General features: G+C 60.6%; 58 protein-coding genes and 1 tRNA gene (1 of these 59 only partly in view). 29 read left to right on the top strand and 30 right to left on the bottom strand.

Annotated features, from left to right (window positions below; genetic code table 11):
* Positions 1–229 carry the 3' portion of an Imm50 family immunity protein gene (locus tag BLX89_RS00285; RefSeq protein ID WP_075288675.1) on the top strand. 206 nt of this gene lie to the left of the window's left edge, so 229 of the gene's 435 nt are visible here — the last part of the coding sequence; the start codon falls outside the window, past its left edge; it ends in the stop codon at positions 227–229.
* Positions 230–368: 139 nt separating this feature from the next.
* Here BLX89_RS00285 and BLX89_RS24065 read toward each other — a convergent pair whose 3' ends face one another.
* The 4 genes from BLX89_RS24065 to BLX89_RS00270 form a co-directional block, all read right to left on the bottom strand.
* Positions 369–815 carry a hypothetical protein gene (locus BLX89_RS24065; protein WP_143523397.1) on the bottom strand — a complete coding sequence of 149 codons (447 nt, stop codon included), beginning with the start codon at positions 813–815 and terminating at the stop codon, positions 369–371.
* 868 nt (positions 816–1,683) lie between these two features.
* On the bottom strand, positions 1,684–2,028 hold the full coding sequence (locus tag BLX89_RS00280; RefSeq protein WP_075288674.1) for a cupin domain-containing protein: 345 nt from the start codon (positions 2,026–2,028) through the stop codon (positions 1,684–1,686).
* Positions 2,029–2,086: 58 nt separating this feature from the next.
* Positions 2,087–3,367 (bottom strand): O-acetylhomoserine aminocarboxypropyltransferase, encoded by a 1,281-nt coding sequence (locus BLX89_RS00275; protein ID WP_075288673.1) that lies wholly within the window; start codon positions 3,365–3,367, stop codon positions 2,087–2,089.
* Positions 3,368–3,490: 123 nt separating this feature from the next.
* Positions 3,491–3,919, bottom strand: a complete 429-nt coding sequence (locus tag BLX89_RS00270) for a CoA-binding protein (protein ID WP_075288672.1) — start codon at positions 3,917–3,919, stop codon at positions 3,491–3,493.
* 219 nt (positions 3,920–4,138) lie between these two features.
* On the opposite strand from BLX89_RS00270, the gene BLX89_RS00265 reads away from it, so the two are divergent.
* Genes BLX89_RS00265 through BLX89_RS00255 form a run of 3 tightly spaced genes read left to right on the top strand, consistent with a single transcriptional unit; the run spans position 4,139 to position 5,546 of the window.
* Positions 4,139–4,975 carry an EamA family transporter gene (locus BLX89_RS00265; RefSeq protein WP_075289200.1) on the top strand — a complete coding sequence of 279 codons (837 nt, stop codon included), beginning with the start codon at positions 4,139–4,141 and terminating at the stop codon, positions 4,973–4,975.
* 50 nt (positions 4,976–5,025) lie between these two features.
* Positions 5,026–5,280 (top strand): type II toxin-antitoxin system Phd/YefM family antitoxin, encoded by a 255-nt coding sequence (locus tag BLX89_RS00260; RefSeq protein ID WP_075288671.1) that lies wholly within the window; start codon positions 5,026–5,028, stop codon positions 5,278–5,280.
* Positions 5,277–5,546, top strand: a complete 270-nt coding sequence (locus BLX89_RS00255; RefSeq protein ID WP_075288670.1) for a Txe/YoeB family addiction module toxin — start codon at positions 5,277–5,279, stop codon at positions 5,544–5,546. Before BLX89_RS00260 ends, BLX89_RS00255 begins: the two co-directional genes overlap by 4 nt.
* Position 5,547: 1 nt before the next feature.
* On the opposite strand, the gene BLX89_RS00250 is transcribed toward BLX89_RS00255, so the two are convergent.
* Positions 5,548–6,369 carry an enoyl-CoA hydratase gene (locus tag BLX89_RS00250; protein ID WP_075288669.1) on the bottom strand — a complete coding sequence of 274 codons (822 nt, stop codon included), beginning with the start codon at positions 6,367–6,369 and terminating at the stop codon, positions 5,548–5,550.
* A gap of 144 nt (positions 6,370–6,513) precedes the next feature.
* Between BLX89_RS00250 and BLX89_RS00245 the strand changes: the two genes are divergently transcribed.
* From BLX89_RS00245 to argC, 5 genes are all read left to right on the top strand, one after another.
* Positions 6,514–6,945, top strand: coding sequence for a PaaI family thioesterase (locus BLX89_RS00245; protein WP_075288668.1), 432 nt, complete (start codon positions 6,514–6,516; stop codon positions 6,943–6,945).
* A 229-nt stretch (positions 6,946–7,174) separates the two neighbouring features.
* Entirely contained in the window at positions 7,175–7,639 is a 465-nt protein-coding gene (gene rplM, locus BLX89_RS00240; protein ID WP_075288667.1) for a 50S ribosomal protein L13, read from the top strand.
* Positions 7,640–7,641: 2 nt separating this feature from the next.
* The gene (gene rpsI, locus BLX89_RS00235) at positions 7,642–8,115 is read left to right on the top strand and encodes a 30S ribosomal protein S9 (RefSeq protein WP_075288666.1); all 474 of its coding nucleotides are present in this window, start codon (positions 7,642–7,644) and stop codon (positions 8,113–8,115) included.
* Positions 8,116–8,276: 161 nt separating this feature from the next.
* Positions 8,277–9,239: an agmatinase gene (gene speB, locus BLX89_RS00230; RefSeq protein WP_075288665.1), complete on the top strand. Its 963-nt coding sequence runs from the start codon at positions 8,277–8,279 to the stop codon at positions 9,237–9,239.
* Between the two features lie 153 nt (positions 9,240–9,392).
* On the top strand, positions 9,393–10,325 hold the full coding sequence (argC, locus tag BLX89_RS00225; RefSeq protein ID WP_075288664.1) for an N-acetyl-gamma-glutamyl-phosphate reductase: 933 nt from the start codon (positions 9,393–9,395) through the stop codon (positions 10,323–10,325).
* 131 nt (positions 10,326–10,456) lie between these two features.
* On the opposite strand, the gene BLX89_RS00220 is transcribed toward argC, so the two are convergent.
* Positions 10,457–11,557 carry a COX15/CtaA family protein gene (locus BLX89_RS00220; RefSeq protein ID WP_075288663.1) on the bottom strand — a complete coding sequence of 367 codons (1,101 nt, stop codon included), beginning with the start codon at positions 11,555–11,557 and terminating at the stop codon, positions 10,457–10,459.
* 171 nt (positions 11,558–11,728) lie between these two features.
* Here BLX89_RS00220 and BLX89_RS00215 point away from each other — a divergent pair, with 171 nt between their 5' ends.
* From BLX89_RS00215 to BLX89_RS00205, 3 genes are all read left to right on the top strand, one after another.
* A complete protein-coding gene (locus BLX89_RS00215) occupies positions 11,729–11,941 on the top strand; it encodes a DUF2842 domain-containing protein (RefSeq protein ID WP_075288662.1) in 213 nt (70 codons plus the stop codon).
* 10 nt (positions 11,942–11,951) lie between these two features.
* Positions 11,952–12,704 carry a metallophosphoesterase family protein gene (locus tag BLX89_RS00210; protein WP_075288661.1) on the top strand — a complete coding sequence of 251 codons (753 nt, stop codon included), beginning with the start codon at positions 11,952–11,954 and terminating at the stop codon, positions 12,702–12,704.
* Positions 12,705–12,855: 151 nt separating this feature from the next.
* Complete coding sequence (locus BLX89_RS00205; RefSeq protein WP_083637289.1) at positions 12,856–14,130, top strand: GNAT family N-acetyltransferase; 1,275 nt, start codon at positions 12,856–12,858, stop codon at positions 14,128–14,130.
* A gap of 18 nt (positions 14,131–14,148) precedes the next feature.
* On the opposite strand, the gene BLX89_RS00200 is transcribed toward BLX89_RS00205, so the two are convergent.
* On the bottom strand, positions 14,149–16,263 hold the full coding sequence (locus tag BLX89_RS00200; RefSeq protein ID WP_075288660.1) for a GumC family protein: 2,115 nt from the start codon (positions 16,261–16,263) through the stop codon (positions 14,149–14,151).
* A gap of 220 nt (positions 16,264–16,483) precedes the next feature.
* Between BLX89_RS00200 and BLX89_RS00195 the strand changes: the two genes are divergently transcribed.
* Genes BLX89_RS00195 through BLX89_RS00175 form a run of 5 tightly spaced genes read left to right on the top strand, consistent with a single transcriptional unit; the run spans position 16,484 to position 22,370 of the window.
* A complete protein-coding gene (locus BLX89_RS00195; protein WP_075288659.1) occupies positions 16,484–17,062 on the top strand; it encodes a polysaccharide biosynthesis/export family protein in 579 nt (192 codons plus the stop codon).
* Between the two features lie 5 nt (positions 17,063–17,067).
* Entirely contained in the window at positions 17,068–18,258 is a 1,191-nt protein-coding gene (locus tag BLX89_RS00190; protein ID WP_075288658.1) for a glycosyltransferase family 4 protein, read from the top strand.
* 46 nt (positions 18,259–18,304) lie between these two features.
* Positions 18,305–19,867, top strand: coding sequence for an undecaprenyl-phosphate glucose phosphotransferase (locus BLX89_RS00185; protein ID WP_075288657.1), 1,563 nt, complete (start codon positions 18,305–18,307; stop codon positions 19,865–19,867).
* Positions 19,868–19,920: 53 nt separating this feature from the next.
* Positions 19,921–21,138 (top strand): O-antigen ligase family protein, encoded by a 1,218-nt coding sequence (locus BLX89_RS00180; protein WP_075289198.1) that lies wholly within the window; start codon positions 19,921–19,923, stop codon positions 21,136–21,138.
* The gene (locus BLX89_RS00175; protein ID WP_075288656.1) at positions 21,135–22,370 is read left to right on the top strand and encodes a glycosyltransferase family 4 protein; all 1,236 of its coding nucleotides are present in this window, start codon (positions 21,135–21,137) and stop codon (positions 22,368–22,370) included. The genes BLX89_RS00180 and BLX89_RS00175 overlap by 4 nt, the downstream gene beginning before the upstream one ends.
* Before the next feature lie 29 nt (positions 22,371–22,399).
* On the opposite strand, the gene BLX89_RS00170 is transcribed toward BLX89_RS00175, so the two are convergent.
* From BLX89_RS00170 to BLX89_RS00135, 8 genes are all read right to left on the bottom strand, one after another.
* A complete protein-coding gene (locus tag BLX89_RS00170; RefSeq protein WP_143523396.1) occupies positions 22,400–23,104 on the bottom strand; it encodes a hypothetical protein in 705 nt (234 codons plus the stop codon).
* Positions 23,105–23,267: 163 nt separating this feature from the next.
* Positions 23,268–23,344: transfer RNA gene (locus BLX89_RS00165), tRNA-Pro, on the bottom strand.
* Between the two features lie 102 nt (positions 23,345–23,446).
* Entirely contained in the window at positions 23,447–23,980 is a 534-nt protein-coding gene (locus tag BLX89_RS00160) for a MerR family transcriptional regulator (protein WP_075288654.1), read from the bottom strand.
* A gap of 198 nt (positions 23,981–24,178) precedes the next feature.
* Positions 24,179–24,517, bottom strand: a complete 339-nt coding sequence (locus BLX89_RS00155) for an integration host factor subunit alpha (protein ID WP_075288653.1) — start codon at positions 24,515–24,517, stop codon at positions 24,179–24,181.
* A 97-nt stretch (positions 24,518–24,614) separates the two neighbouring features.
* The gene (locus tag BLX89_RS00150) at positions 24,615–25,586 is read right to left on the bottom strand and encodes a beta-ketoacyl-ACP synthase III (RefSeq protein ID WP_075288652.1); all 972 of its coding nucleotides are present in this window, start codon (positions 25,584–25,586) and stop codon (positions 24,615–24,617) included.
* Positions 25,587–25,591: 5 nt separating this feature from the next.
* Positions 25,592–26,653 carry a phosphate acyltransferase PlsX gene (gene plsX, locus BLX89_RS00145; protein ID WP_075289197.1) on the bottom strand — a complete coding sequence of 354 codons (1,062 nt, stop codon included), beginning with the start codon at positions 26,651–26,653 and terminating at the stop codon, positions 25,592–25,594.
* A 199-nt stretch (positions 26,654–26,852) separates the two neighbouring features.
* On the bottom strand, positions 26,853–27,404 hold the full coding sequence (locus tag BLX89_RS00140) for a YceD family protein (protein ID WP_075288651.1): 552 nt from the start codon (positions 27,402–27,404) through the stop codon (positions 26,853–26,855).
* Positions 27,405–27,453: 49 nt separating this feature from the next.
* Entirely contained in the window at positions 27,454–27,993 is a 540-nt protein-coding gene (locus tag BLX89_RS00135; protein WP_075289196.1) for a ubiquinol-cytochrome C chaperone family protein, read from the bottom strand.
* A 131-nt stretch (positions 27,994–28,124) separates the two neighbouring features.
* On the opposite strand from BLX89_RS00135, the gene BLX89_RS00130 reads away from it, so the two are divergent.
* Complete coding sequence (locus BLX89_RS00130; protein WP_075288650.1) at positions 28,125–28,661, top strand: outer membrane protein assembly factor BamE; 537 nt, start codon at positions 28,125–28,127, stop codon at positions 28,659–28,661.
* Between the two features lie 74 nt (positions 28,662–28,735).
* On the opposite strand, the gene BLX89_RS00125 is transcribed toward BLX89_RS00130, so the two are convergent.
* The 4 genes from BLX89_RS00125 to ribH form a co-directional block, all read right to left on the bottom strand.
* Positions 28,736–30,874: a sodium-translocating pyrophosphatase gene (locus tag BLX89_RS00125; RefSeq protein WP_075288649.1), complete on the bottom strand. Its 2,139-nt coding sequence runs from the start codon at positions 30,872–30,874 to the stop codon at positions 28,736–28,738.
* A 310-nt stretch (positions 30,875–31,184) separates the two neighbouring features.
* On the bottom strand, positions 31,185–32,420 hold the full coding sequence (locus BLX89_RS00120) for an MFS transporter (protein ID WP_075288648.1): 1,236 nt from the start codon (positions 32,418–32,420) through the stop codon (positions 31,185–31,187).
* An 11-nt stretch (positions 32,421–32,431) separates the two neighbouring features.
* The gene (nusB, locus tag BLX89_RS00115; RefSeq protein WP_075288647.1) at positions 32,432–32,917 is read right to left on the bottom strand and encodes a transcription antitermination factor NusB; all 486 of its coding nucleotides are present in this window, start codon (positions 32,915–32,917) and stop codon (positions 32,432–32,434) included.
* A complete protein-coding gene (gene ribH, locus BLX89_RS00110) occupies positions 32,910–33,374 on the bottom strand; it encodes a 6,7-dimethyl-8-ribityllumazine synthase (RefSeq protein WP_075288646.1) in 465 nt (154 codons plus the stop codon). The genes nusB and ribH overlap by 8 nt, the downstream gene beginning before the upstream one ends.
* 207 nt (positions 33,375–33,581) lie before the next feature.
* Here ribH and BLX89_RS00105 point away from each other — a divergent pair, with 207 nt between their 5' ends.
* Entirely contained in the window at positions 33,582–34,103 is a 522-nt protein-coding gene (locus tag BLX89_RS00105) for a cupin domain-containing protein (RefSeq protein WP_075288645.1), read from the top strand.
* A 2-nt stretch (positions 34,104–34,105) separates the two neighbouring features.
* Positions 34,106–34,624, top strand: a complete 519-nt coding sequence (locus tag BLX89_RS00100) for a GNAT family N-acetyltransferase (protein ID WP_075288644.1) — start codon at positions 34,106–34,108, stop codon at positions 34,622–34,624.
* Between the two features lie 45 nt (positions 34,625–34,669).
* Here the strand turns inward: BLX89_RS00100 and BLX89_RS00095 are convergent, their stop codons facing one another.
* From BLX89_RS00095 to BLX89_RS00065, 7 genes are all read right to left on the bottom strand, one after another.
* A complete protein-coding gene (locus BLX89_RS00095; protein WP_075288643.1) occupies positions 34,670–35,296 on the bottom strand; it encodes a riboflavin synthase in 627 nt (208 codons plus the stop codon).
* Complete coding sequence (gene ribD, locus BLX89_RS00090; protein WP_075288642.1) at positions 35,296–36,411, bottom strand: bifunctional diaminohydroxyphosphoribosylaminopyrimidine deaminase/5-amino-6-(5-phosphoribosylamino)uracil reductase RibD; 1,116 nt, start codon at positions 36,409–36,411, stop codon at positions 35,296–35,298. Before ribD ends, BLX89_RS00095 begins: the two co-directional genes overlap by 1 nt.
* A gap of 236 nt (positions 36,412–36,647) precedes the next feature.
* Positions 36,648–37,121 carry a transcriptional regulator NrdR gene (gene nrdR, locus BLX89_RS00085; RefSeq protein ID WP_075288641.1) on the bottom strand — a complete coding sequence of 158 codons (474 nt, stop codon included), beginning with the start codon at positions 37,119–37,121 and terminating at the stop codon, positions 36,648–36,650.
* Between the two features lie 9 nt (positions 37,122–37,130).
* Positions 37,131–38,429, bottom strand: coding sequence for a serine hydroxymethyltransferase (gene glyA / locus BLX89_RS00080; RefSeq protein WP_075288640.1), 1,299 nt, complete (start codon positions 38,427–38,429; stop codon positions 37,131–37,133).
* A 212-nt stretch (positions 38,430–38,641) separates the two neighbouring features.
* Positions 38,642–39,949 carry a L,D-transpeptidase family protein gene (locus tag BLX89_RS00075; RefSeq protein WP_075288639.1) on the bottom strand — a complete coding sequence of 436 codons (1,308 nt, stop codon included), beginning with the start codon at positions 39,947–39,949 and terminating at the stop codon, positions 38,642–38,644.
* A gap of 364 nt (positions 39,950–40,313) precedes the next feature.
* Positions 40,314–40,826 carry a transcriptional regulator LdtR gene (ldtR, locus tag BLX89_RS00070; protein ID WP_075288638.1) on the bottom strand — a complete coding sequence of 171 codons (513 nt, stop codon included), beginning with the start codon at positions 40,824–40,826 and terminating at the stop codon, positions 40,314–40,316.
* Positions 40,827–40,956: 130 nt separating this feature from the next.
* Positions 40,957–41,451 carry a DUF6163 family protein gene (locus BLX89_RS00065; RefSeq protein ID WP_342587584.1) on the bottom strand — a complete coding sequence of 165 codons (495 nt, stop codon included), beginning with the start codon at positions 41,449–41,451 and terminating at the stop codon, positions 40,957–40,959.
* A gap of 169 nt (positions 41,452–41,620) precedes the next feature.
* Between BLX89_RS00065 and hemB the strand changes: the two genes are divergently transcribed.
* From hemB to BLX89_RS00030, 8 genes are all read left to right on the top strand, one after another.
* A complete protein-coding gene (hemB, locus tag BLX89_RS00060) occupies positions 41,621–42,634 on the top strand; it encodes a porphobilinogen synthase (RefSeq protein WP_075288637.1) in 1,014 nt (337 codons plus the stop codon).
* Positions 42,635–42,638: 4 nt separating this feature from the next.
* A complete protein-coding gene (locus tag BLX89_RS00055) occupies positions 42,639–43,238 on the top strand; it encodes a class I SAM-dependent methyltransferase (RefSeq protein WP_075288636.1) in 600 nt (199 codons plus the stop codon).
* A 218-nt stretch (positions 43,239–43,456) separates the two neighbouring features.
* Complete coding sequence (locus tag BLX89_RS24545; RefSeq protein ID WP_158025922.1) at positions 43,457–43,621, top strand: hypothetical protein; 165 nt, start codon at positions 43,457–43,459, stop codon at positions 43,619–43,621.
* Positions 43,622–43,906: 285 nt separating this feature from the next.
* Entirely contained in the window at positions 43,907–44,386 is a 480-nt protein-coding gene (locus tag BLX89_RS00050; protein ID WP_075288635.1) for an RDD family protein, read from the top strand.
* Positions 44,387–44,532: 146 nt separating this feature from the next.
* On the top strand, positions 44,533–45,309 hold the full coding sequence (locus tag BLX89_RS00045) for an arginyltransferase (protein ID WP_075288634.1): 777 nt from the start codon (positions 44,533–44,535) through the stop codon (positions 45,307–45,309).
* Between the two features lie 4 nt (positions 45,310–45,313).
* Positions 45,314–46,207, top strand: a complete 894-nt coding sequence (locus BLX89_RS00040; protein ID WP_075288633.1) for a DMT family transporter — start codon at positions 45,314–45,316, stop codon at positions 46,205–46,207.
* Positions 46,208–46,269: 62 nt separating this feature from the next.
* On the top strand, positions 46,270–46,491 hold the full coding sequence (locus tag BLX89_RS00035; RefSeq protein WP_075288632.1) for an AbrB/MazE/SpoVT family DNA-binding domain-containing protein: 222 nt from the start codon (positions 46,270–46,272) through the stop codon (positions 46,489–46,491).
* Positions 46,488–46,877 (top strand): type II toxin-antitoxin system death-on-curing family toxin, encoded by a 390-nt coding sequence (locus BLX89_RS00030; protein ID WP_075288631.1) that lies wholly within the window; start codon positions 46,488–46,490, stop codon positions 46,875–46,877. Before BLX89_RS00035 ends, BLX89_RS00030 begins: the two co-directional genes overlap by 4 nt.
* 19 nt (positions 46,878–46,896) lie before the next feature.
* Here the strand turns inward: BLX89_RS00030 and parC are convergent, their stop codons facing one another.
* Entirely contained in the window at positions 46,897–49,149 is a 2,253-nt protein-coding gene (gene parC / locus BLX89_RS00025; RefSeq protein WP_075288630.1) for a DNA topoisomerase IV subunit A, read from the bottom strand.
* 263 nt (positions 49,150–49,412) lie between these two features.
* On the opposite strand from parC, the gene BLX89_RS00020 reads away from it, so the two are divergent.
* The gene (locus BLX89_RS00020) at positions 49,413–50,609 is read left to right on the top strand and encodes a hypothetical protein (protein WP_075288629.1); all 1,197 of its coding nucleotides are present in this window, start codon (positions 49,413–49,415) and stop codon (positions 50,607–50,609) included.
* Positions 50,610–50,680: 71 nt separating this feature from the next.
* Here BLX89_RS00020 and BLX89_RS00015 read toward each other — a convergent pair whose 3' ends face one another.
* The 3 genes from BLX89_RS00015 to aspS all read right to left on the bottom strand — a co-directional run bounded on the left by BLX89_RS00015 (position 50,681) and on the right by aspS (position 55,228).
* On the bottom strand, positions 50,681–51,004 hold the full coding sequence (locus BLX89_RS00015; RefSeq protein WP_075288628.1) for a DUF1236 domain-containing protein: 324 nt from the start codon (positions 51,002–51,004) through the stop codon (positions 50,681–50,683).
* Positions 51,005–51,130: 126 nt separating this feature from the next.
* On the bottom strand, positions 51,131–53,227 hold the full coding sequence (locus BLX89_RS00010) for a methyl-accepting chemotaxis protein (protein ID WP_143523453.1): 2,097 nt from the start codon (positions 53,225–53,227) through the stop codon (positions 51,131–51,133).
* A 210-nt stretch (positions 53,228–53,437) separates the two neighbouring features.
* Positions 53,438–55,228, bottom strand: a complete 1,791-nt coding sequence (gene aspS, locus BLX89_RS00005; protein ID WP_075289194.1) for an aspartate--tRNA ligase — start codon at positions 55,226–55,228, stop codon at positions 53,438–53,440.
* Positions 55,229–55,563: the final 335 nt, after the last annotated feature.

Genomic DNA, 55,563 nt, shown 5'->3' with positions numbered 1-55,563 from the left:
TGAAGGAGTCATGGACCTTCAAATAGATGGCTTTAGCCACCAGAATGTCATTGCAGGCCTTACCCTTCGACGTGCAACGGACAGAGGCCGATCCGGTTACTATGCGATGCCAGAGGATGTCGACGACATCGAGATTGAACTCCTACCTTGCTACGGCTTGGACGGCTTCATCAGAGCAAAAAAGGTCGCGATATCATTCGTTCCGGGACGACCGGCTCAAGCGTGGTGACGCTCAAGTGGCTTCAGTTGGATCAGTCCTTACGTTCGCTTATGGCAATCCGGCCGAAGTGGTCGTCGCCTGTTGGCGCATTTTGGCCGAGAGGATGGACCGCAATCGGCCCGAAGCGGTCACTCGCCTTCTTCCAAATTTAAGAGCGTGACAACCAAGAACTGAAGCTCTTTGGTACTTCCGAAACGCCGACTTTAAGGACCGGAGGCTCGTGCGTCGCGATGTACCAATGATCGGAACTTCGCCAAACAATCTCCCTGAAACTCACTTTGAGTCTTCCGATGGCATGCCAATACGCCATCAGAATATCTGGCGAGTCCATTTCCTTTGGCTGATATGAAAACGGAACTCCGCTGGCATTCAGTTGACTCAGCTTCGAAAATAAATCGTCATTTTCCCATAGCTCCCCTTCATCAATGAATGCGATTTCATTCCCAAATTCGTGACCGCTTGCTGTTCGCCTTCCGCCGCATAGAACGATTAGCCCTTGTGACACCTTCGATAAATGAGAGACATACGGCGGGGGAGGTTCGCCAGGTTTCCCAAACTCAATCGCCAAAGATGGCGTTTGTTTCGTGTCGTTCATCTGTAAAAATCCATCTGCGCGGCAATCCACGGTTTTTATTACATAGCCTTATCGACCGCAATGACAGCGCAAAGCGGTCATGAACGATTCCATTTATCTGACAGGTGGGTGTCTCTGCCTTGTTAGGGGCCAACCTCTTGAGACCTTTCAACGCTGGGGAGCTGCGCAATGACCACAACGGCTAACGGTGCGAGGACTAAGCCGATCGGAAACCAAACGTACCATCGTCGCTTCTTAACTGCCGCAATCCATGCTGTTCCAATTGCCGAGGACAACCACAGCAAAATGCGCCCATAATCGAACCAAGTCATAGATGCCTCAGAATTTCCAAGATGGTGCAATTTCTCTCGCACGTCATCGGTGTTGTCCAACCACAAAATTCTCCATCCCCGAAAACTCCCGCCCCACATCCGTATGCCATGATCGCCCTGTCCCGTCATCGGCTACACCGCGAGGCGTCGCGGCGAGGCGGGGCTGGCACCGGAGCTGGAAGCGGGACGCGATCTTTCTTCTTCGGGGTCGGCAGAAAATGCTCCCCTTCTGCGGACGCCCGGGTGTCAAAAACCCGGAGTCTCGCCGCAGGCGTGCCTGTGCGGCACACAACGCCCTTTTGAGATGAAGGGAAGCAGAGGGAGCGGAGTTGCCGGCAAAAACTGCGAAACGGGGCGCTTCCGGGCGTCATTCTCTCTAATCTTGTTCGCGGCACCCTGAAGCGCCCCGGCCGAGACCTGAACCAACGAACAGCCACGGCGGTTTTCCGCGCGTGGACAGAACCGCGTCCTTGGAAAACAGAATCTGCGTCGCATTCCTGTAGAGTACGAAAAAGGAAAGGTTGAAAGAGCCCGCTACCTCAACAGTAAAAAGCAGCTCACAGCCTGATCACATAATCTTTGCGAGTCGTTTCAACGACTTCCCACGTTCCCTTGAAGCCGGGTCTGAGCACCATGCGGTCGCCCGCCTTCAGATGCACGGCCTCGCCGCCCTCTTCGGTCACGATCGAATGGCCGGAGAGGACGCTGAAATACTCCCATTCGTCGTAGACGATCCGCCACTTGCCCGGCGTCGCTTCCCAGACCCCGGCATAAACGCCGCCATCGGCCTCTTCCAGGTTCCAGGTGCGGAATTCCGGTGATCCCGAAATCAGCCGGTCGGCGGCCGGTGCGCCGATCTCCGGCTCGATGGTCGAAAGATCGAAAAGAAATGCGTTGCTCATGATGTCTCCGAAATTGAAACCCCGCGGCACTGAGCCGCCGCGGGGCGAATGCCTGCTTTTACGCCTTGGCGAGCGACTGCTCCAGATCGGCGATGATATCGGCGACATCCTCGATACCGACCGAAAGCCGCACGACCTCCGGCCCGGCACCGGCCGCCGTCTGCTGCTCGGCCGAAAGCTGGCGGTGGGTCGTCGAGGCCGGATGGATGACCAGCGAGCGCGTGTCGCCGATATTGGCGAGATGCGAGAACATCTCCAGCCCCTCGACGAAGCGCTTGCCCGCGTCATAACCGCCCTTCAGCCCGAAGGTGAAGACAGCCCCTGCGCCCTTCGGCGAATAGCGCTGCTGCAGGCCGTGGTTCGCGTCGCCGTCAAGCCCGGCATAATTCACGTATTCGACCTTGTCGTGCTTCGAAAGCCAGGTCGCCACAGCCAGCGCATTGTCGCAATGACGCTGCATCCTGAGCGGCAGCGTTTCGATGCCCGTCAGGAGTAGAAAGGCATTGAAAGGCGAAATCGCCGGGCCGAAATCACGCAAGCCCAGCACGCGGCAGGCAATCGCGAAGGCGAAATTGCCGAAGGTCGCGTGCAGCACCATGCCGGCATATTCGGGACGTGGCTCCGACAACATCGGATATTTGCCGGATTTCGACCAGTCGAACGTGCCGCCATCGACGATGACGCCGCCCATCGAATTGCCATGGCCGCCCATGAACTTGGTCAGCGAATGCACGACGATATCGGCGCCATGCTCGATCGGCCGCACCAGATAGGGCGTCGCCATGGTGTTATCGACGATCAGCGGCAGGCCGTGACGGCGCGCGACTTCGGCGATGGCGGCGATATCGACAAAGGTGCCGGCCGGATTGGCAAGGCTCTCGATAAAGATCGCCTTGGTGCGATCGTCGATCTGGCTTTCGAAGCTCGCGGGATCGCGGGCATCCGCCCAGCGCACATGCCAGTCGAAGGATTTGAAGGAATTGCCGAACTGGTTGACCGAGCCACCATAGAGCTGCCGGCCGGCAACGAAATTGTCACCGGGGCTCATGATTGTGTGGAAGACGAGCAATTGCGCGGCATGGCCCGAGGCCACCGCAAGCGCCGCCGTGCCGCCTTCCAGCGCCGCCACGCGCTCTTCCAGCACGGCCTGAGTCGGGTTCATGATCCGGGTGTATATATTGCCGAAGGCCTGCAGGCCGAACAGCGACGCCGCATGGTCGGCATCGTTGAAGACAAAGCTGGTGGTCTGGTAGATCGGCGTGGCGCGTGCACCCGTCGTCGGGTCTGGCTGGGCGCCGGCGTGGATGGCAAGCGTGTTGAAGCCCGGTTTCGTGCTCATGGAAAACTCCTCCCGTTGAATTTTGCAGCACTATTCCAGAGCAAATCCCCCAGCGTCAAAGATTGTTTTTCCAAAATCCAGCCGCATGACGCACTTCTGGTTGCAGACATCTGCTGCCGGGGCTCACGCCACCAGCCGCGGATATTCAATCGCCGGGCAACGATCCATCACCACCTTGATGCCCTTGGCTTCCGCCTTGGCCGCCGCGAAATCATCGCGCACGGAAAGCTGCCCCCAGATCACTTTCGGAAGATCAGGCAAGGCCAGAACCTCATCGATCAAGGCCGGCAATTGATCTGCCGCGCGAAAAACATCGATCATATCAACCGGCAGCGGCACATCGGCCAGCTTCGCATAAACCTTCTGCCCCTGAATTTCCTTGCCCGCCTGCCCCGGGTTCACGGGGTAAACCGTGTAGCCCTTGCGCAGCAGGAAGGCCATGACCCGGTAGCTCGGCCGCTCCGCATTCGGCGAGGCGCCGACGAGCGCGATCGTCTTCGTGTCCGTCAGGATTTCACGGAGGAAATAGTCGGGATAGCTGTCGTGGCTCATGATTCTCGCCGCTCCTTGTTTTGAAGGGATACTTGGAACGGCCGGCGAAGGTGTCAACCGCGCGCAGCATGTCCTTTCGGCGTGGCATGCCCGGATTTTTTGCCTGAAAGCCGCCAAATCTGGCCGTCTTGTCCTCTATCCCAAGGATTGCGATTGCAAATGCCCCGGCGGCGTTTCAGAAGCAGCGCAAGTTCCCCCGTTGTTCTTTCCGAGGTCGTCTTGGCTCCCGACGTTATCGCGCTCGTTCTTCTCGGTGCGCTTCTGCATGCGATCTGGAATGCCTTGGTCAAGGCCGGCTCGGAAAAGTCGCTCGATGCCGCGATGATCGCGCTCGGGGCCGCCGTGGTTGCGGTCCCTTTCCTGCCATTCGTCCCCTTTCCGGCGCCGGCCTCATGGCCGCTGCTGATCGTCTCCGCCTTCTTCCAGTTCGTCTATTTCCAGCTGGTCGCTGCCGCCTACCGCGCCGGTGACATCGGCCTCGTCTACCCGCTGATGCGCGGTGTGGCACCCCTGATCGTCGCCTCGACCAGCGGCTTCATCCTCAAGGAACAGCTCTCATCGGGAACGCTGATCGGCATCCTGACGATCTGTACCGGCGTGCTGACGCTCGCCTTCGAGGCCCGCAAGGGCGGCAAACATGCGATCATGCTGGCGCTTGCGAACGCCTGCGTCATCGCCAGCTACACCTATGTCGACGGCATCGGCGCCCGCCTCGCCGGCAATCCGATCTCCTACACGCTCTGGATGGCGCTTCTGCCGCCGTTCCTGCTGTTCGCCTGGGCCTTCCACAAACGCGGCGTTGCCCCCGTCATCTTTCACGTCCGCCATCAATGGTGGCGCGGCCTGATCGGCGGCGGCGGCTCGCTCGCAGCCTACGGCTTGGCGCTCTGGGCCATGACCAAGGCACCGGTTGCGACTGTTGCGGCACTCCGCGAAACCTCAATCCTGTTCGCGGTGATCATCTCCATCGTGTTCCTGAAGGAGCGGGTCAGCCCGTTCAGGATTGCGGCGGCAGGATTGATCGCGTTGGGCGCGCTGCTGCTGAAGCTTGCTTGAAGACGGGTCACCTCTGATGTATGTACATGATCGCGTACAGAGGATTAATCATGAACGTCATCAGCTTCTCCGAGCTTCGCGCCAACATGGCAAAACATTTCGACAAGGTCGAACAGGATCACGATGAACTCATCGTGACCCGGCAGAACCGCGAGCCAATGGTCGTGATGTCTCTCAGCGATTTCGAAAGCTGGAAAGAAACGATGTACCTGCTCGCCAATCCGGCGAATGCAAAGATGCTTCGGGAATCCATTGCAGAATTGGACGCTGGACGCGGTGTTGAACATGCGTTGATCGATCCGTGAAGCTCGTCTTCTCAAGCATCGCCTGGAACCAGTATCAACACTGGCTGGAACACGACCGTACCATCCTTCTGAAAATCAACCAGCTCCTTGCCGAATGCCTGCGCACGCCCTTTGCGGGAACCGGAAAGCCGGAGCCGTTGCGCAACGAGCTGAAAGGCTTGTGGTCAAGGCGGATAACGCAGGAGCATCGGCTGGTTTATCGCGTAACCGGCCGCGGCGATCAGCAGGCCCTCGAAATCGCGGCCTGCCGTTATTATTACGAATAGGCTACTCGCCCTTCCACTCCGGCATCCGCTTGCCCAGAAACGCGCCGATCCCCTCCTGCGCATCGCCCATCAGCAAATTCTCGACCATCACATCCGTCGTATAGGCATAGGCCTCTTCCAGCCCCATCGCCGCCTGTTCGTGGAAAGCCTTCTTGCCGATCCGCAAAGCTTGCGGTGATTTCGAGGCGATTACGGCAGCATATTTATCGACGACCTGTCGCAGATATTGCTTCGGCACGATGCGGTTGACGAGGCCGAAGTCCTTGGCGGTGGACGCATCGATCGTTTCGCCGGTGAGCAGCATTTCCATCGCCTGCTTGCGATGCGCGGCGCGGGAGACCGCCACCATCGGCGTCGAGCAGAAAAGGCCGATATTGACGCCGGGCGTGCAGAAGGTCGCGGTGTCCGTGCAAACGGCGAGATCGCAGCTTGCCACCAGCTGGCAGCCCGCCGCTGTCGCAAGGCCATCCACTTCGGCGATGACGGGTTGCGGCAGCCTTGTGATTTTCAGCATCAGCTCGGTTGCAAGCCGCACTGTCTTTTCAAAAAACGCCCGCCCGTGATCCTCATCGCCGCGATGGGCGGTTATTTCCTTGAGATCGTGGCCGGCGGAAAAGACCTGTCCTGTTGCCGCGAGCACGACGACGCGGATGTCCGGCATCTCCGCCACCGCGTCGAGCTCGGCGGTCAGCGCTTCCATCACGGCAACCGAAAGCGCGTTGGTCGGCGGATGGTTCAGCGTCAGCCGCAGGATGGCATCCGTGCGTTCCTTCAGCAAAAAGCCACGCGGCTCTTCTGGATGCAGGGAAACGATATCGGCCATCGGCAGCTCCTCGATTGGGCATGAATTGAAGGACTGTTGGTACGCCGGGGCTTTCCCCGTTTCAACCTCCCTTCGACTTTAGGCGACTTGCACCCGCGCTCCCGACCGGCTCTAACACCATGAAAAACAAGGGAGGGAAACATCATGGATCTCGCGCCGATCATGACCGTCGAGGAGCTGAACCGTTTCCTCGATACGGATTTTCCTGAAGTCCATACTGATGGCCGCGTGTTCGAGGTCGTCAGCGTCAGCCCCGGCCGCGCCACCATGCGCTTCGATCCCTTGACCCGGCACCTGCGCCCCGGCGCCACCGTCTCCGGCCCCGCGCTCTTCGCGCTTGCCGATGTTGCGGCCTATGTGACGGTGATCGCCCATATCGGTCCGGTCGCCCTTGCCGTCACCACCAATCTCAATATCAATTTCCTGCGCAAGCCGGAGCTCGGGCCGCTCGAATGCCGCTGCAGAATCCTCAAGCTTGGCAAGCGGCTTGCGGTACTTGACGCTGAAATCACCACCGTGGGTGACACGAAAATCATCGCCCATGCCACCGCGACCTATTCCATTCCGCCCAAATAAAATTGTGGTATTATAAAACCACACACTTAAACCACTGAAACTGCTTAATATTTTTTCACAACACCAAACTCACACCGCTTGACCGTATTTCCGACCTTGCGTATAAGCTGCCGCAGATCGCGGTCCTTCGGGGCCGCTTTCCTTTTGGCATGGTTTCCATCAGGCCAAACCCCAAGCAACAAGAAACGCCCGGCGGCAACGTATCGGGTCCAAACGAAAGAGTTTTAACATGGCAACCTTCGTTCAGAAGCCTGCAGAGGTGGAGAAGAAGTGGATCATCATCGATGCCGAAGGCCTCGTTGTTGGTCGCGTCGCTTCCATTATCGCAAACATCCTGCGCGGCAAGCACAAGGCAACCTACACCCCTCACGTTGATGATGGCGACAACGTCATCGTAATCAACGCTGAAAAGGCTGTCCTGACCGGCAAGAAGTACACCGACAAGAAGTACTACTGGCACACCGGTTACCCGGGCGGCATCAAGGAGCGCACCGCGCGCCAGATCATCGAAGGCCGCTTCCCGGAGCGCGTTCTCGAGAAGGCCGTTGAGCGCATGGTTCCGCGTGGCCCGCTCGGCCGTCGCCAGATGAAGAACCTTCGCGTTTACGCCGGTTCCAACCATCCGCATGAAGCACAGCAGCCGACCGTCCTCGACGTCGCCAAGCTGAACAGCAAGAACACAAGGAGCGCCTAATCGTGGCTGATCTCTCTTCTCTGAAAGACCTCGGCACGGCGACTGAAGCAACTGCTTCGGCTCCGGTTCATGTCAAAAAGGTTGACGCCCAGGGCCGCTCCTATGCGACCGGCAAGCGCAAGAACGCAGTCGCCCGCGTATGGGTCAAGCCGGGCTCCGGCAAGATCACCATCAACGGCCGCGAATTTGCAACCTACTTCGCCCGTCCGGTTCTGCAGATGATCCTGCGCCAGCCGATCGTCGCAGCTAGCCGTGATGGCCAGTTCGACATCGTCGCGACCGTCGCCGGTGGCGGCCTTTCCGGCCAGGCCGGTGCTGTTCGTCACGGCATCTCCAAGGCACTCACCTACTTCGAACCGGGCCTGCGCTCGGTCCTGAAGAAGGGTGGCTTCCTGACCCGCGACAGCCGCGTTGTCGAGCGTAAGAAGTACGGTAAGGCCAAGGCCCGCCGTTCGTTCCAGTTCTCGAAGCGTTAATCGCTTACCGGATTGTACCTTTGGAAAAGGCGGCCTTCGAGCCGCCTTTTTCTTTGCCCGGATGCCGGCGGAAAATTCCGGTCCGCCACTCTTTTCCCGTTCCCCCTTCCCGGCCTTGCCGCTATCTTCGCCGCAAACGAAGAAGCCGCAAGAGGAACACCATGGCAAACCGGACGATCGATCACGCAATCACGGCGACTTCGCTGACATCTGCGGCTTCCGACCCCACCCATGCCGGCATCCTCTCCTTTATGCGCCGCAGATACACGAAGAAGCTGACGGGCGTCGATGCCGTCGTCTGGGGCATTCCCTTCGATGCCGCGACGTCCAATCGCCCCGGCGCCCGCTTCGGGCCGCAGGCGATCCGCCGCGCGTCCGCGATCTTCGACAACGATCCGCAATATCCCTTCGAGCGCGATCTCTTTGCCCATATGGCGACGATCGATTACGGCGATTGCCTGCTGGACTACGGCAACCACCAGAAGACGCCTGCGACGATCGAGCGCGAAGCCGCAAAGATCCTGAAGAGCGGCGCCTTCCTGCTCTCCCTCGGCGGCGATCATTTCGTTACGCTTCCGCTGCTGCGCGCCCACGCCGCGGTTCACGGCCCCCTTGCGCTGGTGCATTTCGATGCGCATCAGGATACCTGGGCGGATGAAAAGGGCCGTATCGATCATGGCTCTTTTGTCGGCCGCGCCGTTCGCGAAGGCCTCATTGACACCGAGGCCTCGATCCAGGTCGGCATCCGCACCCATGCGCCGGAAGATTGCGACATCCGTATTCTCTACGGCTACGACGTGGAAGAGATGAGCACGCAGGCGATTGCCGATACGATCATCGAGCAGGTCGGCGACAAGGCTGCCTACCTCACCTTCGATATCGATTGCCTCGATCCGGCCTTTGCCCCCGGCACGGGCACCCCGGTCTCCGGCGGCCCGTCGAGCGCAAAAATCCTCTCCGTGCTGCGCAAGCTCGGTGCGCTGCGCATCAAGGGTGGGGATGTCGTCGAGGTGGCTCCGGCCTACGATCACGCCGATATCACCGCCATCGCCGGCGCGACGGTTGCGATGTACATGCTCGGCCTGCATGCGGAAGAGCTGGCCGAGCGTGAGTCTCTCGCCTGATAAATCCCGCGACGACGGCGTCTGCGTTGCGGGGCCGTCGCACAATGTATATATGCTGCCCGTCAGCTGCCGCCGATCCTCAGACATTGGATCAAGCGGCTGACGATCTGATTCGGGTAGCCTCCGCAGGCATTTGAAAAGACAGGATTTCCCATGAAGCCGAAAATTTTCATCGATGGCGAACACGGTACCACCGGCCTGCAGATCCGCAGCCGCATGGCCGGCCGCGCCGATGTCGATCTCCTGTCTATCCCGGAAGCAGAGCGCCGCAATGCCGCGATGCGCGAAGACCTCTTGAACAGCGCCGATATCGCCATTCTCTGCCTGCCGGACGATGCCTCAAAGCAGGCGGTCACCATGCTCGAAGGCAACAACAAGGTGCGCATCATCGACACCTCGACCGCCTATCGTATCGCGCCGGACTGGGCCTATGGCTTCGCAGAGATGGACAAGGAACAGGCGGGTAAAATCCGAGACGCCCGTCTGGTTGCCAATCCCGGCTGCTATCCGACCGGCGCCATCGGGCTTCTGCGCCCGCTGCGTCAGGCCGGTATCCTGCCGGAAAACTATCCCGTCACCGTCAATGCGGTCTCCGGCTATACCGGCGGCGGCAAGCAAATGATCGCGCAGATGGAAGACCCGGCAAATCCGGACCCGATCAGCTCGCCCCACTTCCTCTACGCCATGCCGCTGAAACACAAGCACGTGCCTGAAATGCGCACCCACGGGCTTCTCGCCCGCGCGCCGATCTTCTCGCCGTCCGTCGGTCGCTTCCCGCAGGGCATGATCGTGCAGGTGCCGCTGTTCCTCGATCAGCTGAACGATGGCGCCACTCTCGAAAGCATCCATGCGGCGCTGACGGCCCATTATGCCGGACAGGATATCGTGACGGTCGTTCCGCTTGAGGAAAGTGCCAAGCTGCCGCGCATCGATGCCGTCGAGCTTGCCGGCAAGGATACGATGAAGCTCTTCGTCTTCGGCACGCCCGGGGCAGAACAGGTCAACCTCGTCGCCCTGCTCGACAATCTCGGCAAGGGTGCCTCGGGTGCTGCGGTTCAGAATATGGACCTGATGCTGTCGGCGTGAGCGAATAGCGAATAGCGAATAGCGAATAGCGAATAGCGAATAGCGAAAAATTCAGGTCTTTCACGACAATCAAGAGGCGCTACCTCCCGTAGCGCCTTTTTCTATTCGCTACTCGCTATTCCCTATTCGCCCTACTGCCTCTCCGCAATCCGCGTCATCCTCGGATATTCTCCGATAAAGCCGCGCCAATGGGCCAGTGCAAAGCCGAGCACGATCAATGCGCCGCCCTGATGGGCGACACCCCAGCCGATCGGCACCTGCATCAGAAGCGTAACAACGCCGATTGCCGCCTGTAGGGTGACCAGCACGAACAGCAATACCGAGCGTCGTGCATGGGTGGTGCCGGAGCCGCGCGCCAGCGAATAGAGCATGTGCACAAGCACCATGGCGAAAAGCACGTAAGCGCCGCAGCGATGAACGAACTGCACCGTCTTCGGGTTTTCGAACAGGTTGATCCAGCCCGGCTGCTGAACGAACAGGTCGCTCGGCACGAGAGCGCCATCCATCAACGGCCACGTATTGTAGCTCAGGCCCGCGTCGAGCCCGGCCACCAGCGCGCCAAGGTAAATCTGGAACAGCGCCATGATGGCGATCGCCGCCGCCATCGTCTTCGAACAGCTTGCCGGGGGCGCGTCATCGGAATGCGGCGAAAGCCCGCGAGCGATCCAGACGCAGGAAGCAAAAATAAGACAGGCGACGACGAGATGCGTCGCCAAGCGATACTGGCTGACGTCTGTGCGGTCAGCCAGTCCCGAGGAAACCATCCACCATCCGATGAACCCCTGAAACCCGCCCAGGGCGAGAATGCCGAGAAGCGGCAGCTTCAACCTGGGTTCGATTCTGCCCCTGATCCAGAACCACGCGAGCGGCAAGGCAAAGACGATGCCGATCGAACGGGCAAGCAAGCGGTGCGCCCATTCCCACCAGAAGATCGTCTTGAAACCCTCGATGGTCATGTCGCTATTGAGCTGGGAATACTGCGGAATCTGCTTGTAGAGTTCGAACTCCTCTACCCATTCCGCATCGCTGAGCGGCGGGATGACGCCGTGGATCGGCTTCCATTGGGTAATCGAAAGCCCCGATTCCGTCAGCCGCGTTGCGCCGCCCACAAGCACGAGCGCAAACAGCGTGAACACCACGATCCACAGCCATGTGCGGATTTGCCGGCGATTGCGGCTCACCGTATCGATTTCACCGCGAAGATGTTGTTCCGTTGCGATCGCATTCGTCATCAGGTCGTTCCGATCTCAAAGGCAGGGGACGGCGATTTGTCCCAAGGCTGAAGCATCAAGCAGTTGATTTGCACCAGAGCACGATGCAAAACAAGGCTTGCCCCTTTGCGGCATGCCGTCGCGGCCTGACGAACAGGGCCGACGTGACTGCCACCCACCGGAAAGTCTTGAATGCCCGTACGTCTTCGAAAACTGATCGGCACCATCCTGATCATCATCCTCGTGATCGTTTATGCGATTGGCGCAACCACATTTGCCTCGCAGTTTCTCGGCGCCTCTGCATGGTGGGTGCATCTGCTCTATTTCTTCTTCACCGGCCTTCTCTGGGTTCTGCCGGCCATGCTGATCATCAAGTGGATGGAAAAGCCGGTCAAACCGGAGTGAGGATCACCGCATGAGAATTGCCGTCATCGCCGATATCCATGGCAACGATCTCGCGCTGGAAGCCGTTCTGGCCGATATCGATCGCCAGGGTATCGATGATGTCGTCAATCTCGGCGATCACCTGAGCGGCCCGCTGAACGCCGCCCGTACCGCCGATCTCCTGATGACGCGGAATTTTCCGTCCGTTCTCGGCAACCACGACCGCTATCTGATCTCGAAATTCCCTGCCGCGATGGGAGCATCCGACCGCGCCGCCTTCGATCAGTTGTCGAAGGACCACCTCGAATGGCTGAGAGGCCTTCGCCCGACGCTCGTTCATCATGACGAGATCCTGCTCTGCCATGGCACGCCGGACAGCGACGAGACCTACTGGCTTGAAGACCTGACGCCGGATGGCGTCGTCCACATGGCAGACAGGCGAACGATCGAACGCAGGCTCGGCCACGCCGATTTCCCCGTCATCGTCTGCGCGCATACGCACATTCCTCGGATGATCCGGCTGCCGAAGGGCCCGCTTGTCGTCAACCCCGGAAGCGTCGGTTGCCCCGGCTATGACGATGATGTTCCGGTGCCGCATCAGGTGGAAAACGGCACGCCGGACGCTTCCTACGCCATACTGGAAAAAAGCGCCGGCAACTGGCAGGTCAGCTTCCGCCGTGTCGGCTACGATCATCGCGCCATGGCATCCCTTGCCGCCCAGAGAGGCAGGGCCGAATGGGCAAGTGCTTTGGGAAGCGGCTGGCTCGACGTGCCGTTGTCCTGAAAGCGGGTTCTTGCCGACTGCCGGTTTATTATTTCAGTAACCGCATTGCGAAATTTCCGATTGCAGCCCGGTTTCACGGCTCCAATTTAAATGAAAACGACGGTTTCGCGCTGTAGAACACCTATGATTGAAAACCGAGACAGCAGCTGTCATGAACATCGCGCGCCTCAACATCATGCCTGCAGACGAGGCTCCCCGCCGCGTGTGGGTGGCCGAGCGCAACCGTTTTCAGGAACTTCTCGCCCCCGGCGAAGCCCATTCCGCCCTCAATCTCACCGTTCATGTCAGTCTTGAGCGACTGGAGGAGGAGTGGCGAGCTCTCGAAAGCGGCAACCAGGTTTCCCTCCATCAGAGTTTCGACTGGTGCTCCACATGGGCTGCATCCCATGAAAACCAGCTTCTCCTGGTTCGCGGCCGCATCGGGCAGCAAACGGCTTTCATTCTCCCTCTGGAACTCGTCCGTGGCCGTTTCTTCCGAACCGTGCGCTTCATCGGTGCTGATCATTCCAACATCAACACCGGCGTTTTCGCCGAAGATCTCGAGCTGGCGCAAAACGAACAGCTTGCCTCGAAGCTGATCGAGGAGCTGTCGCTCAAGCTCTCGCGGGTGGCCGATATCGTCACGCTGGAAAAGATACCGCTGGCCTGGCGCGGATCACGCCATCCGCTCGCCAGCCTCCCCGCAGTCAAAAACCAGAACGCCTCCTACCAGCTTCCGCTGTTTGAAAGTTTCGAGCGCACTCTGGCGCAGCTCAATGCCAAACGGCGGCGCAAGAAGTTCCGGGTCTCGGAAAAACGTCTGGAAGCTTTGGGCGGATACGAGCATGTCGTTGCCGCGACGGAAGAGGAACGGCGAAAGTTGCTCTGCGTTTTCTTCCGGCAGAAAGCAGAGAGATTCAAGGCAATGGGGCTCCCCAATGTCTTCCAGGATGCGGAGACGCAAGCTTTTTTCCACGCCCTGGCGGATCGCCCGCATACGCATGACAACCGCCCCCTTGAGCTGCATGCCATCCGCCTGAAGGGCGAGAATGCGGGGCGTATCGTTGCTGTCGCCGGCCTGTCGCGCAAAGGCGATCATGTGATCTGCCAATTCGGATCGATTGACGAAACGCTCGCAGCCGAATGCAGCCCCGGCGAGTTTCTGTTCCATATCGCGATTGAAAAATGCTGCCTCGAAGGCGCCGCGCTTTTCGATTTCGGCATTGGCGACCAGCCCTACAAGCGCTCCTGGTGCACCGTCGAGACGCCGCAATACGATATCGTCCTGCCGCTCACGACACGCGGAAGGCTGGCGGCCTTCGTGCATCGCACGATCGTGCGCACCAAGGCGGCCATCAAGAAGAACCGGCGGTTCTACAATTTCATCCAGAAAATCCGTCAGAAGCGCCAGTCAGCGTACGGCGCGGCGGAAACGGCGGAGAGCTGAGACCTCCAGCGGAATACGTCAGGCAGCATCCCGATCCGGATCGCCCGAACGCGGACCGTCGCTATCCATCATCAAGAGGATGTCGCTGAAGCCGGCTTCACCGAGGTTTTCGACCAGAGCGACCATCTCGTCCGGCGCCGTACCCAAAGCCGAAATCACGACCGTCACGTCATTCGCCCGCGCCACCCGTGCGACCGCCGCCGTTGCCGCCGGGCCGCATTCCACCAGAACGGTGTCATAGGCATTGGCGAGCGCATCCACGATCATCGGAAGCCGGTCGATCCCCCGCATTGCCTGCGCCGGATCGGCATCTCCCGCGGGAATGATATGGGCATCCGACAGCCGGTCGGCATGGATCGTATCCGAGAATGCGACTTCACCAGCCAGCAGGTTGGTGATGCCGGGCAAGCGGCGGGACTGCGCCATCAGCCGGCTCGGGCAGGCCGATCCCGTCAGATCGATCATGACGATCCTGCGGCCGTTCTCGGCCAGCAGCCGCGCCAGCATCACGACATTGGTCGATCCCTTGTCGCCGGAGGGCGAAACCGAGACGACCACCCTCGCCTGCCGCGCCTCGATATGGTCCGCAATCGCCGCGATGCTGAAGTCTTCGTCAAAGGCAACCTCTTCCCGCTTCGGTGTTGCCGGCGCCATCTTCACGGCCGGAATCGGCTGCGGCGGCGTTCGGGTCTCTGCGGCAACGGGCTTTATCACCGGTTCGGGATCGACGCCAACCGGACGCAGCGCGCGTCCGCTGAACAGTTCCGCAAGCATGATCACCACGCAGCTGACGAGGAAGCTGGCAAGACCGGCAACGATCGTGATCGGCAGCACCTTGGGGAAGTAGGCTTCCGTCGGCTCCACCGCCTTCGAGATGATGCGGGCGTCCGCCGGGGTGGCGTTGCTGCCGACCCGCGACGTCGCCTCGCGATAACGGGCCAGATAGGTCTCGAGCAGCTGCCGTTGGGCTGTGGCTTCGCGCTCCAGCGCTCGCAGTCCCACCTCGTCCTCGCCGGCCTTTGCCGAAGCGGCCTTCAGCGTGTTCATCTGCTGGATCAGCTGGCGCTCACGCAGGCGGGCGACACCCGCCTCGTTGTCGAGGCTTGCGAGGATCTTCTGCGTCTCGCTGCGAATCTGCTCGCGGATACCCTGCAGCTGTGATTTCAGGCCTTTCAGGCGCGGATGCCCGTCGAGCAGAGATGTCGAGAGGTCGGCAATCTGGCCCTGAATATTGGATTCGTTCTCCTTCAGCCGCTGGATCATCTGCGATCCGACGACGTCGTTCAGCGTATCGGCATCGCGGCCGCTGGCGAGCGTGGTGCGCACGCCTTCGGCCCGGGCTTCCGCGCTTGCCCTTTCGCTGCGCACGCGCGCCAGCTCGGCGGAAATATCGTTCAGCTGCTTTGTCGCGAAATTGCTATTGTCGCTGCTGAGCAGAAGGTCGGACGTGGCGCGGTAGTCAGCCACCTTGGCTTCGGCTTCGCGGACCTTTTCGCGCAGGTTGGCAATTTCCGGCTCCAGCCAGCGGCTTGCTTCGGAATTGGAATCGAGCTTTGCGCCGCTTTGCAGCGACAGATAAACCTTTGCCATCTCGTTCGGGATAGCCGCTGCCAGCTTGCGGTCCTTGGAGCTGAACATGATGGCGACGACACGCGCCTTCTCGACCTGATAGACCTGAAGCTTCTGTTCGAACTCCTTCAACACGCGCTCTTCCGGCGGCAGGTCGAGCGGGTTTTTCTTCAACCCGAACATGACCATCAGGTCCGAAAGCGCCGACGGGTTGGCCGTCGGGTCGAACTCCTTCAGCTCATGAAGCTTCATGTTGCGGGCGACCTGCTTGATCAGGTCGGCCGACCGCAGCACCTGGACCTGGCTTGCAATGGCAGATTCGTCGAATTCCCGATCCGCAGGCATCTGAACCTGATTGGTGCCGCTGAACTCCGGCTCGCGTGATTCGATCAGCAGCCGCGTCTCGGATCGATAATCCGGCGAAATCATGCTGGCGCCGACAAAGGCCGCGCCGGTGAAGAACACCGTCGTCAAGAGGACGCGCATGCGTCGTTTCCAGATCGCGCGAACGAGCCCACCGAGATCGATGTCAACATCCTGTTGCGCGCCGCCGACGTTCGACATCGCCTATACTCCAGACCAAGACCAAGTTAACGGCACCGTAAACAAACATGGTAACGCAAGAGTTAATGGCCCTGCCCTGTCGACTTTCAGCCAATCCGGAGCATGAGTATCGATAGCACGGGCAAATATAGTGCGGATCGGCCTGTCGTTTTTTACCGGCTATTAACCCTAACAGATCGATAACAGATGAAAGAGCAGCATCGAGCAGCACGAGAGCAGTATGACTGTCGCGAGAACGAAATCGGTATTGACGCTGGCCGCAGCGAGCCTGTTGTGCGTTGCGCTTGCAGGCTGCAACACCTACCAGCCGGCGCCGAAGGCATTCAACGAAGCATCGATCCAGCCCTATCGCCTCGACAGCGGCGACCGTCTGCGCGTCAATGTCTTCGAACAGGCGGGTCTCACCGGTACCTATACCGTGGATCAGGCCGGCTATGTCGCCTTCCCGCTGATCGGCGCGGTTCCCTCGCGTGGCCACACGCTGCCGGAACTTGAAAAGATGATCGCCGGCAAGCTGCGGCAGGGTTATCTGCGCGATCCCGATGTCACCATCGAGGTCGATCGCTACCGTTCCGTTTTCATCATGGGCGAAGTCGGCCAGGCCGGGCAATATTCCTATGTGCCGGGCATGACCGTCCAGAACGCAATCGCCGTCGCAGGCGGTTATTCGCCCCGCGCCAACCAGCGCGACGTCGATGTCACGCGCAAGATCAACGGCCGCGTCATCACCGGGCGGATCTCGATCTCTGAACCGATCATGGCGGGCGACACGGTTTATGTCCGAGAACGGCTGTTCTAAGCGCCATGCTAGACCCGACAGGCCCGCGCCCTCTCAGGATCATCCACTGTTTCAGATCGCCGCTCGGAGGCATTTTCAGGCACGTCCGCGATCTGGCAGAGGCCCATGCGAAGGCAGGACACGAGGTCGGCATTCTCTGCGACAGCACCACCGGAGGAAGTTACGAGGACAAGCTTTTTGACGAAATCCGCCCGTTTCTGGCGCTGGGCCTCGTGAGGTTGCCCATCCGCCGGTCCATCGGCCCGTCGGACATCAAGGCCCTTTGGGGCAGCTACAAGGAAATACGCAGTTTGCGGCCGGATATCATCCACGGTCATGGCGCCAAGGGCGGCGCCGTTGCCCGGATCATCGGCTCAGCCTTGCGGGTAAACAGGTATTGCGTTGCCCGCCTTTATTCGCCGCACGGCGGCAGCCTGCACTATGACAAGAAGACGATGCTCGGGAAAAGCGTCTTCTTTCTTGAGAAGATTCAGGAATATTTCACCGATGCGATCGTGTTCGTCTGCGATTTCGAGCGCTGCACCTATGAGGCGAAGGTCGGTCGCCCGAGCACCTACAGCGAGCGCATCTACAACGGCGTCAACGACGCCGATTTCGGAAAGGTCTTTGCCCGCCCGGATGCGGCAGATTTTCTCTATATCGGCATGCTGCGCGATCTGAAGGGGCCGGACGTTTTCATCGATGCTTTCGCCCGCACGGAACGTCTGATCGGCCGCCCGCTTTCGGCGATCATGGTCGGCGATGGCCCGCAGAAGGCCGAGTACGAGCAGATGATGCTGGAGCGGGGGCTTGGCCGTCGCATCCAGATGGTTCCGGCCATGAAGGCAACCGATGCCTTCGCCTTCAGCCGTACCGTCGTGGTACCATCGCGCGCCGAAGCCATGCCCTATATCGTTCTGGAGGCCCTTGCGGCGGAAAAGCCCGTCATTGCGTCGGCCGTCGGCGGCATTCCGGAAGTGCTTGGCGCCAACGCCCATGTGCTGGCCCCGCCGGGCGATCCCCAGGCCCTTGCAGCCATCATGACCCAATCTGTGACAGATGCCGACTGGGCAAGATCGGCCATGCCGGAGCCCCGGCATTTCAAGAACAGTTTTTCAAGCTCCGCTATGGCCGGCTCGCTGATGCACCTCTACAGAAGGCTGCTGTCGGACAAGCGGCCGACCGCGCGATCCAAGGAACCCGTAAGCGTTTCTTAGGGCCTTTCTGCTATCTCCGAAGCCAGTCAATGGCCGGACGAGCATCATGAACCAGATCGACAGACCGGAAACTTTCGATACGGAAGCCTTGCGCCGCAAGATTTCGGAAATCCGCACGCGGGCGCCCGGCGAAGACGCTCCTTCGGAACATCCGACAAGCCTCAATCCCCTGGCCCGGCGCGTCGCCGCCCAATTCGGCGTCGAGACCTATTCCCCGGCGATGATTATCGGCCTGCTGCGCCTCTTTGAGTTCGCGGCCCTTTTCACCATCGGTTATGCGATCGTGGCGTTTTCCGTCGTCCCGCAGCTGTCGCAATGGCTTGGCTATAGCGCCCTTCTGATCGTCGGCAGCGGACTGGCTGTCGGTTTTATCCAGGCATCCGACAGCTACCAGGTGCCGATGCTGCGTTCTGCCATGCGTGCCATCCCGCGGGTTCTGCTCGCCTGGAGCGCATCCTTCGCTGCCGTCGCCCTCACCTATCTGCTCTTCCGGGGTATGGCGGGTCTGCATTCGATCTGGGCGGAAGTCTGGTTTGCCGGTGGCGCCGTCTTCCTCGTGCTGGAGCGCTTTTTCATCGCCTATTCGATCCGTCGCTGGTCGCGAAACGGCATCATGGAACGTCGCGCCGTCATCGTCGGCGGGGGCCAGCCTGCCAAGGATCTCATTCGCAACATCGAAATGCAGAGCGACAACGACATCCGCATCTGCGGCATTTTCGACGATCGCGACGAGCGCCGCTCGCCTCACATCATCGCCGGCTATCCGAAACTTGGCACGATCCCCGAACTCGTCGAGTTCGCCCGCCTGACGCGCGTCGATATCCTGATCATCGCCCTGCCGCTGACGGCCGAAAAACGCATTCTCGAGCTTCTGAAGAAGCTCTGGGTTTTGCCGGCCGATATCCGCATCGCCGCGCATGCCGGAAATCTTCGTTTCCGCCCGCGCAGTTATTCCCATATCGGCAAGGTCGCCATGCTCGATGTCTTCGACAAGCCGATCGCAGACTGGGATTCGGTCGCCAAGCGCGCCTTCGATCTCTTCTTCAGCCTCGTGGCGCTTGCCCTGCTCTGGCCCGTCTTCATCGGCGCCGCCATTGCCGTGAAAGCCACATCCAAGGGCCCGATCATCTTCAAGCAGAAGCGCCATGGCTTCAACAACGAGATCATCGAGGTCTACAAGTTCCGCTCCATGTACAGCGACATGAGCGACCCGTCGGCGCGCAATGCCGTCACCAAGGGCGATCCCCGCGTCACGCCCGTCGGTCGTTTCCTGCGAAAATCCTCGATCGACGAATTGCCGCAGATATTCAACGTCCTCAAGGGCGAGCTTTCGCTCGTCGGCCCGCGCCCCCATGCGGCAGCAGCCCAGACGGCAGACCGTGTCTATTCCGACGTGGTCGAGGGCTACTTCGCCCGCCACCGCGTCAAACCGGGCGTGACCGGCTGGGCGCAGATCAACGGCTGGCGCGGCGAGATCGACAGCGACGACAAGATCAAGTTCCGCACGGCCTACGATCTCCACTATATCGAGAACTGGTCGCTCTGGTTCGATCTGAAGATCCTGTTCCTGACGCCGATCCGGCTCCTCAACACGGAAAACGCCTATTGAGCGCGCTCGCCGATAGCCCTTCCGGGTTCCGGCCACAGCTGGCCGCTGTCACCATGGCCGGGTCGGCGATGGTGACCCTTGCCGTGTTCCTGTCCGGCTTCGTCATTTCCGAGCCCGCCCCTTACGAACTTTTCCTCGTCGGCCTCATCGGTCTCTGGGCGCTTTTTGGCCTCAAGATATCGCGCCACGTCGCGCCGCTTCTGGCGCTGCTGATCCTGTTCATGACCGGCGGCATCATATCCCTCGTGACTATGGCGGACCTCGAAACCGGGCCGATGTACATGGCCGTGTCCGGTTTCCTTGCCCTATCCTCCGTGTTTTTCGCCGCCATCATCGAGGCCCGGCACGACCGGCTGAAGCTCATCTTCAATGCCTGGGTGGCGGCCGGCGTCATCACAGCCCTTCTCGGCATCCTCGGCTATTTCGGTGCCATTCCGGGCGGCGAGAATTTCACGCTCTACGATCGCGCCAAGGGCGCATTCCAGGACCCCAACGTCTTCGGTCCCTTCCTCGTCGCCCCGTCGCTCTACCTCATCCACGGGCTGCTGACGGACAGGCTGTCGCGTGCGCCGTTGAAGGCGCTGGGCATCCTGATCATGGCCTTCGGGCTTTTCCTGTCTTTCTCCCGCGCGGCCTGGGCGCTCTATCTTTTCTGCGCCTGCGCCCTTGTCCTGGTCATGCTGCTCAAGGAGCGAACCGGAGCGTTCCGGCTCAAGATCCTGACCCTTACGCTCAGCGGCGCCATCCTCATGGTCGCGACGCTCGTCGTCGCGCTCCAGATTCCGCAGGTGGCCGACCTGTTCTCCAGCCGCACCCAGCTCGTGCAGGACTATGACGGCGGCCACCTCGGACGCTTCGAGCGCCACCGCATCGGCTTTCTGATGTCGATGGAAAAGCCGCTCGGTATCGGACCGATGGTGTTCAGCACGATGTTTCCCGAGGACGAGCACAATATCTGGCTGAAGAGCCTCACCTCCTACGGCTGGCTCGGCTTCGTCTGCTACGTCGTCCTCATATGCTGGACCCTCAGCATCGGCTTCCGCTTCCTGCTCCTCGACAGGCCCTGGCAGCCGGCGCTGATGATTTCCTGGATCGTCCTCATCGGACACACCGCCATCGGCAACGTCATCGACACCGATCACTGGCGCCACTTCTACCTGCTGCTCGGCATCGTCTGGGGCTGCGGCGCGCTGGAAATGCGCTACCGCGCCAGCAGAGGCTGGCCTGCACCCGCGCCCCGCCAAGACGGGCGAAAAGGATACCCGACATGAACGTCTACAACCCAAACGCCCTCCAGACCGCTCCCTTGCGCCTGCTCGAGGTGCTGGAGCCCAGCGGCGGCGGTTCCGGCCGCCACATGCTGGATCTCTGCCGCGGCATGGTGGCGCGCGGACATCATGTGGAGGCCGTCTATTCGCCGCTGCGAGCCGAGGAAAGCTTTATCCGGGAACTGCGCGGACTCGGGCTTGCGGCGGTGCATTCCGTCGATATGACCCGCTCTCCCGGCCTTTCCGATATTGCCTCCCACCGGGCGCTGCGCAACATTATCGGCCACGATCGCTTCGATGTGATCCACGGCCACAGCTCGAAAGCCGGCGCGCTCATACGCCTGCGCCTGCCTGGCGCCCATATCCCGCGCGTCTATACGCCCCACGCATTCCGCACGATGGACCCGAGCCTTGGAAAGCTTGGCCGCCTTGTCTATGGCAGTATAGAAACCCTGCTTGCTCGCCATTTAACCGACCGGCTGATCTGCGTTTCCGAAGATGAATTCCGCCATGCCGTTGCCCTCGGCATGCCCGCCGAAAAACTCTCGGTCGTCGTCAACGGCGCTTCCCCTCCCCCTTTGGCGATGGCCGACACCGTACGCGCCAGCTTCGGCATTCCGGCCGATGCCTTCGTCTTCGGCTTCATCGGCCGCCTCTCGGCCCAGAAGGCGCCCCTTCGTCTCGTCGAAGCGTTTCGCGCGCTCGCATCACGGCGCCCCGACGCGCATCTGCTGATGGTCGGCAGCGGCGAGCTTGAGGACGTCGTCAAGAACGCGATCGCCGAGAGCGGCCTTTCCGATCGCATGCACCTGACCAAAGCCTTCACCGGCCCGCAGGCCGTCGGCGCCTTCGATCTCCTCGTCATGCCGAGCCTCTATGAGGCCATGTCCTATGTGATGCTGGAAGGCGCGGCGGCCGGTAAGCCGATCCTGTGCACGGCCATCGGCGGCGCGACGACCGTGGTGGAAGACGGCCGCAATGGCCGCATCATCGCCAATGACGGCGATATCACAAAGCTTGCTGCAGCGATGCTCGAATGCGCGACCCCGGAACGCCACGCGGTCCTCTCCGCCGAAGCGCAGCGCCTCGCCACACGCTACTCACTGGACGTGATGCTCGATCTTACGGAAAGCCTTTATCTGCGCATGGCCGGCCGTCCGCAACCGACAGATGCCGGGGAGACCCTGTTTGCGGCCGGAAAGCCCTTCGCGCCGATATCGCGGACGTCGATCTGAAGCAGATTGTGTGAACGTTGGCGGATGCGTCAGCACCAGGGCTTGGCCGCGTCCTTGGGCGCATGCGCCAGTCCCTCGGCGATCAGCCGGTCGCTTGCGAGGCTTCCATCGCTCAAGACGACGTGCATCTGCCCGCCACTCGTGCCGTTTACCGCCAGCAGCTTGAACTCGCCGGCATTCAGTATCTCCCGCAAACGCCGTTTGGCCTGCGATCCCCGCTCGCGTTCGGCATCGCATTTCGCCTTTTTCATTTGCGGCAGCGAAACGTCCGCAAGAGCGATCTTCTGCCCTTTAAGCCAGAAGTGCCCGCCATCGACCACGCAATTGGTTTTCTGGTCCGTGCAGAAATAGAAGGGGCCTTTCGCGCCGGCCTGAAGCGCAACGGGCTGTATCGTCGGAATATCCTGCGGCGGCATCAGGCCCGCAGGCGACGGCTTCCGGCTTGCACGCGCCTCCTCTTCCACGGGACGCGGCCCGGGGGCCGGGATGGCCGCCGTATGGGATACGCCCTCGCGCTTCTTAAGGTCTTTCGATGCTATCTGGTTTGATACCGCATGGAGGCTTTGTGGCCGCAACCAGCCGCGAACCGTCGACAGATTGTCATAGGCACTGATTCCCGCCACGATCAGCAGCCCGGACAGGTACCAAGGCCACATAGCGCCCTTGGGCGCAGACCTGGATTTCCGCCGGGTCGTTCCCTTGCCTGCCTTGCGTCCCGCACTTTTCCTGCTCATGCCGTTCCGTCCCGATTTGACCGGGGCCATTATCGGCGGCAGGTATTGCCGAAAGGTTTTCACACAGCACAACAGCACCCGAAAGGCACGGCTATCCATCGCCTCGAAAGCGTGAAAACGGTAGCGACAATGTTGTGAAAGACGGCAGGGCCAAAGGAGAAAATGGTCGGAGCGGCGGGATTCGAACCCACGACCCCTTGACCCCCAGTCAAGTGCGCTACCGGGCTGCGCTACGCTCCGAACCGTGGAAAGCCCTATAGTCTCGACCGGTTACTGGCAAGTGGTAATTTCGCCAATCGACGAGAAATCGGCGGAAAACAGAGGTGGGACAGCACGCCGGAATCAACGCACCTGATCGAGCAGCCGCTTGCATTCCAGAAGATCGTACAGCGCCTCCTGCAGCAGAGCGCGGTCTTCCTTTCCCACAGAGGTCTTGCCGACGGACACTTCGGGCACGTCGTCATTGCCGCCAACGAAGGAGAAGAACCGGCGGCTCGCCGGCGCCTTGGCGCGTCCGACGATCTGGTCCTCGTCGGGATTGAGCAGCTTCGGCTGAGCAGGCTCTTCCACGCTTGCGGCGGCCAGTGCCTCGACCGTCGCCAGATCGCCGCTGGCGATCGCCGCGACGAACTTGTTGCCGTTGGCCTTCAGCAGCTTCTGCACGCCCTTGATGGTATAGCCATGGTCATAGAGCAGATGTCGAATGCCCTTCAGCAGATCGACATCCTCGGGCCGGTAATAACGCCGACCACCGCCGCGCTTCATCGGCCTTATCTGCTGGAATCGCGTTTCCCAGAAACGAAGCACATGCTGCGGCAGATCCAGGTCGTCAGCGACCTCGCTGATGGTGCGAAACGCATCTGGGCTCTTGTCCATGTCTTCCCCGAACTCGCATTGTAAACGCGGCAATACAGAAGCTTGCCAATGGAGCTTTACGTCTCGGTCCGCACGGCGCGCGACACATAAGAGACTCACCGGCGCTTTGGACGCCGGATTCAATGATTACACGAATCCTGTGCAATTCAACGGCTTATAACGCCGCTTTCAACCACTTTTAGGGAGTTTCTTGAAGGCTCAGCTGGCGGGCGCCTGCGGCTTTTGCTTCGCCTTGCGCGAAAGATGCGATTTCAAAACCCGCTGCTTGAGCACGTTCGAGGCCTTGAAGGTCATGACGCGGCGTGGCGAAATCGGCACTTCCTCGCCGGTCTTTGGATTTCGGCCGATACGCTCGTTCTTGTCGCGCACCTGGAAGGTGGCAAAGGAAGAGAGCTTGACGCTCTCGCCACGCACGATTGCATTGCAGATCTCGTCGATGACGGTCTCGACCAGTTCCGCCGATTCGGTCCGAGACAAGCCAACCTTTCGGAAAACCGATTCAGCCAAGTCTGCGCGTGTTACCGTTTTTCCGCTCATCTTTCCCCACCGATTTTTCTTGAATATCGATCAGCGCAGGGAAGACTATTGCCCTTGTCCATTCCGGTCAAGCGTTTGCGCTGTATCGTGATTTTCTTTACCAGCGCAGCAGCACCGAACCCCAGGTAAACCCGCCGCCCATCGCTTCCAGGAGAACAAGATCGCCCTCCTTGATGCGACCGTCGGACGCTGCTTCGTTGAGCGCGAGCGGTATGGAGGCGGCCGAGGTGTTGCCGTGGATGTCCACGGTCACGACAACCTTTTCGAGTGGAATGCCGAGCTTCTTCGCCGAGCCGTCGATGATTCGACGGTTTGCCTGATGCGGCACCAGCCAGTCGAGATCGTCGGCTGTCGTGCCGGTCGCTTCAAAGGCGGCCTCGATGACGTCCGTGATCATGCCGACGGCATGTTTGAAGACCTCTCGGCCTTCCATCTTCAGATGCCCGACCGTACCCGTCGTCGAAGGGCCGCCATCGACATAAAGCTTTTCCTTGTGGGCGCCGTCGGAACGCAGTTTTGTGGTCAGCACGCCGCGATCCGCGTTGGTGCCTTCCGTTTCCTGCGCCTCCAGCACGATCGCGCCGGCCCCGTCGCCGAAAAGCACGCACGTCGTTCGATCGCTCCAGTCGAGAATGCGCGAGAAGGTTTCCGCGCCGATCACGAGCACGCGCCTGGCGAGGCCACCGCGGATATAGGCATCCGCCGTGGTCACCGCGTAGATGAAGCCCGAACAAACAGCCTGCACGTCAAAGGCCGCGCCATGGTGCATGCCAAGCCGATTCTGGATGTTGACGGCCGTTGCCGGAAAGGTGTTGTCGGGGGTCGAGGTCGCAAGGATGATCAGGTCGATATCGGCCGGCGTCAGCTTTGCGCGTTCAAGGGCGGCCCGCGCCGCCGCCTCGCCCAGCGAAGCCGTGGTTTCGCCCTCACCGGCAATATAGCGCTGGCGGATACCGGTCCGCTGCACGATCCATTCGTCGGACGTGTCGACCTTCTCCTCCATCTCACGGTTGGTCACCACCCGCTTCGGAAGGGAAGCTCCGAAGCCGCGTACCACTGAACGGATCATTTTCGTCAAACCTCACCTGCCGTGCCATTGACGGCGGCGGCGCTCGCCTGCGGCATGGCATGATATCTTTGCAAATCAGTCTCGATCTTGGTCTTGAGACCATTCCGGACCATATCATAGCCGACATCGATCGCTGCGGCGAACCCTTCGGCATCCGTGCCGCCATGGCTCTTGATGACGATGCCGTTCAGACCCAGGAAAACGCCGCCGTTGACCTTGCGCGGGTCCATCTTCTCGCGCAGCCGGTCGAAGGCGCCCTTGGCGAAGATGTAGCCGATCTTGGCCATCAGCGTGCGCGACATCGCCGCCTTCAGATATTCCGCGATCTGGCGGGCCGTCCCCTCGGCCGTCTTCAGCGCGATGTTGCCGGCGAAGCCTTCGGTCACCACGACATCCACCGTTCCCCGGCCGATATCGTCGCCTTCGACGAAACCGTAGTAATCGATGCCTTCGGGCGCAGCCTCGCGAATGAGACGGCCGGCCTCCTTGACCTCTTCCTGACCCTTGACCTCTTCGACCCCGACATTCAGCAGGCCAAGCGTCGGACGCTCGATCTCGAACAGGGCGCGGGCCATGGCGCCGCCCATGAGGGCAAAATCCATCAACTGCTGCGCATCGGCTCCGATCGTCGCGCCGACATCGAGCACGATGCTTTCGCCCTTCAGCGTCGGCCAGATGCCGGCGATCGCCGGACGCTGGATGCCCGCCATGGTGCGCAGGCAGAAGACCGACATCGCCATCAGCGCGCCGGTGTTGCCGGCGGAGACGACGACATCCGCCTGGTCGCTGTTGATCGCATCGATCGCCTGCCACATCGAGGACTTGCCACGGCCGCGGCGCAGGGCCTGGCTCGGCTTCTCGTCCATGGCGATTGCGATTTCGGTCGCATGGAAGCTGCTGGCAGCCTTCAGCTTGGGATACTTGTCGAGCAGCGGCCGGCATTGGGCTTCGTCGCCAAACAGCACGAACCGGATATCCGGATGACGCTCCAGCGCCCTGGCGGCGCCGGGAATGACGACCTGGGGACCGAAGTCACCGCCCATCACATCAAGAGAAATTCTGACCACGCGAGTCTTTTCCTTTTTTCCCTGCAGCGCAGCCTGCTTCATTCAGGCACGATGCGCGGCGATGGAAACACATAATTTTCACGACGATGGAGACGCTTCGCGTCGTGTCGCAGCGGTCGACCCAGCGGGCGGAATTTTGGCCAAAATACCGTTTTTCCCTCTGCTGACAACCGATTTTCTATGGCGACATGCCCCGGATTCAGTCCTTTTTCCAATCCTTGAGGGCTGCAAAGGGGTTTGGACGCTTGTCGTCCTTTGCGGTGCTTTCGATACGTTCGCCGAAGGCCGCGCCGGGTTTGCGCGGATAAGGATCGATCGCAAGCGCCACCTGCTCACTCACCACTTCGCCGACATCGATGGTGTCACCGGTAAAGACATCGGGAATATCCGGCCCGTCCGGGTCAAGGACCATCTCGCCTGTGTCATTGGCGGCGATCCGGGCAAGGCGCGAGCCTTCCGGCACGAAAATGGATTCGATCTCTTCTTCGATCGACGATTCGACCGGTTCGAGCGTCACGACACAGGCCTGCACGATCTTTGCCCGTACCATGCCTTTGATCCTAACGCCGTCCTTCTTCCAGCGGGCAACCTGCAGGTCGGCGTCGAGCGATTGAACCTCAAGGATATTCCATTGCGCCGCCAGCGCCGCGCGCTCGGTCGCATTGGCCTCAACGCGGATCGCGACGGCGTTCGCGGAGATATGCCCGACCTTCACGGGAAAGGCGAAAGCCGGCTTGTCTTCATGCTTCATCGATGTTCCCTCCTGCCGCAAGCCGCTGCCTGCGACGGAATATGTCTGCTCACGCTTGCGGAGCGGGTAGTTTCAACGTGCCGGTTTCTACGATGTCTTCCCCCAGGCCTGCAAGCTCTGCCTCGGCGAGCAGCAGATAGGAAGCCAAGCCGGCCATTGTAAGACTGGGGTCGTCGTTCTTGGGATGGAAGTTGCGCTTAAGGGCGGCGGCAAGCTCCTCCGCATCCTTTTTCTCCATGGCGGCGGCGTAGCTTTCCAGCCGCCCGTAGAACATGGAGGCAAACTTCTTCATGCGCTTGGGAACGGCGACATCGCCCACGCCGAGCTCGCGGATCGAATGATCGACGTCCTCGAAAAAGGCATCGACGATCTCCTGCGCGATCTCTTGGCCCGACCGCGCCGACGAGCGCGTTCTACGGAAATAAACGATCAACACGGCGGACAGCATCTCGAAACGGCCCATGACCGTATCGGGAACGTCAAGATCCGTGTAGAAGAATGGCTGCCGGGCCGCGGCCGTCAAAATTGCATATTGGCGCTCTACGATCGCCGCATTGCTGTTTTTTCTGCCGAACAGTCGGAAAATCATCATAAAGCCCAAGTTTGCCTGCTTCAAAATGCGCCAGCCCGCTCCAGCGGTTGTTGCATGATCATCGAAGCTGGTTTACCGAAGCAGGCACGAAAAGCAATGGCGCATCCGCCGGCGTTCTATTGAGGGATATGTCGTTGACGAAACGGTACTTCAGGTCGGATATGAAATTCGCAGGCAAAGTCGTATTTTCACTCGCCCTCTCCGCAACGGTGCTGACGGGCTGCAAGACCGCTTCAGACTTGGGGCTGGGCACCGGTGAAGTGCTGCACCAGGGCTACGTCGTCGATCAGGAAACCCTGGCGCTTGCGCCGGTCGGCTCAAGCCGCGAACAGGTTCTGCTGTCGCTGGGCACGCCGTCGACGACGGCAACCTTCGACAACGAGGTGTTTTACTACATCTCCCAGAAGCGGACCCGCGCTGTCGCCTTCATGAAGCCCAAGCTGGTCGAGCAGAGCGTGCTCGCCGTCTACTTCGACAAGGACGGCGTAGTATCCCAGCTTGCCAACTACTCGCTTCAGGACGGCAAGGTCTTCGACACGATCTCGCGCACGACGCCGACCGGCGGCAAGGAAATGACGTTCCTCGCCCAGCTGCTCAGCGGCAACGGCATCGGCAAGAGCGCGGCGCGTTCGATCTTCTCGGATGGATCCGACTACGGCAAATAGTCGGAACGATCGCAGTTCCCAAAAGAAACCGCGAGGCGAAAGCCCCGCGGTTTTTTTATAAGTCGGACTCGCTTTTATCCCGCCAAGATCGCCAGCAGCAGCAGCGCCACGATGTTGGTGATCTTGATCGCGGGATTGACAGCAGGGCCCGCGGTGTCCTTGTAAGGATCGCCTACCGTGTCGCCGGTCACCGAGGCCTTGTGCGCATCGGAGCCCTTCAGGTGCTTCTGGCCGTCCTTGTCGACAAAACCGTCTTCGAAGCTCTTCTTGGCATTGTCCCAGGCGCCACCGCCGGACGTCATCGAGATCGCCACGAACAGGCCGTTGACGATGACGCCGAGCAGCGAAGCGCCGAGCGCGGCGAAGGCCGAAGCCTTGGAGCCTGAAATCGCCAGCACGCCGAAATAGACGACGATCGGGGCAAGAACCGGCAAGAGCGACGGAATGATCATTTCCCGGATCGCTGCCTTGGTCAGCATGTCCACCGCGCGACCATAATCCGGGCGGTCCGTGCCGGCCATGATGCCTGGTTTTTCCCGGAACTGACGACGGACCTCCTCCACGACCGAGCTTGCGGCGCGGCCGACGGCGGTCATTGCGATACCGCCGAAGAGATACGGGATGAGACCGCCGAAGATCAGGCCGGCGACGACGTAGGGGTTGGAGAGATCGAACGAGATCGCACCGATATCGGCGAAATAAGGGTATTTGTCGCCATTGGCGGCGAAGTATCGCAGATCGTTGGAGTAGGCTGCGAAGAGAACCAGCGCACCGAGGCCGGCGGAACCAATCGCATAACCTTTGGTCACGGCCTTGGTGGTGTTGCCAACGGCATCGAGCGCGTCCGTGGACTTGCGCACTTCCGGCGGCAGGTGGGACATTTCAGCGATGCCCCCGGCATTGTCCGTCACCGGCCCAAAGGCATCGAGCGCCACGATCATGCCGGCAATGCCGAGCATGGCGGTGACCGCGATACCGGTGCCGAACAGCCCGCCGAGTTGATAGGTGGCAATGATGCCGCCGACAATGACGATGGCCGGCAGCGCCGTCGATTCCAGAGAGACCGCAAGGCCCTGGATGACGTTGGTGCCGTGGCCGCTGACCGAGGCCTGGGCGATCGAATTGACCGGACGCTTGTTGGTGCCGGTGTAGTATTCGGTGATCACCACGATCAGCGCTGTGACGATCAGGCCGAGAACGCCGCAGATGAACAGGTTGGTGCCGGTGATATCCTTGCCTTCAACGGCGCCGATCGAGCCCCAGCCGATTGTCAGGGAGGTTGCCGCTCCGAGGCCGACGATCGAGAGAACGCCCGTGACGATGAGCCCTTTGTAAAGCGCGCCCATGATCGAGCCGTTCGACCCGAGCTTTACGAAGAAGGCGCCGATGATGGAGGTGATGATGCAGGCTCCGCAGATGGCGAGCGGATAGACCATCACGGTCGCAAGCCCCGCACTGCCGGCAAAGAAGATTGCGGCCAGAACCATGGTCGCGACGATCGAGACGGCGTAGGTCTCGAACAGGTCGGCCGCCATGCCGGCGCAGTCGCCGACGTTGTCGCCGACGTTATCGGCGATGGTCGCGGGGTTACGGGGGTCGTCTTCGGGAATGCCGGCCTCCACCTTGCCGACGAGGTCGCCGCCGACGTCGGCGCCCTTGGTGAAGATACCGCCGCCGAGGCGGGCGAAGATCGAGATGAGAGAAGCGCCGAAGCCGAGCGAAACAAGCGCATCGATGACTTCGCGCGAGCCGGGCTCATGACCCATGCCGGATGTCAGGATAAGGTAATAGATCGCAACCCCGAGCAAGGCGAGGCCGGCCACCAGCATGCCGGTGATGGCGCCGGACTTGAAGGCGATATCGAGACCGGAAGACAGGCTGACGGACGCCGCCTGGGCTGTCCGCACATTGGCGCGAACCGAGACGTGCATGCCGATGAAGCCCGCAGCACCCGAAAGCACGGCGCCGATCAGGAAGCCGATCGCGGCCGTCGCCGAAAGCAGAACCCACGCGCCGATGAAAACGACGACGCCGACAATGGCGATGGTCTTGTATTGCCGTGTGAGATAGGCCTGCGCCCCCTCGCGGATGAAGCCCGCGATCTCCTGCATGCGGGCATTGCCCTGGTCGGCGGCCAGCACCGACCGGGTCGCCCAGATGGCATAGACCACCGACAGCAACCCGCATGCGATTACGCCCAGAAGTATGCTCATTTCGCTCTTTCCTCCGTTGCGAACCTGCGGGCTCACTCCGTTCCGCAGGGCTGAGAGCATAGGGTGACGGATGGCCACGATCGCTCCCTCTCCTCTCCAAAGCATCCGCGGCCATTCAAGTGTCACCACTGGAAAGCGGGATACTTTGGACTTGCAGCCTCCCGATGCCTCCTCAAGCCTGAGGGAAGATGCGGGGCCAGAGTGATGGGACGAATCGGTATCGTCAAGCCGCCAAAACCGAAAAAACCTACGTTTTCCGGTATGTTGGCAGCCACTTACGGGCGAATTTGCACGTCTTTTGTATGAAAACTTATGCCGGGCGACGTTTTTCGCGCAGAAACAGCGCAAAAAGCAGGAACAGGCAAAGTATGGTCAGCGGCCAGACGGCCGCGTTCAGCATGTCCCAGCCATAGGCCGTCAGAACCTTGCCCGAGCCGAAGGAGGCAAGCGCGACCGCGCTGAACAGGATGATGTCGTGAAAACCCTGCACTTTGTCCGCCTCATGAGGACGGTAGCTCGAGGCCACGATTGCCGTCGCCCCGATGAAACCGAAATTCCAGCCGAGACCAAGCAGGATCAGCGCGCCCCAGAAATTCCAGAGCGCAATTCCGGCATGGGCAACGAGCGCACAGGCCATCAGAATAAACAATCCGGCAGCGACGACCCTCTCCGCCCCGAACCGGCTGACGAGCATACCGGTGAAGAAACTCGGCACGAACATGGCCAGCACATGCCACTGGATGCCCAGCGTCGCCATGTCCTGCGGAAAGTCGCAGCCAACGACCATGGCGATCGGCGCCCCGGTCATCATGAAGGTCATCAGCGCATAGGTGGAAATGCCGCAGACCATGCCGGTGATGAAACGCTGGGTCATGACGATTTCGCGCAGGGGCCGCGTCGGCAGCGTCGCGCTGGCGGTCACCGCCGGCCGCTGATCGGGCAAACGAAGCAAGGCGAGAAACAGAATGGCGAGAAGCGCAAGCGGGATGACGGCCAGGAACGCACCGGCAAAAAAGATCGGCGCCAGCATGTCCCGCGTCTGGATCACCAGTTGTGGCCCGAGCACCGCCGAAACCATGCCCCCCGCCAAGATCCAGGAAATTGCCCGTGGTTTGTAGAAGCTTGGCGACGCATCGGCGGCTGCGAAACGAAGTTTCTGCGTGAAGCCGCCGGAAAGCCCGATCACCAGAAGGCTCACAGCAAAGAGCCAAAAATCCAAGATATAAAGCGCGTAGGCAGCAAGGATACCGCCGCCGGCACCCAGCAGCGCACCGATGACAAAGGCCATCCTGCGTCCGAGATGGCGCGAGAGCACAGCCACGAAAATCGCCCCGAAGGCAACGCCGATGTTGAAGCCCGTCAGCGGCGCCGTCGCCAGCGATTTGTCCGCTCCAAGCATCTGGTAGCCGGCGACACCGCCGACCGAAAAGACGATCGGTCCCATGGTGCCGAGCACGGCTTGAGCTGCTGTGAGCAGATAGACGTTGCGGCGTGCGGCGTGCAGCGAGATGTCCGTCCCCTGCACATTGCCGCTCGCTGCTACCATAAGCTAACCCTTCAAGCCTTCACGTCCGTACGGATCTGGCGGGCGATGCGGTCGAGGATGGCATTGACCAGCTTCGGCTCGTCTTCTTCGAAGAAGGCGCGGGCGATCTCGACATACTCCGTGACGATGACGGCCACCGGAACGTCCTTGCGCTCGACAAGCTCGAAAGTTCCCGCGCGCAGGATGGCGCGCACGGTGCTGTCGAGACGCGACAGCGCCCAGTCGTCCTGCAGCGCCGTACCGATCAGGGGATCGAGCTTGCGCTGGTCGCGCACGACACCCGAAACGATGGAACGGAACCACGAGGCGTCGGCCTTCAGATAGGTGTCGCCGTCGAGTTCCTGTCCGAGGCGATGCGCCTCGTATTCGGCCACGATTTCGAGAACGCCGGTGCCGCCGACATCCATCTGGTAGAGCGCCTGAACGGCAGCGAGACGGGCTGCGCCGCGCTGGTTGGCCTGCTTGAGCGGGCGCGGTTCGGAAGGAGTATCAGTCACCGTAGCCGCCCAGCTTCTTCTTGAGGTCGATCATGGTGAGGGCTGCGCGGGCAGCGAAGCCGCCCTTGTCGCCTTCGGTCTTGCGGGCGCGGGCCCAGGCCTGTTCGTCATTCTCGACGGTCAGGATGCCGTTGCCGATCGCAAGGCTCTCGCTGACGGAAAGATCCATCAGGGCGCGGGAGGATTCGTTGGAGACGATATCAAAGTGATAGGTCTCGCCACGGATGACCATGCCGAGCGCGACGAAGCCGTCGTAGTCGGTGCCGCCATTGTCGGCGCCATCGAGCGCCATGGCGATCGCAGCGGGAATTTCGAGCGCACCGGGAACGGTGACGACATCATAGGTCGCGCCGGCGTCCTTCAGCGCGGATGTCGCGCCATCGAGCATCGCGTCGGCCATGTCGTCATAGAAGCGCGCTTCCACAATCAGGATATGTGGGTTCGAGGTATCGGACATTGTCTCACCTGTCAGAAAATCGCGGCCGATCCTTACCGGCCAGGGTGGCCGGTCAAACCACGGCGGGCCCGCAATGGCAAGTGTTTTTCGAAGAACGCTGCGTCCACCGCCACGCATAGCCGCTCGTCGCTTCGCAATCCGGCCGGCTGGCACCGTTTTGCAAAACGATCATTCCTCTGCGATGGTGCGGACAAAAATGGAGGAAACATGACCACACAACCGAGCTTTCCCGTCGTCACCTTGTCCGATCTCGTGCTTGAGCATTGGAGCGAGGGCAGCTTCTTCGAGTCCCGCGATACGGCCTTCGGCGCCCTGCTTGGCCTCACAGACCTTGGCATCGGCTACGGCGAAGTACCGCCCGGCAAATCCGCCTGTCCCTTCCACAATCACCATATCGAAGACGAGCTTTTCGTCATTCTGGAGGGTGAGGCCGAGTACCGTTTCGGACCCGAACGTCGTGCCGTGAAGGCCGGCGATGTGCTCGGCGCACCTGCCGGCGGACAGGACACGGCGCACCAGATCATCAACACCGGCCTGGCGACGCTGAAATATCTCTCCATCTCCACGAAAGCCAAGGCTGAAATCGTGGAATATCCCGATTCCGGCAAGTTCCTCGCCCAATCGGTCGCCACTGACAGAAAAGCGGTTTTCCGCTTCCTCGGCCGCCAGCCCTCCACAGCGGAGTATTGGGACGGCGAGCCGGGTATCGGAGAGACAAAAGCGGAATAATCATGCAGCAAGTCCCCACCATAGAGACCGACCGCCTTCGCCTGCGCCCCTATCGCCGAACGGATTTCGATCATTACGCCGCTTTGTTCGCCGATCCCAACGTCACGCGCTTCATCGGCGGCGTGCCGTTCTCGCGCGAGCAGTCCTGGACGCGCTTTCTCCGTCAGGTCGGCATGTGGCACTATTTCGGCTTCGGCTTTCTGGCCTTGCAGGAAAAGGAAACGGGGCAGCTGATCGGCGAGGCCGGTTTTCACGACCTGCACCGCGTCATCACGCCTTCGCTCGAAGGCAAGATGGAAACCGGCTGGGCGTTGTCGCCTGCGGCCCACGGCAAGGGCTACGCGACGGAAGCCGTCAGCGCCATGCTGCGCTGGGGAGACCAGTATCACCCCAGCCTGAAGAAGACCTGCATCATCGATACCGAAAACGTGGCGTCCATTCGCGTTGCGACGAAACTTCGCTTCCATGAAGTGCGCCGCACGACCTATCACGGCGCCAACGTCATCATTTTCGAAAGATGAGAATAGCTGCGCGAGGCACTTAAGGCGCCTCGCGCAGATCACTGATCAGGCATCGACCGCCTTCGGTGCGGGGAACTCCCCCAGCCTTGCAGCGTACCGCGCCATGGTATCGACCTCGAAATTCACGAGGTCGCCGGCTTTTCTCTCGCCCCATGTCGTCACCTCCAGCGAATGGCGGATCAAGAGCACGTCGAACACGGCACCATCGACGGCATTGACCGTCAGCGACGTGCCATCGAGCGCAACCGAACCCTTGGGTGCCACGAAACGCGCCAGATGCTCCGGCGCCTTCAGCCGAAAGCGGGTCGCCTCGCCTTCCGCCTCGACGGAGAGGATCTCCGCCTTCCCATCGACATGGCCGGAAACCAGATGCCCGCCCAGCTCGTCGCCGATTTTCAGCGAGCGCTCCAGATTGATCTTCCGCTCTGTTTTCCAGTCGGCAATGGTCGTCAGGCGCAACGCTTCTTCCCAAGCCTCGACCTCGAACCAGCGTTCGTTCGAGCCCTCGTCCGGCAACGTCGTGACCGTCAGGCAGACGCCGGAACAGGCAATCGAGGCACCGATGTCGATGCCTTTGGGATCATAGGCGGTGCCTATCCGGAGCTTCACACCTTCATCGAGCGGAGTGACGGACTGGACGGTGCCGATATCGGTGACAATGCCGGTAAACATCAGGAGCTTCTTTCATATTCGTATTCGTCGAGAATATCGTTGCCGAAGGAATGGCTGGCACGGTGCACGAAGCCGACCGGCACGAGCTTGCGATCGATCGGCGAGGCAACGCCGCCCTCCCCGACCGTCACTGTGCTGGTAAACAACAGGATGCGATCGACAAGACCGGCATTCAGGAAAAGCTGCGCGGTCTTCGCTCCGCCCTCAACAAGCAAGGAGGATATGCCGCGCGTGGCGAGTGCTCCGAGCAAGTCCGAGAGATCATCCTGCTGGCAAACGAGAATTTCCACACCTTCCGCTTCCAGTGCGTCGCGCCGCGCCTTCTCGCTGAAGGTGGTGGCTTCCTCGTCGATCACGACGATCACCGGCACCTTGCGGGCGCTCTGCACGAGCTTGGACGTGACCGGCAGTTCCAGCTTGCGGTCGAGCACGATACGGATCGGGGACCGGTGCTCGAGCCCCGGCAGCCGGGTGGTGAGTTCGGGATCATCGGCAATTGCCGTACCGATGCCGATCAGGATCGCGTCGATCTCGGAGCGCAGGCGATGCACCTCGGCGCGGCTTTCCGGCCCTGTGATCGCAAGCTGCCCCTTGCCGGTCGCGCCGATCATGCCATCGGCGGAAACGGCGAGCTTCAGCGTCACGAAGGGCCGCCCTTCCCGCCGGTTCATAAGATAACCTTCCAGCGCCCGCTCGCCCTCACGCTCCAACAAACCCGTCTCGACGGTTATGCCGGCTTCGCGCAGCATCTCGATGCCGCGGCCGCTCACCCGCTCATCGGGATCGGTTACGGAAACAACAACCCGGGCCACGCCGGCGGCGATCAGGGCTTCCGCGCAGGGCGGCGTTTTGCCGTGGTGGGCGCAGGGTTCGAGCGTGACATAGGCGGTCGCGCCGCGGGCCAGTTCTCCGGCATCGGCCAGTGCCTGGGTTTCCGCATGCGGACGCCCGCCCACAGCCGTTACCGCGCGACCGACAATACGAGGACCATCGCCATCATCGCGAACGATGACGCAGCCGACCGAGGGATTGGACGCGGTCTGACCGAGATGCAGATGGCCGAGCGCCAGGGCTTCGCCCATGAAACGCTCATCGTCGCGGGTCCATTCGGTCATTTCTGCTAAGCTCCGCTACGGGTCGGGAACTGGGTGGGAGCAGTCATGTGAGGCTTTTACGCCTCTATTTCAAGATGTTCCGAGCAAGCAGCCTTACCCCCCTCTGCCCTGTCGGGCATCTCCCCTCAAGGGGGGGAGATCGGTTGGGGGACGCTTCTCGGCCCAATCTCCCCCCTTGAGGGGGAGATGTCAGCAAAGCTGACAGAGGGGGTTAACGGCATACGCCGCCCCCGCTATCAAGCTCCAGGATCGCGGGCGATCTTGGCGCTGATTTCGCTGATCACCTTCTCGAAATCCTCCGCATGGGAGAAATCACGGTACACCGAGGCATAGCGCACGAAGGCCACGTCATCGAGGCTCTTCAGGGCTTCCAGAACCTGCAGGCCGATTTCTTCGGACGAAATTTCCGGCTCGCCGGAGCTTTCCAGCCGGCGCACGATGCCGGAGACGGCCCGTTCGATGCGGTCGCGGTCGACCGGCCGCTTGCGCAGCGCGATCTCGAACGATTTTTGCAGCTTGTCGCGGTCGAAGGGTGCCTTACGGCCGGTCTTCTTCATCACCATCAGCTCGCGCAGCTGCACGCGCTCGAAGGTGGTGAACCGACCGCCGCAATCGGGACAAATGCGCCGCCGCCGGATCGCGGCACCGTCCTCTGCGGGACGGCTATCCTTGACCTGGCTATCTTCCGATCCGCAATAGGGGCAGCGCATTCGTCAGCCTTACATATACGGGTACATCGGGAAACGGTCGGTCAGCTTGACGACCTTTTCACGAACGCCGGCTTCGACCGAAGCATTGCCTTCATCGGAATTCGCAACCTTCAGGCCATCGAGAACCTCGACGATGAGGTTGCCGATTTCCTTGAATTCGGCTTCCTTGAAGCCGCGCGTCGTGCCGGCCGGCGTGCCGAGACGGATGCCGGAGGTGACGAAGGGCTTTTCCGGATCGAAGGGAATGCCGTTCTTGTTGCAGGTGATGTAGCCACGGCCGAGAGCCGCTTCCGCGCGCTTGCCGGTGGCGTTCTTCTTGCGAAGGTCGACCAGCATGAGGTGGTTGTCGGTGCCGCCGGACACGATATCGAGACCGCCGGAAACCAGCGTTTCCGAAAGCGCCTTGGCATTCTTGACGATCTGGGCTGCGTAGTCCTTGAATTCCGGCTGCAGCGCCTCGCCGAAGGCAACGGCCTTGGCCGCGATGATGTGCATCAGCGGGCCGCCCTGCAGGCCGGGGAACACGGCCGAATTGAACTTCTTCGCCAGATCCTCGTCGTTCGTCAGGATCACGCCACCGCGCGGGCCGCGCAGCGACTTGTGGGTCGTGGTGGTCGCAACATGGCAATGCGGGAACGGCGACGGATGCTGGCCACCGGCAACGAGACCGGCGATGTGGGCCATGTCGACCATCAGATAGGCGCCGACTTCATCGGCGATCTCGCGGAAACGCTTCCAGTCCCAGATGCGGGAATAGGCGGTGCCGCCGGCGATGATCAGCTTCGGCTTGTGCGTGCGGGCCTTTTCGGCAACGGCATCCATATCGAGCAGGTTGTCGCCTTCGCGCACGCCGTAGGACACGACATTGAACCACTTGCCGGACATATTGACCGGCGAGCCATGCGTCAGGTGGCCGCCCGAATTGAGGTCGAGGCCCATGAAGGTGTCGCCCGGCTGCAGGAGCGCCAGGAACACGGCCTGGTTCATCTGCGAACCGGAGTTCGGCTGGACGTTGGCGAAGTTGACGCCGAACAGCTTCTTGGCGCGCTCGATGGCGAGTTCTTCCGCGATATCGACGAACTGGCAGCCGCCATAATAGCGCTTGCCCGGATAACCTTCGGCGTACTTGTTCGTCATGATCGAGCCCTGCGCTTCCAGAACGGCGCGCGAGACGATGTTTTCAGAGGCGATCAGTTCGATCTCGTGACGCTGACGACCAAGCTCCTTTTCGATCGCGCCAAAGATATCCGGATCGGTATCGGCAAGCGAGCGGGTGAAGAAGGTATCGGTTGTGGAAGAAACGCTCATTCTCAGGGCTCCTGTGAGGATGTGGCTCGGTGTTTACCGTCCTCGCATGGCAAGGGCAATACGGGCTGTGCGATTTGCGCCATTTCCCACGCATCGCGCGCATCCCTGCGACGCTTCGCGCCTGCTCGGCCCTCCCCCGACATGCAAAAAGCCGCGCCGGGAAAGAGCGCGGCTTTCTTGAAAATTGCAAGCTCCTGCGGGCGGAGTGAGACCTACTCGACCGAACCGACCACCGGCTCAATGCCGGTCGTGGTCTGCAGCGCCAGTTCCTGTGCGCCGTCCATCTGGTAGATATCGTCGCGGAACTGGACGATGTTGGGGATCGTCGACCAGGCCGAGATATACTTGAAATACACCGGGACCTCTTCGGCCAGGTTGATCGGGTTGTTCTGGCCCGTACGGATGGTCGCCTCGATCTGGGAACGGCTCCAGCCGGGGGTTTCCTTGAGCAGCCAGACCGTCAGGTCGCGAACGTTCTGAACGCGCACGCAGCCGGAAGATTCGAAGCGGGCAAGCTTGTTGAACAGGCCCTGCGACGGCGTGTCGTGCATGTATTCGTTGTTCGGGTTGTGGAAGTTGATCTTGGTCGAGGCCATCGCGTTGATCTTGCCCGGATCCTGACGGAAGGTCAGGTTCGGCGCCTTCTCCGCATTCCAGTCGATCGTTTCCGGCGAAACCTCATTGCCGCTGCCATCGAGCAGGCGGATGGCGTTGTCCTTGAGGTAGTTCGGATCCTTGCGCATCAGCGGCACAATATCCTTTTCGATGATCGAGCGCGGCGCAGTCCAGTACGGGTTGAGGATAACCTCGTAGATCTTGGAGTTGATGATATGCGTGGGACGCGAAAGTCGACCCACGACAGCCTTGTGGCGTTGGACCACACGGCCATTTTCGACGACTTCGATCTGCGCGCCCGGGATGTTGACCACGACGTAACGACGGCCGAGATCACCCGACATCGACTGCAGCCGCACAAGGTTCGTGTTCAGCTGGTTCAGACGCACATCCGCGGGAACATTCAAGGCCTTGACCGAAAACTCGCCCAGGACGCCGTCGGCAGGCAGGCCGTGACGGGCCTGGAAACGCTTGACGGCACCATCGACATACGAGTCGAAGGCATTGGACATGCCAGCCGATCGCTCAAGGTCACCGGTGATCATCAGCCTTTGGCGCAAAGACTGAACGCTCGGATCAGAGACGCCCATTTCCAGTTTCAGGCCCGTGTTGACAGCCGGCCATCCGCCTGCAGAAACGATGCGCTGGTAGTCGCTGATCGCCTGCTGGGTGTTGGCGATGGTTTCCATGCTGAAGATCGGCGTATTCGAAGAAACCGTTGCCGTGGAACGCGAGGCCTTCGCGTCAAACTGGTCGTCCCAGGCGCCGCGACGCGGGGCATTGATGATCTCGAGCAGCGCATCCTGCGCGCTGGCGCCACCGGCCCAGGCTGCGGCGCCGACAGCGGCGGCCGAGCGCAGGAAAGACCGGCGCGAGAAAGCATCAATTCCGTTTTTCTTCGACATATCTCACCATCCCAATGCTGCAGCGCAAATAGGCTTCGGGGTTACCACGAACAGGGTTAACCAAAACCAAATCATACTCTCCGGGATCAGCTTTTAGCGTTCACGATATCGCGAACACGCTGCAACGGGAACCATTTGCCCAGCCCCGCAACCCGGTTGTTCAACGTCTGGCTGTCATAGCAATATGGCCAATTCGTGTCGTGCAGCCGTGACTTCGGCCCCCTTTGGACCCAGCTATTTTATCCTTCGGCAGTCCTGCAACAGTGGAGGCAGAGTGCGGTATATTTCAGGCAATCCGCAGACACGAGCACGCCCGGCCGCAGGGCGACCGGGCGTTGCTGAAAGTCGGGTTGTTTCGGCCCAATTACAGGCGATACATGATGCTATCGTTCCAGAAGCGATCGAGGCGCTGCAGCAGCTTGTTCATCTCGCCGAATTCGTCGGTGCCGATGCCGCCGACTTTCTGGATCGAGCCGATGTGGCGCTCATAGAGCTTGGCAACGGTCTCGGCGATTTCCTGGCCGTCTTCCGTCAGGCTGATGCGGACCGAGCGACGGTCGATGCGCGAGCGCTGGTGGTTGATGAAGCCGAGGTCGACCAGCTTCTTGACGTTGTAGGAAACGTTGGAGCCGAGATAGTAACCGCGGGAGCGGAGTTCGCCGGCGGTCAGTTCCGAGTTGCCGATATTGAAGAGCAGGAGAGCCTGGACGGCGTTGACGTCGCTGCGACCCTGACGGTCGAACTCGTCTTTGATGACGTCGAGCAGGCGACGGTGCAGACGCTCGACGAGGTGGAGGGATTCCATGTAGAGCGAACGGATGGCGTCTTCATGGGGGTCTTTGGCGACGACTGCCTGCGGCTTGATCTTGGTGTTCATTGTACTGCCTCACTGTTTTGTTTGGCGGTGTGATTGGTTATCCCCGCCTTGAGTGAGACACTATCGAATACGTATAAAATTCGACTTAAACCGTAGGCTTAACAGCACCTTACATTTCACGACTGTTGTGTCAGGGTGAATCATTTCTTGCTGCCTTCGCCTGGCGTGACCGCTGCAGGAGGATCACGATCCGGAAAAGAACGAACACGACGGCCACCGTTCCATGCAGCACGAGCAGGAACGGCTTGGTGCCGAAGATCTGCGGATAGAAGCCGAACATGGCGATCTCGGCGGCCGCCGCGACGATCCAGATGACCGGTCCCCAGGAGACTGTCAGCCAAAGCCCGAGCGCCGCCACCGGGTAGATCACGGCAAGGGTCGTGGCCGCCACGCGCCACGCCACCGGCAGCAGATCGAAGCGGCCGGCACCGTCAAAGGTGTAGCCGATCAAGAGCCCCCAATAGTTCAGGCCAAACCAGAAACAGCTGACGGCAACGAGCCGCAGGAAGATGCCGAACAGGATTTCGGCAAGGGACAGACGCGGCACCTGGACAGAATCAAGAGTCATGGCCGCACGATAATGCATGTCGCGCAAAAGTGTGCAGCGGTTTTGCGATAACGACATGCGCAAAACAAAAACCTGAAGCGCGTCGTGCTTCAGGTCTCTCCCCTCCCCTTCGCCAGCCGCTTTCGAGAGAGCGGCAACACTTTGCCGCATGATCCCGAGGTTTTCATTTCGCCCGCCCGCATGATAAACCGCGCCCGAAACAGATCGACGCGGAAAGGCTTCTCATATGGCGGACAAGACCAACCCTGTGGATATCATCACCGGCCACCGCCGCATGCGCCGCAACCGCAAGGCCGACTGGACCCGCCGCATGGTGCGCGAAAGCCAGCTGACCGTGGACGATCTCATCTGGCCGATCTTCATCGTGCCCGGCTCCAACATCGTCGAGCCGATCGATGCGATGCCCGGCGTCAACCGCATGAGCATCGACAAGGCCGTGGAAGCCGCCCGGGAGGCGGCCGATCTCGGCATCCCAGCGCTCGCCACTTTTCCCAATATCGAAATGTCCTTGCGCGACGAGACCGGCTCCAACAGCCTCGCCGCCGACAACCTGATCAATGAGACCACCCGCGCCATCAAGAAGGCAGTTCCGAACATCGGCATCATCACAGATGTCGCGCTCGACCCCTTCACCAGCCACGGCCATGACGGCATCCTGCGCGATGGCGAGATCGTCAACGACGAGACCGTCACCCAGATCGCCCGCGCCGCCGTCGCGCAGGCCGATGCCGGCGCCGACATCATCGCCCCTTCGGACATGATGGACGGCCGCATCGGCGCCATCCGCCGCGCGCTTGACGCTAGCGGTCACCAGAATGTCGGCATCATGTCCTATGCCACCAAGTTCGCTTCCGCCTTTTACGGCCCCTACCGCGAAGCGATCGGCACCGGCGGCCTCCTGAAGGGTGACAAGAAGACCTATTACATCGACCCCGCCAACGGCACCGAAGCCATGCGCGACGCGGCCCTCGACGTCGAGGAAGGCGCCGACATGCTGATGGTCAAGCCTGGCCTTCCCTATCTCGACATCTGTTGGCGCATGAAGGAGAGCTTCGGCCTCCCGGTCTTCGCCTATCAGGTCTCCGGCGAATACACGATGATCAAGGCCGCCGCCGCCAACGGCTGGATCGACGGCGAGCGCGTCATGCTCGAAACCCTGCTCGCCTTCAAGCGCGCAGGGTGTGACGGGATCCTGAGCTATTTCGCAGTGGAGGTGGCGAGGATATTGGCGAAGCGGTGAAGCTATGACTGTCTCAGATGAAAAGACACTTGAGTTCTACGCATCCGAGGCAAGAACTTATGCTGGCAGAACGCGTGTGGCCGCATATGGGCTGAACAATTTTCTCGCCAGGATTTCTCCCGGCGCAAAAGTCCTTGAGCTCGGATGCGGTGCAGGCCACGATAGCTTGTTGATGCTCCAGCGGGGCTTTGACGTCACCGCGACAGATGGCTCTCCCGAAATGGCGGCGCAGGCCGAACGCTTGCTTGGTCGCCTTGTCCTTGTACTTCCGTTCGACCAGCTGGACGATGTGGAGCGTTTCGACGGAATTTGGGCAAGTGCGTGCCTTTTGCACGTTCCGCGAGCCGGCCTTTGCTCAGTCCTTTCCCGCATCCACCGTGCTTTGAAGCCAGGCGGCATCTTCCATGCCAGCTTCAAGGGCGGCAAGGGAGAAGGTCGCGACCGTTTCGGCCGCTATTTCAACTACCCATCCGTCGACTGGCTACAGCAACAGTACGAGCGGGCCGGGTGGCCTTCTCCGGTCATCCAGCAGCGTCAAGGCAGCGGCTATGATGGAGAGGAAACCCTCTGGCTTGGCATTACTGCGCTTAAAAAGCAGCCTTAGCCCGCTCATTGAGAACTGATCCAAATCCAAACGCACATCAACCTCTTGCAATGCTTTTGCAAAGAACCTTCGATGCCGGCAGTGAACGGTATGACGCATAAAAGCGCGGGGCTGCCACCATCGCAGATGTGTCCCTCTCGCATAGCTCGGCTTCCGAGTTAACACGGCAGATGCGCACGCAACGGTTTATAACGGGTGTCAGAAAAAAGGAGTTTTCCATGTCTGGAAAGATTGGTTTCTGGGGTCGCCTGATTGCCGCGCAAGAACGCCGGATGCGTCCCTTTGTCAACGATGCACTGAGCCGCCTCGACGATCAAACGCTCATCGGCCTGGGACATGACCCGGCTGAAGTTCGGGCAAGGCCGCGCAGGGCCGCCCTTTAAGGCTTCGAGCGGCCATCATCATCCGTCGCACCTCGGCATTTGGGGCGCGTCTTTCGAACAGGCTGGCGAAATGCCGCCACGTTCGGGGCGCGCCCTTCGTGTTTTCAGGTGCTCGCCGCCTCATCGCCCGGCAAAACGGGTCGCCGCGCTGAGGTCGAAGTCAACCGAAACCTTAGGGGTGGTCGCCTGGGCGAGCGACCGGCTCAAGCCTCCCATTGCAGGCCTCCATTGCATTCCCCCACCCCACTCCCCATATCCATCGTCGAACCAACCGGAGACACCTGAATGAGCTTTCGCGACGAGAACCTTCGACTGCCCAGCCAAGACTGGCGTGCCTATCAGGGCGTGCTGAGCCGGCGCGTCTTTGCGTTCCTGATCGACTATGCGATCGTGGCGCTGCTCTGGATTCCGGCCGCCGTGGTCGTCTTTTTCCTCGGCATCATCACGCTTGGCCTCGGCTTCTTCCTCTATCCGATCCTGTTCGTCGTGGTTGCCATGCTCTATTTCGGGCTGACCGTCGGCGGCAGCCGGCAGGCTTCGCCCGGCATGAGCATGATGGGCCTGACGCTTGCGCGCACCGATGGCCGCCCGATGGATTTCCTGACGGCAATCGTGCATCTCGTGCTGTTCTGGGTCGGCAATGCGCTCTTGACGCCGTTCATCGTGCTGATCGGCCTTTTCACCGATCGCGGTCGCCTCTTGCAGGATCTGCTGCTTGGCACCGTGATGGTGCGTGCCGAAAGCTACTGGGCCGCCAGGGCCTGAAAAGCGCCAAAATAGAATTTTATTGTCATGATTGTGGAGCCCGCCAGCATTGGCGGGCTTTTCCCGTAGTTGACGTTTTGAAAACTTGCGCCATGCTGTAATGCAATATTGCAAAACGCGGCCTAGATGAGTCATTTCCGCCCCATATGAACACGCAAACCGCACCGTCTCCGCAGTTTTACCTGACCGCGCCGGCAGTCTGTCCTTACCTGCCGCACGAAATGGAACGGAAGGTGTTCACCCATATGGTCGGCGAGCGGGCGCCGGAACTCAACGATCTGCTCACCCAGGGCGGTTTCCGCCGATCCCAGAACATTGCCTACCGGCCGGCCTGCGAAAGCTGCCGCGCCTGTATTTCCGTGCGCATCCTCGCCGGCGAGTTCAAGCCTACACGCTCCATGCGCCGCATCCTTTCGGCAAACAGGGATGTCGTCTCCACCGAATATCCGGCCGAGCCCTCAAGCGAGCAATACAGCCTCTTCCGCCGCTACCTGGACCACCGCCACCAGCAGGGCGGGATGTCTGATATGTCGGTGCTCGATTATGCGATGATGGTGGAGGACACCCACGTCAACACCAAGATCATCGAATACAGGTTGCGGGTCGAAGGACAGGGCATCACCGGGGATGACCGAAAGGGACCGCTGATCGCTGCTGCCCTCACCGACAAGATGGGCGACGGTCTGTCGATGGTGTATTCCTATTTCGATCCCGCCCAGCAGGATCGTTCGCTCGGCACCTACATGATCCTCGATCATATCCGCAAAGCCAATGAGCGCGGCCTGCCCCACGTCTATCTGGGATACTGGGTCAAGGGATCGCGCAAGATGGACTACAAAACAAAGTTTCTGCCGCAGGAGCACCTTATGGCGCGGGGCTGGGAGCGCTATACAGGCGAACCTGACGCAGCAGAATCGGAATGACATCTTGAGCCAAGCCATCGATGCCGCGAATCATCGCCGCGGTCTTGCCATCACGGGCCTCGGCGGCCTCGCCCTCTCCTTCGATATTCCGCTGCTGCGCTCCGGCGATGGCGAGGTCTGGTCGGTGCTGGCGCTGCGCAGCCTCTGCACCTTCGCCGTCGCGCTCGTCGCATGGGTTGTCTTGAACCGGTTCCTGGGCAAGAAAATCGCGCTCATTCCCGGCAAGGCCGGGCTTGCGGCCGGCGTGCTCTACGGCATCAACTCCTTCACCTTCCTGCTCGCCGTCTTCTATACCTCGACGGCCAATGTGGTCTTCATTCTCGCTTTCACCTCGATGTTCGCGGCGCTGATGTCGTGGATATTCCTGAGGGAGCGGCCGTCGAATGCGACGCTCGTCACCATGGCGATCATGGTTGTCGGCGTCGGCCTCATCGTTCATGACGGACTGGAAAGTGGCAATTTCTTCGGCGATGCCATGGCTGCGTCCTCCGCCTTCCTGCTGGCCGGCGCCATCACCATCAGCCGCGCCAGCGGCAAGGACATGGGCCTGGTGCCCCTTGCAACCGCGATCTTCCCCGCCATCGCCGGCCTAGCTCTTCTTCCGGCCGGCGGTTTTGCCGTGGCGCACCCGCAATGGATCATGTTCGACGGCCTGATCATGATCCCGCTCGCCTTCTTCTGCCTCGCGACCGGCCCGCGCTTCCTCTCGGCCCCTGAAGTCGGCATGTTCTATCTTCTGGAAACGATCCTCGCCCCGATCTGGATCTGGATGATCTTTCAGGAAGTCCCAACAACGCAGACCCTGCTCGGCGGCGCCATATTGATTTTCGCGCTGATCGGCCACTCGATCTGGCAGATGCGTAGGAAGTCGGCAGAGGCGGTTGCGGCAGTTCATTAACGACGCATTGCAGATCCAGTGCCCGAGTGTTATAACTTGATTATAACATAGAGAGCAACATCATGAACGTTACCATTCGCAAGATCGGGAATTCCGAAGGCGTCATCATTCCCAAGGAGGTTTTGGACCGCCTCGGTCTGAAAGCAGGCGATCAACTGGACGTTCAGACGGAAAATGGCACGCTGCAACTCAAGCCTGTCAACGAAGCCTTTGAACGGCAGTTAGAAGCAGCGCGCCGTTTCATGGACAAGTATAAGGTGGCACTTCAGAAGCTTGCCGAATGACGGACTTCGTCTTTCTCGAAAAAGCACTCGTCGAAATTCTGCATTCCATGCAGATCGAGCGTTTTGGGGGCGCGGCCGGCCTACGGGATGAGGGTATTCTCGAATCCGCTCTAAACCGCTCTGTCAATAAAGCTCACTATGGCTGCGACGACGTGATCGAGCTTGCAGCCACGTATCTATTCGGCTTAGCGAAGAACCACCCGTTTATCGACGGTAACAAGCGGATCGCAATTGTCGCAGCCGGCATATTTCTAGAAGAAAACGGTTGGACGATCGATACCACGAACGCACATCTCTATAGCTTCGTCATGGGCGTTGCGGCTGGAGAAATCGACGAGGAAGGCGCTGCACGCTTCCTCAGAGACGTGACAAAACCAATCGCTTAATCAGCCACGCACTTTCATTCTACCCGCTAAACTTCCCGCTCCGTGGAAAGCCCTTCGGCACAGTGCGTCCCGCACTTGCCCTGTCGCCCATCCACTCCAGCAGTTCATCCTTGGTCTTGACGAAGCTGCGGCCGGCGCTGTCGCTCCAGGTGAGGCCGTCGGCGATGGCGAAGCAGCGTAGATCCGAGATACCGCCGTCCTTGTAGCGTTGCAGGCGCACACCCTTGCCGCGGCCCATTTCCGGGATCTGGGCGAGCGGGAAGACAAGCAGCTTGCGGTTTTCGCCGACCACAGCGACGTGATCGCCCTTGACCGGAATCACTAGCTTGGCCTCATCCGGCATCGAGACATTCATGATCTGCTTGCCCTTGCGGGTGTTGGCGATCATGTCGGCCTCCGGCACGACGAAGCCATTGCCCGCCGCCGAGGAAACCAGCAGTTTTCGCGCGGGGTCGTGGATGAAGGCGGTCAGCACGTCCTGATCGTTTTCCATGTCGACCATGATGCGCAGCGGTTCGCCGTGGCCGCGTCCGCCCGGCAGCTTGTCGCCGCCCAGCGTGTAGGCCTTGCCGCCCGTCGTGAAAATCAGGATACGATCGGTGGTCGAGGCGGGGAAGGAAAGCTTCAGCCCGTCGCCTTCCTTGAACTGCAGCGACGCCGTATCGGAGATGTGGCCTTTGAGCGCGCGGATCCAGCCCTTTTCGGAGATAACGACGGTGATAGGTTCCTTTTCTATCATTGCCTGCTGGATGGCTTCATTGTCGGCCTGCGGCGCATCGGCGAACTGGGTGCGGCGGCGGCCAAGTTCCGTTGCCTTGGCAAAACGCTTCTTCACGTCACTGATTTCATAAGCGACCGTCTGCCACTGCTTTTCGTCGGAAGCCAGCAGCGCCTCGATATCCGCCTTCTCCTTGCTCAGCCCTTCGAACTCGGTGCGAATCTCGAACTCCTCGAGCTTGCGCAGCGACCGCAGACGCATATTAAGGATCGACTCGGCCTGCAGGTCGGTGAGGCTGAAACGCCCCATCAAGGATTGCTTCGGCTCGTCCTCCTCGCGGATGATGCGGATCACCTCATCAAGGTTGAGGTAGGCGACGAGGTAGCCACCGAGGATTTCCAGTCGGCGCTCGATGGCCGCCAGCCGGAAACGCGACCGGCGCTGCAAGACTTCCCGGCGATGCTGCAGCCATTCCGTCAGCACATCCCCGAGCGACATAACCTTCGGAACGCGGCCCATCGAAAGCACGTTCATGTTCAGCGGGAAGCGGCTTTCCAGTTCCGTCAGACGGAACATCGATTCCATCATGATCGTCGGATCGACCGACCGGCTCTTCGGCACCAGCACGACGCGCACGTCTTCGGCCGATTCGTCGCGGACATCTTCGAGAAGCGGCAGCTTGCGGGCGATCAGAAGCTCAGCGATTTTTTCGATCAGGCGGGACTTCTGCACCTGATAGGGAATTTCGGTGATGACAATCTGCCAGACGCCGCGACCGAGATCCTCGACCTCCCACTTGGCACGGACACGAAAGCCGCCGCGGCCGGTCTTGTAGGCGTCAACGATGCTGGCGCGGCCATCGATAATGACGCCGCCAGTCGGGAAGTCGGGACCGGGAACCAGATCGACCAGTTCATCAATGGTCGCATCCGGCTTCTTGATCAGGAGCAGCGCCGCATCACAAAGCTCGTGAACGTTGTGCGGCGGGATCGAGGTTGCCATGCCGACGGCAATGCCCGACGAGCCATTGGCGAGAAGGTTCGGGAACGCCCCCGGCAGAACCGTCGGCTCCTGATCTTCCTCGTTGTAGGTGGGGCGAAAATCGACGGCATCCTGATCGATGCCTTCCAGCAACAGCGCGGCGACATCGGTCATACGCGCTTCGGTGTATCGATAGGCGGCGGCACTGTCGCCGTCGATGTTGCCGAAGTTGCCCTGTCCATCGACGATGGGATAGCGTTGCGAGAAATCCTGCGCCAGACGCACCAGTGCATCATAGACCGACTGGTCGCCGTGGGGATGGAATTTACCGATAACGTCACCGACGATACGGGCGCATTTTTTGAAAGCGGTGTTGGGACGGATGCCCATTTCGCTCATCGCGTGGATAATGCGTCGATGAACCGGCTTCAGCCCGTCGCGCACGTCCGGCAGGGCGCGGTGCATGATGGTCGACAATGCGTAAGCGAGGTAGCGCTCTTCCAGCGCCGCCTTGAGGTCGACCGGCTGAATGTTATCGTCTCCGCCAGACGGCGGCAAAAGGCTCTGTCCCATGCTTATCTGCTACCTCAACAAACCGTGAACAGCAAGGATTCGCAGGGCATTGCGTTGTGGAGAACCCGTGTTTTCCAAGGGTTTGAGGCGATATTCCCGATGCTTTGACGATAGCTGCACCGCAGGAGGCAACATTCGGAGATATGCCCCAAAAATAATCACTTGCGGACGCGCTTCCGTCCCAATTCATTTCGAATATATTCACAGCCCGGTTCGTATTAGAAACGCGTTGCAAATTAAACCTTTAGACAAGGAAAATTCAGATGATGCCCATGCGCACCCTCCGTACGATGCTGGCAAGCGCTGCGTTTGTCGGACTTGCTGCCGCACCGGCCTTCGCGCTTGACGGCGCAGATCTGGTCGCCAAGTTCAATGCCGCCGCCGCTCAGAACGGCACCACCATTTCCTATGACGGCGCCGACGTGGACGGCGATACCGTCACGCTCACCAATGTCGTCGTCAAGACCGTGACCGACAAGGATAGCGACGTGAAGGTCGGCGAAGTCACGCTCGAAGGCGTCGAGGAGTATGAGGACGGCAGCTATTATGTCGATACCGTCAGCCTGCCAGACATCGACCTCTCGGAGGCGGAAGGCAACCTCAACGTCAAGGACATCGTTTTTGGCGGTCTCACCATTCCGGCCAACCCTGCCGGCGGCACGATCGACGATATGCTGCTCTACGAAAGCGCCAGCACGGGTCCGATCACGGTCACGTCGAAGGGCAAGCAGGTGTTCTCTGTCGAATCGACCGAAGCCAACCTCACCCGCCAGGAAGGCGACGCCGGTTTCGATTTCGACGCGACCCTCAAGGCGATGAAGGCTGATCTTTCCGACGTGGAAGATGCCAAGGCCAAGGACGCGATCCAGAAGCTCGGCCTGACCACCGTCGCCGGCGACATGACGATGAAGGGCAGCTGGGAAATCGCCAGCGGCAAAATCGGGCTTGACGAATATGCGCTCGATTTCGCCAATATCGGCAAATTGAACATCACCTTCAGCGTCTCGGGCTATACCCTGGAATTCATCAAGGCGATCCAGGAAGCCATGAAGGCGCAGGAAGCAAACCCGAACAAGGAAGAGGCCAATCAGGCGCTCGGCCTTGCCATGATGGGCCTGATGCAGCAGCTTACCTTCAACGACGCCTCGATCCGCTTCGATGACGCTTCGATCACCAAGCGCGTGCTCGATTACATCGCAAAGGAACAGGGCACCACCGGCGACCAGTTCGCGCAGTCGCTGAAGGGCCTCGTGCCGATCATGATGGCGCAGCTTAACGTGCCGGAACTCCAGAACCAGGTATCGGCTGCCGCCAATGCCTATCTCGATTCCCCGAAGAGCCTGACCATTTCCGCGAAGCCGGAAAAGCCGGTTCCGTTCCCCATGATCATCGGAGCTGCCATGGGGGCTCCAAATACGGTTCCGTCGGTGCTGGGCGTGAAGGTTACCGCAAACGACTGACCGGCTGACGCCCGTAACGTGTCAACGGAAAACGCCCGGCTGTTCAGTTCAGCCGGGCGTTTTCATATGCGTTACTCCAGAACCTGGATCACGGCGCGGGTCTGCGGGTTGACGATCACCCGCCGCTCGTTGACGACGGTATAGGCATAGCCGTCATAACCATCGACGGTGCGCAGCTCGACAGTGTCCGGCAGGGCAGTGCCGACCACGATATCGCCATCATAGACGACGGATGGAACTTCCTGACGCAGGACATAGGTCCGAACTTCACCCGGAAGCTCGACGGTCGTGGAGCTGGTCACGGCAGGGTCCGTGACGATCACGGCGCTCTGGGCAAAGGCACTCGCCGAAAGGGCCAGGAAGGCCGCCGAAGCGAGCAGGGTCATCTTACGCATGGTCTTTCTCCTCGTTGCGATGTCACACAACAGAGGAGAGCCACGGAAAGTTCCAACACCGGGACGACGGTCGACCTTATCCGCGGTATGCGGCAGCCGCTGCGGCGTTGCCGGCCGCGCAGCTTTTCAGGCGGCCCTTCCAGCGATGTGGCGGAGGCTTGCCACATGAGCATCGGTTTCATCTGCGACGGAACTCTGCTCAAGCAGCCGGAAGCCGGAGATCAACTCCCGCAGGCGCGCTGCTTCGCTGGCGAGCACAACGCTTGCCGCGTTGTTTTCCTCGACCATCGCGGCGTTCTGCTGCGTGCCCTGATCCATCTGGTTGACGGCCGCGTTGATCTCGGCGAGGCCGGTCGATTGCTCGCGTGACGAAACCGCGATCGCTTCCATATGCCGGTTCATCGTATCAACATGACTGCCGATTTCCGTCAGCGCCACGCCTGTATCGCGCACATAGCGCGCGCCTTCGACCACCTCGTCTGCCGACGAACGGATCAGTTGCTTAATCTCTCCGGCAGCAGCGGCGGAACGCTGGGCAAGCTCCCGGACCTCGTGGGCAACGACGGCGAAGCCCCTGCCCGCGTCCCCCGCCCGCGCGGCCTCGATGCCGGCATTGAGCGCCAGAAGGTTGGTTTGGAAGGCAATTTCATCGATCACACCGATGATGCTGGCGATCCGACCCGACGATTGCTCTATGCGATCCATGGCGCCAATGGCCTGAGTGACAAGTTCGCCGGTTTTGATCGCACTGTCGTTTGCGATGACCGCCGACTGTCGCGCTTCCTGAGCACGCTTGGCGGAGTTCGAAACGTTGGCGGTGATCTCGTCGAGGGCAGCGGCCGTCTGCTCCAGCGCTGCCGCCTGCTGTTCCGTGCGACGGGCAAGATCGCCGGCGCTACCGCTGATTTCGCTGCTACCGCTCTCGATCGCGGTGCTCGACTGAGCGATCTCCTTCATGACATCGTTGAGCTGTCTGAGGGTGATGTTGAGGTTTTCACGCAGCGATTCGAAATCCGAGGCAAAAGGTTCTGTCAGTTCGAAGGACAGATCCCCGCCTGCCAGACGCTGCAGGCCAGCGGCAAGGCCCGCGGTTGCTTCGCGCAGGCGAAGTTGTGCGGCAGCCTCGGCCTCCTGTTGAAGCTGATGGCGTTCCTGTTCGGCCCGCGTACGCGCCTCGGCGGCCTCCTTCTCGAGACGAAGATTGTTGATGGCCGACTGCCGGAAGATTTCCAGTGCATCCGCCATGGAGCCAAATTCGTTTCGCAAGCCGAGACCCGGGACGGCTATATCGGTGTTTCCATCTGCAAGACTGCGCATCGCGCCCGTAATCCTCTTGACCGGCCCGGAAATGGACCGTCCGATGATGATCACCCCAGCCAGAAGGACGAGGACGGTCGCAGCGAGAAGGCCGATCACAAGAGCGATATTTCGCTCTGCGACCGCAGCACTCTCGCTTTCGATCGCGGTCTTCTCCGTCGTGAAGACTTCAAGCACCCGCTGCGTCAACGGCTGCATCGCCGCATAACTCTCGTTCACCAGACGGCGGCTTTCCGCTTCCTTCAAGCTTGCCTCGGCATAGAGACGGAAGCTTTCGCGGTAGATTTCGAAGGCATCCATGATGCGCATGCGCTGGACGCCAGGCTTGAACGCCTTCTTGACCAGAGCGGTAAATACCTCGCCCTCCTGGCCATGGGCTTCAATATACTTCGTATCACGGCGCAGGAGGAAATCTTTTTCATGACGGCGAAGCATGAGCATGCTTGCGCGAATGCCGGCGTCGTCCACTGCTTTCAACTGTTTCTCGATCGAGTGCACAGCACTGCGCATGGCGCCTTCAAAACCTTGCGTGGGATCAAGGCCGAGATTCTGATTGTCTTTCACCAGACCGGCAAAGAGGACCGCATAGTTTTCAAGGCTGGACTTGAGCGCGTCGAGATCGGCTGCCAGGGCGGGCATTGCCTCTGCCCTCAGCCTTTCAACGGCAGCCGACGCATCTGCATGAGCAGCATTGAACTTGTCGGCGGCGGCGATATCCTTCGACAGCAGGAAATGCTGTTCCCAGAGGAGCGTGTCGCGCAGATCACTGCCCATGCGGGCAACCTGTTGCTCCTGCTGGCTCAAACGATCGAAACCGGTACGGTAGGTGGCTTCAAGCTGGCGCTGCCAGAGGAAAATGCCGGCGATAACGAGGATGCCGGACAACGCGCCGAGGGCAAAGAGCATCACGCGCTGGGAAATCTTGAGGTGGGAAAGGCGGGACAAGCGGAGCTCCGGCAATTGCATAAACCGGGACCGATAAGTCACTGAAACTCTTAAACAACCCTCAACGCTGCACGAAGATTTCGTGACATTTTTGTGGCAAGCCGGGAGACTGCCACGGGGTCAGGAATGGCGGCCCCTGCCGCCATTCCCAACGTCCAAAAATGCCGCCTGTCAGTCCTTCTTGGACGGAACGACGCGCAGGGCCAATTCGCGCAGTTGCTGCGGTGTCGCCGGCGACGGGGCGTTCATCAGGAGGTCCTGCGCCTGCTGGTTCATCGGGAAGACAGAGATTTCGCGCAGGTTCTTCGCACCGACCAGCAGCATGACCACACGGTCGATACCGAAGGCGCAGCCGCCGTGCGGAGGCGCACCGTACTGGAACGCACGATAGAGACCGCCGAAGCGCTCTTCCACGTCGCTCTGCGAGAGGCCAACCTTTTCGAAGGCCTTGACCATCAGCTCCGGCGACTGGTTACGGATCGAGCCCGAGGCGATTTCGAAGCCGTTGCAGACTGCGTCGTACTGGTACGCCTTCAGCTCCAGCGGGTCCTTGCTGTCGAAGGCTTCAAGACCACCCTGCGGCATCGAGAACGGGTTGTGGGCGAAGTCGATCTTCTTTTCTTCCTCGTTGTATTCGTAGAATGGGAAGTCGACGATCCAGCACATTTCGTAACGATCGCGATCGACGAGGTTCAGCTCCTCGCCGGCGCGGGTGCGGGCTTCACCGGCAAACTTGTAGAACTTGGCCGGGTCGCCAGCGACGAAGAAGCAGGCATCGCCCACATCAAGGCCAAGCTGCGTGCGGATCGCTTCGGTGCGCTCGTCGCCGATGTTCTTGGCAAGCGGGCCGGAGCCGGCGGTCGAGCCGTCTTCTTCCTTGCGCCAGAAGATGTAGCCGAGGCCCGGCTGGCCGGTGGACTGCGCCCAGGCGTTCATGCGATCGCAGAACGCGCGGGAACCGCCGGTCTTGGCCGGGATCGCCCAGACCTGAACCTTCGGGTTCGACGCGATCATGTTGGCGAACACCTTGAAGCCGGAGCCGGCGAAGTGCTCGGTAACGGCCTGCATCTCGATCGGGTTGCGCAGGTCCGGCTTGTCGGAGCCGTACTTGCGGATCGCTTCGTCGTAGGGAATGCGCGGCCAGTTCTGCGTGACCGGCTTGCCTTCGGCGAATTCCTCGAAGACCTTGGTCATCATCGGCTCCATCGTTTCCCAGACATCTTCCTGGGTGACGAAGCTCATTTCGACGTCGAGCTGGTAGAACTCGCCCGGCAGGCGGTCAGCGCGCGGGTCTTCGTCGCGGAAGCAGGGCGCGACCTGGAAGTAGCGGTCGAAACCGGCAACCATCAGCAACTGCTTGTACTGCTGCGGGGCCTGCGGCAGGGCGAAGAACTTGCCTTCATGGATGCGGCTCGGCACGAGGAAGTCGCGGGCACCTTCCGGCGAGGACGCGGTCAGAATCGGGGTGGCGTATTCGGCAAAGCCTGCCTCACCCATGCCCTTGCGCATCGACGAAATGATCTGGGTGCGCTTGACGATGTTCTTGTGCAGGGTTTCGCGGCGCAGGTCGAGGAAGCGGTACTTCAGGCGCACGTCTTCCGGATAGTCGGGTTCGCCGAACACCGGCAGCGGCAGTTCCTTCGCCGACGACAGGACTTCGATCTCCTGGGCGTAAAGCTCGATCTCGCCGGTCGCCATCTGCTTGTTGACGGTCTCGTCCGAACGCGCCTTTACGAGGCCATCGACACGGATGACCCATTCGCCACGAACGGTTTCCGCCGTCTTGAAGGCCGGGCTATCCGGATCAACGACGATCTGCGTCATGCCGTAATGGTCGCGAAGGTCGATAAACAGCAGGCCGCCGTGGTCGCGGACGCGGTGAACCCAGCCGGAGATACGGACGGTCGCGCCGACATCGGACTTGCGGAGGGCGGCGCAGGTGTGGCTGCGGTAACGGTGCATCATGGTATCCTGAAATGCTGATGGGCCGGCCGAAACATTGGTCCGGCGGCAATATGCGAAAATCGGGCGGAAAAGCGCATGACCGGCCCCATTTGTCAAGGCTTGCGGGTGTTTTCGGGCAGAGACCAAGCTCCGGAGTTGCATACTCTGAAGCCGATGCTCCGTGGTCCCCTCTCCCCGCATGCGGGGAGAGGGCCAGGGTGAGGGGCAAAAGTTTCGGCATATGTGAACGTTGCGGTTCCGCCCCTCATCCGGCGCTTCGCGCCACCTTCTTGGATGATCAAACTATGAGATAGTTGTTTCTGCCGGGCGGGCGGCCACCCGCCCGGCAGCTG

The organism is Pararhizobium arenae, from assembly GCF_001931685.1.
Taxonomy (GTDB): domain Bacteria; phylum Pseudomonadota; class Alphaproteobacteria; order Rhizobiales; family Rhizobiaceae; genus Pararhizobium; species Pararhizobium arenae.
Note: the sequence above shows the minus strand (reverse complement) of the source record. Positions and strands in the feature narration are given on the sequence as shown.

Coding starts and splice junctions, on each gene's coding strand:
- BLX89_RS24065 (WP_143523397.1), bottom strand. CDS start 815: ATGAACGACACGAAACAAACGCCATCTTTGGCGATTGAGTTTGGGAAA.
- BLX89_RS00280 (WP_075288674.1), bottom strand. CDS start 2,028: ATGAGCAACGCATTTCTTTTCGATCTTTCGACCATCGAGCCGGAGATC.
- BLX89_RS00275 (WP_075288673.1), bottom strand. CDS start 3,367: ATGAGCACGAAACCGGGCTTCAACACGCTTGCCATCCACGCCGGCGCC.
- BLX89_RS00270 (WP_075288672.1), bottom strand. CDS start 3,919: ATGAGCCACGACAGCTATCCCGACTATTTCCTCCGTGAAATCCTGACG.
- BLX89_RS00260 (WP_075288671.1), top strand. CDS start 5,026: ATGAACGTCATCAGCTTCTCCGAGCTTCGCGCCAACATGGCAAAACAT.
- BLX89_RS00250 (WP_075288669.1), bottom strand. CDS start 6,369: ATGGCCGATATCGTTTCCCTGCATCCAGAAGAGCCGCGTGGCTTTTTG.
- BLX89_RS00245 (WP_075288668.1), top strand. CDS start 6,514: ATGGATCTCGCGCCGATCATGACCGTCGAGGAGCTGAACCGTTTCCTC.
- rplM (WP_075288667.1), top strand. CDS start 7,175: ATGGCAACCTTCGTTCAGAAGCCTGCAGAGGTGGAGAAGAAGTGGATC.
- speB (WP_075288665.1), top strand. CDS start 8,277: ATGGCAAACCGGACGATCGATCACGCAATCACGGCGACTTCGCTGACA.
- argC (WP_075288664.1), top strand. CDS start 9,393: ATGAAGCCGAAAATTTTCATCGATGGCGAACACGGTACCACCGGCCTG.
- BLX89_RS00220 (WP_075288663.1), bottom strand. CDS start 11,557: ATGACGAATGCGATCGCAACGGAACAACATCTTCGCGGTGAAATCGAT.
- BLX89_RS00215 (WP_075288662.1), top strand. CDS start 11,729: ATGCCCGTACGTCTTCGAAAACTGATCGGCACCATCCTGATCATCATC.
- BLX89_RS00210 (WP_075288661.1), top strand. CDS start 11,952: ATGAGAATTGCCGTCATCGCCGATATCCATGGCAACGATCTCGCGCTG.
- BLX89_RS00205 (WP_083637289.1), top strand. CDS start 12,856: ATGAACATCGCGCGCCTCAACATCATGCCTGCAGACGAGGCTCCCCGC.
- BLX89_RS00200 (WP_075288660.1), bottom strand. CDS start 16,263: ATGTCGAACGTCGGCGGCGCGCAACAGGATGTTGACATCGATCTCGGT.
- BLX89_RS00195 (WP_075288659.1), top strand. CDS start 16,484: ATGACTGTCGCGAGAACGAAATCGGTATTGACGCTGGCCGCAGCGAGC.
- BLX89_RS00190 (WP_075288658.1), top strand. CDS start 17,068: ATGCTAGACCCGACAGGCCCGCGCCCTCTCAGGATCATCCACTGTTTC.
- BLX89_RS00185 (WP_075288657.1), top strand. CDS start 18,305: ATGAACCAGATCGACAGACCGGAAACTTTCGATACGGAAGCCTTGCGC.
- BLX89_RS00180 (WP_075289198.1), top strand. CDS start 19,921: ATGGCCGGGTCGGCGATGGTGACCCTTGCCGTGTTCCTGTCCGGCTTC.
- BLX89_RS00175 (WP_075288656.1), top strand. CDS start 21,135: ATGAACGTCTACAACCCAAACGCCCTCCAGACCGCTCCCTTGCGCCTG.
- BLX89_RS00170 (WP_143523396.1), bottom strand. CDS start 23,104: ATGAGCAGGAAAAGTGCGGGACGCAAGGCAGGCAAGGGAACGACCCGG.
- BLX89_RS00160 (WP_075288654.1), bottom strand. CDS start 23,980: ATGGACAAGAGCCCAGATGCGTTTCGCACCATCAGCGAGGTCGCTGAC.
- BLX89_RS00155 (WP_075288653.1), bottom strand. CDS start 24,517: ATGAGCGGAAAAACGGTAACACGCGCAGACTTGGCTGAATCGGTTTTC.
- BLX89_RS00150 (WP_075288652.1), bottom strand. CDS start 25,586: ATGATCCGTTCAGTGGTACGCGGCTTCGGAGCTTCCCTTCCGAAGCGG.
- BLX89_RS00140 (WP_075288651.1), bottom strand. CDS start 27,404: ATGAAGCATGAAGACAAGCCGGCTTTCGCCTTTCCCGTGAAGGTCGGG.
- BLX89_RS00135 (WP_075289196.1), bottom strand. CDS start 27,993: ATGATTTTCCGACTGTTCGGCAGAAAAAACAGCAATGCGGCGATCGTA.
- BLX89_RS00130 (WP_075288650.1), top strand. CDS start 28,125: ATGTCGTTGACGAAACGGTACTTCAGGTCGGATATGAAATTCGCAGGC.
- BLX89_RS00125 (WP_075288649.1), bottom strand. CDS start 30,874: ATGAGCATACTTCTGGGCGTAATCGCATGCGGGTTGCTGTCGGTGGTC.
- BLX89_RS00120 (WP_075288648.1), bottom strand. CDS start 32,420: ATGGTAGCAGCGAGCGGCAATGTGCAGGGGACGGACATCTCGCTGCAC.
- ribH (WP_075288646.1), bottom strand. CDS start 33,374: ATGTCCGATACCTCGAACCCACATATCCTGATTGTGGAAGCGCGCTTC.
- BLX89_RS00105 (WP_075288645.1), top strand. CDS start 33,582: ATGACCACACAACCGAGCTTTCCCGTCGTCACCTTGTCCGATCTCGTG.
- BLX89_RS00100 (WP_075288644.1), top strand. CDS start 34,106: ATGCAGCAAGTCCCCACCATAGAGACCGACCGCCTTCGCCTGCGCCCC.
- BLX89_RS00095 (WP_075288643.1), bottom strand. CDS start 35,296: ATGTTTACCGGCATTGTCACCGATATCGGCACCGTCCAGTCCGTCACT.
- ribD (WP_075288642.1), bottom strand. CDS start 36,411: ATGACCGAATGGACCCGCGACGATGAGCGTTTCATGGGCGAAGCCCTG.
- nrdR (WP_075288641.1), bottom strand. CDS start 37,121: ATGCGCTGCCCCTATTGCGGATCGGAAGATAGCCAGGTCAAGGATAGC.
- glyA (WP_075288640.1), bottom strand. CDS start 38,429: ATGAGCGTTTCTTCCACAACCGATACCTTCTTCACCCGCTCGCTTGCC.
- BLX89_RS00075 (WP_075288639.1), bottom strand. CDS start 39,949: ATGTCGAAGAAAAACGGAATTGATGCTTTCTCGCGCCGGTCTTTCCTG.
- ldtR (WP_075288638.1), bottom strand. CDS start 40,826: ATGAACACCAAGATCAAGCCGCAGGCAGTCGTCGCCAAAGACCCCCAT.
- BLX89_RS00065 (WP_342587584.1), bottom strand. CDS start 41,451: ATGTCGTTATCGCAAAACCGCTGCACACTTTTGCGCGACATGCATTAT.
- hemB (WP_075288637.1), top strand. CDS start 41,621: ATGGCGGACAAGACCAACCCTGTGGATATCATCACCGGCCACCGCCGC.
- BLX89_RS00055 (WP_075288636.1), top strand. CDS start 42,639: ATGACTGTCTCAGATGAAAAGACACTTGAGTTCTACGCATCCGAGGCA.
- BLX89_RS24545 (WP_158025922.1), top strand. CDS start 43,457: ATGTCTGGAAAGATTGGTTTCTGGGGTCGCCTGATTGCCGCGCAAGAA.
- BLX89_RS00050 (WP_075288635.1), top strand. CDS start 43,907: ATGAGCTTTCGCGACGAGAACCTTCGACTGCCCAGCCAAGACTGGCGT.
- BLX89_RS00045 (WP_075288634.1), top strand. CDS start 44,533: ATGAACACGCAAACCGCACCGTCTCCGCAGTTTTACCTGACCGCGCCG.
- BLX89_RS00035 (WP_075288632.1), top strand. CDS start 46,270: ATGAACGTTACCATTCGCAAGATCGGGAATTCCGAAGGCGTCATCATT.
- BLX89_RS00030 (WP_075288631.1), top strand. CDS start 46,488: ATGACGGACTTCGTCTTTCTCGAAAAAGCACTCGTCGAAATTCTGCAT.
- parC (WP_075288630.1), bottom strand. CDS start 49,149: ATGGGACAGAGCCTTTTGCCGCCGTCTGGCGGAGACGATAACATTCAG.
- BLX89_RS00020 (WP_075288629.1), top strand. CDS start 49,413: ATGATGCCCATGCGCACCCTCCGTACGATGCTGGCAAGCGCTGCGTTT.
- BLX89_RS00015 (WP_075288628.1), bottom strand. CDS start 51,004: ATGCGTAAGATGACCCTGCTCGCTTCGGCGGCCTTCCTGGCCCTTTCG.
- BLX89_RS00010 (WP_143523453.1), bottom strand. CDS start 53,227: ATGCTCTTTGCCCTCGGCGCGTTGTCCGGCATCCTCGTTATCGCCGGC.
- aspS (WP_075289194.1), bottom strand. CDS start 55,228: ATGCACCGTTACCGCAGCCACACCTGCGCCGCCCTCCGCAAGTCCGAT.